Raw genomic sequence first — 57671 nt, 5'->3', positions numbered from 1 at the left:
CCGCTCGAGACGACTCTGCCTTCAGCGCAGCATCCGAGCACCACGAACAGGCCGGTCCCGTCAGGGCCGGCCTTTTCCATGCCCTCAACGCGGGAGCACACAGCAGACGACTCGCTCCGCGCATAGGGGTACTACGCGCCCACCGGGCGCCCACGTCGGCTCCCGGCGCTCTAGACCCCCGCCCACGACGGGCGGGCTGGCCATACGGCCAAACCCGAAGGAGCCAACATGCCCATCACCGACACCACGGTGGACATGCTGACGGCCTTCGGCGGCACCATCCTGACCGGCGTCATCACGGTCATCCCCTCCGTGCTCGGCTTCCTCCTGCGCAAGCAGGTCGCGGAGCTGGTCAAGCACGTCGTGGACATCGTGGACGACCGCACGCTGGCCAAGGACCCCGAGCGGGCACGCATCGTCGCAGAACTGCGGCGAGCCCGTCTCGGGAAGAAGTAGCCGCCGAAAAAACGCCAACCCTCATTCGGGAAGGAGAGCTCTGCCCTTTGGCGTATCGATAGGGGTACCCCATCTGAGAGTGTTCCCTTCGCTCTGCCGTCTCGATAGCCGATCGTCAACCGGTACTGCTGCTTCGCGGTGCCGGAAGCATGGTGGGGTGGGCAGGCTCGTGGCATACGTTTACATGCATGCCCGTGCCGCAGCCCTCGTCTGAACCCCAACGTCAACTGATCCGTGACATCGCGTACTCCCGGATCCGTGACGAGATCCTCAACGGTCAGCTCGAGCCCGGCGAGAAACTCAACGACGCGGACCTGACCGCATGGCTGCAGGTATCGCGGACCCCGATCCGGGAAGCGATCGCGATGCTCGCCGCGGACGGGCTGATCCAGATGGAACCCAACCGGTACACCCGCATCCAAGACCGGTCCCCGGATGCATACCGGCGAGCAGCGGAGTACATGCACATGATCCGCAGCTTCGTCCTGGACCACCTCGACCGTGTTCCTACGAAGGAACTCTCGGAAGCGCGGAGACGGATGAGTGGTCTGCTGCCGAAGCTGCAGGACCACGACCGGGACGCGCAAGTTGCGTTTAACGACGAGTTCGGAGAGCTCGCCGCGATGATCGACAATCCCCTCATCACGGCCGCTGAGCAACGCGTCCGCTCCCAAGCCCAATTCCACCTGCAACACCCCGACGCTGCGATCGACTGGGACCACATCACCAACCACGCCGCAACCCTTACCGGCCGCGCCTGATATCACGTCGACGCATCCTGTGGCCTCTGAGCGACGGCAGCTACGCGGCGTCGCAGTTGCTGAGGTCGGTTTCCGCGAGCGGCTTGCCCTCCGGGGTGAGGTAGGTGACATACAGCACCAGCGGCGTCGCGGCCTCGTTCACTCCTTCGTGCACGTAGCCGGGTCCCTCGTTGATCGTGTCGCCAGCGCGGTAGACATGCACGCCACCGGGGTAGATCGACGCGTAATGCGTCAACGTGCCCTCTTCGACGACACCAACCAAGCGGCCGTAATGGCAGTGTTTACCAGTGCTCGCACCCGGCTGGAACGACAACCGCCGGAAGTTCACCTGCACCGGCCCGGCAACCCTCACCTCCGCATCGCCGTCCTGACGGCCCTGCGCGAGCTCATCGATCGTTGGCGCTGCAGCACGGGACGTCGTCGCTGTTACCGCCGCAGCCGCACGAGTCGACGCAAGATCCGCTCGTACACCAACCACAATGACTGCGAGCACGGCAACGCTGCCCACAAGACGGGCGAGAACTATACGGAAATTCATCACCCCACTACATAATCAGAATATTGGCATGATGGCGGAGCCAGTGCCCTCCTGGGCGGAGTTCGTCCCGTTCCTGGCATACGACGTCGAGATCCGGAACGTGATCTGCACCACGAACGCGATCGAGTCGATCAACGCCCGCTACCGGCGCGCGGTCCGCGCGCCGGTAGCACTTCCCGAACGAGCAGGCGGCGCTGAAGTGCCTCTACCTCGTGACGAGGTCGCTTGACCCCACCGGCGGTGGCCGGGCACGCTGGATGATCAGGTGGAAGCCCGCCCTCAACGCGTTCGCGATCAACTACCCCGACCGCCTCGAGCGCACCACCCACTACCGAACCCGCCAGACCCCACACACCGTTGCTCAGACAGTCTTGAGAGAATCGTATGTTTGGGGGTTATCTGCCGATCTTCTGACGGATGGTCGTGGTGATGTTTCGGGCAAGTTGGCGGCGGCGGTCTGGGTTACGGAGTTCGGAGCTGTCGCCGATCGTGGACAGCAAGTCGTCGACTGCGTGGACCGCGTCGTTCCAGGCTCGTTCCGTCAAAGCTCGCTGCTGTGCGGCAGCGAACGAGGTGGGTTCCTGCGATGAGATCATCGGTTCCCTTTCGCGGTATCCGCCCTGGCCATGCCGGCGGGTGGCTGCGCATCAGGTGCATAACGGCGGTGATGTGCTCCTCGAGCCCCGCAACGGTCCTGGTTTCCTGCATTGCCGCGGTGACGAGGCACTCGTAAGCGGCGACACGAGCGTTGCACCAACCCGCCTCCAAGCCCAGCTCGCGCCGCATCCGCATGAGCGTCGACAACAACCACGGAACGCGCACCCTGCCACCCTCTCTCCGTAGTCTGACTGCGTAATCAGTATTGTGCAGGCATGGACACGATGGTGTGTACCAGCGAGTACTGGATCCTCCGATGCACGCTCCCGCATGGCCACCCCGGCAATCATCGGCATGTGGGCCGCAGCGTGGAACACGGCGGGGCAAAACCCGTGCCCGATCACCACGCATCACGCGGAAGCCCACTCCAATGTGTAAAGCGGGGCACACCAGGCGTTGACGGCGATGACCGAACCTCACTGCCACGACCGCATGGCGGCGGGAAGGTTCCTGACTCTCCGCTGGGTGGCGCGAGTGGCGGAACTCGAATCAGCATGCCAGTTCGTGCGGAGTGCTCTTTGTTGATCGTCCCACCACACCCGCGCACCTTATGTCTCCGTTTATTCTGGCGGGTCGGGCAGTCCGGTGATCGACAGTGGCGCCCACTTCGGGGTACGAAGGTCATGCGCGTCGATGTCATGCGCCCGGACCAGCAGGTGCAGCACATACCCGCGGGTCCACCCGGCAGACCAGCCACAGAGCGGACACTGATAGAGGCTCATCGCCGAACATCCCGTCCAGGGGTGCCGAGCAGCTCGTCCCGGATCCGCTGCGGCAACGGAAGATCATGTACGAGATAGTCGTGTTGCACGATCGCGCGTCGCACCGCATGCATCTCCGGAGCAGTCACCGACCAGCCGCAGATGATGCACTCGTACTCGACCCGTTGCACATTTGACATCTCAGTTGATCATTATTGCACCGATTGTCGGATCTGGGTACGGTTACCGGGTGGTGTTGAGTCGTGGAGGCTCCACCATCACTCCGGTCGGCCGTTCTGACAACGATCCCGCCGACCATGCGTGGGGCGTGTCCATCCCCCATCGGACACGCCCCACCACCACCATGCTCCGCTACCGCGCCGAAGCCGAAAACGCCGACCCACCCTGTCGTCCGGCAGAAGATATCCATCCGAGGCCGCGCAGATCAGCCAAGAAGTGGATACCGCGGAGCGTCAGGCGCAAAACAGTCCGGTAGCCGATCGGCTTGCGGACTGGTTGGGGGAGTAGGTATCCGGTTCCGAGTAAACGTCGGATGCGCCCCACGGGTGCACCGCTCGGTGTCTTCCTTGGCTCAGCAGTCGTGAGCAGTCGCAGCTTGGATCTACTGCGGTCATCCTCAATGCCGTAGCGGTGTGGCGGTGCCGATTACGAGACACGCCTTGGCCAAGTAGACCGTTAGAGCTGGTGCTGGTTGCGGGGTGTTTGAGTCGGCGGCTGGTCTTGCCGGTCTCGAGAATGGTGTCGTTGAATGCGAGGCGGTCGACGACCCGTGGCACAGAGCGTGGGTCGGTGAACGTCGTCGTCCATCCGCTGAAAGACTCGTTCGACGCGATCGGGACGGAGATCTTTCTCTCGTTCGGTGAGTCCCTCAAGCAGCAGTTCAGAGCCGCCGTAACTAAGCTCGTCGATCATGAGCAGGCCGACGCACTCCGTAACGCGTGATGGTGCGAGCGAGTTATTTCTCGGCGGCTGCCTCGATGAGCTCGTTTATCTGATGGAGGGGCTGGAGGGGGGTATCTCACGGTGGGGTCGGGTCGGTTGTGGTCCCGGCCCGACCCCAGTGGTGTGGTGCTCAGTACTGCTGGTTACTTCAATAGGGTGGTTGTGCAGCTGACTTAACTTGTCAGGAACCGACTCAAACGCCCGGTAGCGTTTCCGGATCTGCATCCCACTTGTAGAACACACTCGTGTTGTTACTGTCAGTAGGGTCTGCCAAACTATGACGCTCCGACCAGGTGCCATTGTTGTTTGACAGCCACCCGGATGCAATTTTATAGAACGTGCGTCCACCAAGAATGCTCAATGAGGCTTCAGCGCTCTCTGCCCTCAGATAAATAGCATTAACGGGCTTTGGTAAGCTCCCTGAGAATATTGTCGATTCTTGATCTGGCCCCACTTCGGATTGAAGTCAACGTCTTTCGACTCAGTGCCCCCGTCGTCAAATTGAAATTCGATGTTAAGGTTGATAAATGTCTAAGCAGCATCCGTGGTTTCCGCAACATTATTCTCTACCACGTACCGCCCTTAATCTCGTTAACGTGTTGTCAATCAGCCTTTTGGGGGACGCGCGGCCCTAAATCTGAGAGTATCCTGGGGGTATAGGCGTGTTTCGGAGGGCGGTGGCAGGGTGAGCTCGTCACGAGGTTTTCGATGACGAACACCGCACGGAAGGCATGTCCATGAATCTCACAATCGAAGAAATTCTCGGCATCAACGTCGCCGGCATCAGTGTCGGTAGTGAAGATCTCTATGTAAGCGTCGGCTTCAACCCGTTCGGGTAGGGGAGAGTCTTCGTTAGTAGGGGAGTTCAAGGTCGGGGGGCTGAAATCCGTCGTTGACGGCAGCCCTCCGCTCTTGTTTGCAATCCGGACGCAGCTCGTCGGTCGCGCGCGCGGCAATTGCCGATGGCGTCCAGGGGTTCGAGTCGCTACGAGCACAGACCACTTCGAGTAGTGCGGTTTGGCCCTTGTAGCCCAACTGGGAGAGGCGGAGAAGTCCCCTCCGTCGCGGCAGCGAGCCGGTTGTGGTGACCGACCGGAACGGCGACAAGGTCGGCACCGTCAAGCAGGTCTATCTCGGCAACGACAGCGGCCAGCCCCTCTTCGCATCCGTCTCCACCGGACTGTTCGGCACGGCCGAGTCGTTCGTCCCCGCTCCAGGACGCCAGCTTCACCGGCGACGAGCTCCGTGTCACCTTCGACAAGGACACCATCAAAGACGCACCTCGCATCGACGCCGATGGTGACCTGTCCGAGCAGGAACAGGACCGCATCTTCGACCACTACGGCATCAGCACCACCAGTGGAGTCAACGGTGACTACGGCACCGCCAGTGCCGGCCACGACACATCTGGGCCGGACACGTACGACGCGATGACTCGTTCCGAGGAACGCCTGAATGTCGGTACGCAGAACGTGCAAACCGGACGTGCACGACTCCGGAAGCACGTCGTCACCGAACAGCAGCACGTCACCGTCCCCGTGCAGCACGAAGAAGTCACCCTCGAGCGCGAACCGATCACCGACACGAACGTCGACGCCGCGACCAACGGGCCGGCCCTCAGCGAGGAAGAGCACGAAGGGACCCTGAACGAGGAACGCGTCGTGGTCGACAAGGAAACCGTCCCCGTCGAGCGCGTCAAGCTCGGCACCGAAACCCACACCGAGCAGCAGCAGGTCACTGAGGATGTTGCCCACGAGGAGATCGAACTCGACGAAAACGACACCACCCACCACTAACCGCAGCAGCTACGATGGTGCGCCCTGGCGGAGGAAAACACGGCACATCACCCGACCGCGAACGGACCCGAGACCCGGACCCCGTTCGACATTATCCGCACCTCGCATGAACCGGCGCACACGCCGTCGTGCAGCCAAGGCCACACCCCCTCATCGCAGCGACACTAAAACCTTACGGAATAGCCGTGAAGGGGAAACGCGCCGTCATCGCAAACCAGACGAGACCTGCGCAAACGTGGCGTCTTTCGACGTTGGCGACCTCTCGATGAGTGCTCCGGTGACAGGCGTGGATCAGGGCCCCTGTCACCGAACACCCCGGTGGGGAAGACACGTTCGAGTCGCCCCTTCCCACTGGTGGAACCACCCGGGTATCGGCGGTGGCTCAGCATGACCAATTCCCCACCATCAGGAAAGTAGACAATGCGTTCTACCACGGCGGTGGTCGCGGTCAGGTGTTGCGCTCACGCCGGATGCGCTCCCGCTCGGCATCTAGGGCGTGTCTTGTAATCGGTTGCTCGTGATTCCTGGATGCTGTTGGGGTGCCTCGCTTCCAGTTGCTCTCGGATGCTCAGTGGGTGTTGATCGCTGATTTGTTGCCCGGTCGGACGGGTCGCGCGGGGCGGCCGTTCGCGGACGCCAGGAGCATGGTCGAGGGCATCATCTACCGGTACCGGACCGGGATCGCGTGGCGGGACCTGCCGCGGACGTTCGGGCCGTGGCAGACGGTATGGGCTTGGCATCGCCGGCTCGCTGGCGATGACACCTGGGATATCGTCCTCGACCGGCTCTTGACCGCGGCGGACGCGGCCGGGCAGGTGGACTGGTCGGTGTCGGTGGACTCCACGATCGCCCGTGCGCATCAGCACGCCACGAACATCACCCGCACCACAGGGGGCTTCATCGAATTACACGGATCCTCGGTCCGAGCCGCCTGACCACGGGTTCGGCCGCTCCCGCGGCGGCCTGTCCACGAAGGTGCACCAGCTCGTCGACGGGCACGGGCTGCCGCTGGTGACACTGATCACACCCGGGCAGGCCGGCGACTCACCGATGCTGCTGCCCCTGCTGGCCGAGCTTCGCGTCGCTCGGCCAGTCGGCCGGCCACGCACCCGACCCGAGAAGCTCCGCGGTGACAAGGCGTACTCATCCCGAGCCATCCGAGCCCATCTGCGCGGTCGCGGCATCGAGGCAGTGATCCCGGAACCCCGCGACCAGCAAGGACACCGAAAGCGGCGCGGATTCCGCGGCGGCAGACCCGTCACCTACGACCCGATCGACTACAAACAGCGCAACGTCATCGAGCGCGGCTTCTGTCGGTTGAAGCAGTGGCGAGGCCTGGCGACCCGGTACGACAAACTCGCGATCGCCTACCGCGCCGCCGTCGTCCTCAACGCCGTCATCGCCTGGCTCCACCAATTGCAAGACACGCCCTACCTCACCGGGGCGTGCATCCCCGTAACAGGGGGAGAAGGACTCGGCTACTAAGACCTCCCGTTGGTGACGTAGTCAGCCCATGCCCGAGTGAGCTCGCGGACCCGATCCGGAAGGGCGAAATAACGAGGAGAGCGCCCCCGGCGGAGCTCCGGCTCAAGGTCGCCCTTCACTACCCCTGCAGCCTCTAGCGCGCGTAAGTGTGCAATGAACGAGGTCTTGCCGAGACCCCCGACACCTTCGTAGAGAGGCCCAAGAGGGAGACCTGGGTGTTCAACCAGATAGCGAAGGATCTCGAGCCGGATTGGACTACTGAGTACCTCGACGGCAAGCCGAACGTCATCCGGCCAAGACGACGCATCCGGGGCGTATGACTTTGGCATCCGTCTATCTTGCCCGACAAGTGAATGCATCGGTATATACACCACCTGTAGCGAAGCATGTTGCACTTAACCCGGTGTATGGTCGATGCATGAAGTTTTTCCCGTTGCGCGCCGCTTCCATGTCCCTGAGGCCAACGGCAAGGAAATGGATTGCCCTGGCAGCGATCCTTCCGGCCATGTTGGGGCCGCTCTCAACCGCGGTGACTGCGAGCGCTGTTGGGATGCGTCCGTATGCGTCGATGGGTCCTGGGTATGGGCAGCCGGGTGTGGGTGCGGGGGAGTTGGGGGCGTTTCGTGCGGAGTCGGATGGCCGGCTGGTGTGGTGTATTGACGCGGGTGCGCTCTCACCCACGGGTGGGGTGACGGGTGCACCGAAGGTGGTGCCGAACCTGTCGGATGACCACGGCCACACGCTCACCGCGGACGAGCTCGCGAAGTTGAACGCGATCATCAGCCGACACGGCCCCAGTGCGAACAACGACCAGGCCGCCGCGATCGCCCTGTTCGTGTGGGGGCTTGCGGACCCGACGGACTACAACGGCCATGGCATGTCGGGCAACGCCTGGTTCATCACCCGTGCTCCGGCGTCAGCGCGGCCGGCGATCCGGAACTTTCTGGCCGCGTATCGGGCGGAAGCGAAGACGATCAAGGCTGCTCCGGCGGCGGGGAAGGCGTCCCTGTCGATCCGGATGGGGTCTTCCTACGACGGTCAGGTGACGGTGTCTGCGTCCCCGGCGACTACGAAGGGCACGTTGACGCTGTCGGGTGCGCATGTGGCGGGGTCGTCTGCGACGACCGCTTCCGTGAAGAACGGGTCGGTGGTGAAGATCACGGGGACACCGACGGATGCGCAGGCGTCGTATCGGATCACCGCGAACGCGCACTTCACCGGTACCGGCGGCTACGCCGGCAACGTCCGCCTCTACACGACACCCGGCGCGCAACGCCTGATCAGCGCCGGCACCCCCGGCCAACCCGACTTCAACGCATCAACCTTCAAGACCGACCCACTGTCGACGGTGTTCTCTCCGGTAGTGACCACCAAGGTCGCGTCGAAGTTCGTCAAGCCCGGCCAGGCGTTCGTCGACGGGCTCACCGCATCCGTGGCGAAGGGGTCTCAGAAGTGGCGCCAGGCTTCCAACGGCACATACCTTGCTGTGAAGACAACGGGAGCACTCTATGGACCCTTCGTGGCACCACCCACGACCGCGAACACAGCTCCCGCGAAGGCCCCGATCGTTGGCACTGACACGGTCACGCTGGATAAGGGTCCGGGGTCGTACAAGTCGTCGGGGAAGCTAAAAGCGGCCAAGGGTGGCTACTACACGTGGGTGTGGTCCATCCGTGCCGCTGACCATGGCCGCACGCAGACGCAGATCCCGAAGAGCTACGCGTTCACGGACCGGTTCGGGTTGGTGGCGGAGACGCACGTGTCGCCGTCCGCGATCACCGCCACCAGCCACGTCGCGGACGGGGAGGTGCCGCTCTCGGGTGCGCTCGTTGACGGCATCGATGTTGCCGCACAGGGCGGCGCGTGGTTGCAGGACAGTGCCGGCAAGCCGGTCCCGGTGACGTTCACCGGGACCGCGTACCACGTCCCCGGCGACGGAGCGCCCGCCGTGTCGGACACCGTCACGAAGGGCGCCGTGCCGCTCGGGACGCGGAAGCTCACCGCGCCGAAGCTTGGCAGCTACACGACCGCGGCCGAGCCGATCGAAGCGCCTGCCGCGTCCGGCGGGTATGTGTCATGGGTGTGGCAGATCCGCACCGCGGATCAGCCGGCGAAGTGGCAGGGGTACGTGCAGGACTGGTCGGACAGTTTCGGCCTCCCGAACGAGACCGCCCGGATCCTGGTCCCGGAGGTGTCGTCGGTGGCGAAAGCGGACATTGCCCTCGGCTCACCAGCAACCGACACCGGGATCATCGCGGGCACCATGCCCGCCAAGCCCGCGCAACTAACGTTCGAGGCATACCGGCAACCGCAAGCCGACGACCACTTCCAGCAGCCCCGCACCACCGACGACACCACCGCCGCTGTGCCCGGCGACAAGCCGGCAGACGGTGGCAGCACTGCAGACGACGATGGAACGCAGCCGGATGCGCCGTTCGTGCCAAGGGCGTGTGCACGGCGGGGAACCGGGTGTTCACCACGGCGGACTCGCCCCTTGAGGTGACGGAGGCTGGTGAGTACGAATCCGCTCCGGCCGCGTTCGCCCAGTACGGCGACTACTTCTGGGTCGAAACGCTCCGCGCATCTACCGGTGAGGTGATCGCGCGTGGGGAGTGTGGTGCGCTCGGGGAAACCACCACCGTGTCCCCGTTCGCTGTCACTACCACCGCCACGCAGGCCATCGACGCCGGCGACACCGCGCACGACACCCTCCACCTCACCGGGCCGATCCCGGACGGTGTCACCGCAACATTCACCGCCTACCAGCAGGACGGCTCCGGCCGGGACGTGTGCACCGCGAACAACCAGATCGGCACCTCCACCCCCATCGCGGTCCCCGCCACCGACACCGACGTGGTCCGCAGCCGCAGCGCGGCGGCGTTCACCGCGACCATTCCCAGACCTGCCCTGACGCTCCCGGACGGTGGGCGGGTGCACTGGGTCGAAACCCTCCGCCTCGCTGACGGCACCATCCACCACGTCGGGGAGTGCGGTGCGAAGGGTGAAACCACGCACGTCACCACCCGCACCGCCGGTCCCACCCGTGAAAGCAGCACCGCCGGCACCACGTGAGTTCGCGTTCACCGGCAGTCAACTCCCGATCCTCGCCACCAGCGGCGCCGCAATCGCAGCCGCAGCACTCGGGCTGATCGTCATCGGACTCCGCCGCCGACGCAACACCACCACGACAGACACCGACAGCGACCCCGCGGACACGCTGCTCGAGGAGTAGGTGGCAGTGGTCGGGCGGCAGTCCCATGAGCCCATTCCCGCTGCCGCCCGACACCACCTTCCCGGACACAGGTTCACCGCTGGTCCGGAAGCCCATCCCGGGAAGAACGCTCCCGCCGTGCAACGAAAGCGTCCTCCCCGGCCCCGTCGCAGTCACACAGCAAACCAACGAACAACTGCGACGGGAACGTCGGAGACCCCGCCTCGATGTGAGGCCTCCTCCGAGGGTTCCACCGAATGTGAGTCAAACGTGAACCCTCGCTTCCAGTGGTGATGTACTAATTACCTACAAGCTCGCCCAGGTAGACCGGCGTGTCTACTTCTTCGTGGAGAACCACAATGACCAACACCTTCCTCGACCGGCTCCGTAACGGTCTCGACAACACCGCCACCCGGCTGCAGGCTGGATACCGGGCGGCGTGGGCGGTAAAGCCCGTCCGCTACACCGCCACCGGCATAGCGGGGTGCGCGGTCGCCGCGTCAGCAGCACTGGCCATCAGCCCGCCACCGGGACCTCCCACACCCCGCACACTCACGTCACCCACACCCAGGCCGCCACAACCCGCAGCGCAACACCGAAGCCGAAGGTGAAGGAGTCAGCTGCACCGCAGCACGACACCGCCGCCTCTGCGGACCACGGCACGAGCACACACACCACCGGTAGCGCAACAGCCAGCACGGGGTCGGGGTCGAACCGGACCACCACCAGCACCGGGCGGGGGCCGCGGCGAAGCCCGCTCCGGCCGCACCGAAGCCCGCAGCACCCGCACATCCGGCGCCGGCACCGCCGGCACCGAAACCGCCCGTGCAGCAGCCTCCCGCACCACCCGCCTATACCGACGCCGACGCCTGGCGCGACGTGGTCAGCAGCTACGGCGCCCGACCGATGGGGTCGGACTGCGACTTCATCAACTCGGGGACGTGGGGTCGTACTTCACCCCCGCCCGCTCCGGCACGTCAGCTCATCGCTGCCGGCGGCTGGCTTGGCGCGACCGCGCACTCGATCGGGAATGGCGGGTCCGTGACCTACTACGCCTGCTACTAACCCGATAGCCGCGGAGTCTTCCGGTGATCTGACCGGCTAACCCGGGCACCGCTCGCTCCTCTGTTTTCTGTTGCCGTCCACCGCTGCCTGGTGGGTCGGTTCGTTCCTCATGCCCTCTGGAGGCTTCTCATGCCTGTTCCCACTGCCACCGCTGTGGCTGCGCCGCGTCGGCCGCTAGGGCGTGTCTTGCAATTGGTGGAGCCAGGCGATGACGGCGTTGAGGACGACGGCGGCGCGGTAGACGATCGCGAGTTTGTCGTACCGGGTCGCCAGGCCTCGCCACTGCTTCAACCGACAGAAGCCGCGCTCGATGACGTTGCGCTGTTTGTAGTCGATCGGGTCGTAGGTGACGGGTCTGCCGCCGCGGAATCCGCGCCGCTTTCGGTGTCCTTGCTGGTCGCGGGGTTCCGGGATCACTGCCTCGATGCCGCGACCGCGCAGATGGGCTCGGATGGCTCGGGATGAGTACGCCTTGTCACCGCGGAGCTTCTCGGGTCGGGTGCGTGGCCGGCCGACTGGCCGAGCGACGCGAAGCTCGGCCAGCAGGGGCAGCAGCATCGGTGAGTCGCCGGCCTGCCCGGGTGTGATCAGTGTCACCAGCGGCAGCCCGTGCCCGTCGACGAGCTGGTGCACCTTCGTGGACAGGCCGCCGCGGGAGCGGCCGAACCCGTGGTCAGGCGGCTCGGACCGAGGATCCGTGTAATTCGATGAAGCCCCCTGTGGTGCGGGTGATGTTCGTGGCGTGCTGATGCGCACGGGCGATCGTGGAGTCCACCGACACCGACCAGTCCACCTGCCCGGCCGCGTCCGCCGCGGTCAAGAGCCGGTCGAGGACGATATCCCAGGTGTCATCGCCAGCGAGCCGGCGATGCCAAGCCCATACCGTCTGCCACGGCCCGAACGTCCGCGGCAGGTCCCGCCACGCGATCCCGGTCCGGTACCGGTAGATGATGCCCTCGACCATGCTCCTGGCGTCCGCGAACGGCCGCCCCGCGCGACCCGTCCGACCGGGCAACAAATCAGCGATCAACACCCACTGAGCATCCGAGAGCAACTGGAAGCGAGGCACCCCAACAGCATCCAGGAATCACGAGCAACCGATTACAAGACGCGCCCTAGTCGACACCGTCACCGAGCAGATCCGCGACTGGATCTTCGCCGGCTCGCGGCGTTGCCGGAGTGGCGGGCCGTGGTGTTCTCCAGCAAAGCCCGCCCCGTCCAAGTCCAGGTCATGCCCTGGTTTCAGCATCCGACCCTGCAGCCCCGCATCAGCGCCCGACTTCCCCAGGAGCAGCCCGCATGACCGACGCCACCACCGAACCCATCACCCAAGTGACCCAGCCGACCCGGCCGATCCGGTTCAGCCCCGGCGAGCTGCCCGACGGCTACAACCAACCCCCGCACGGCGAGGACGACGGGCGGGTGCCGCCGGAAGATCCCGAACACCCCGACACTGGGGAGGACGTGTCGCCGACGGAGGGGTTCCTGGCGTGGCTGCGAGCCCGGATGCTCCGATTCGAGGGGTCCCGGCGGGAGCATCCCTGGTGTCCGGAATGGTGGCTGCACCCGGAAGCAGTCCGCAATCGTGCTCGCTGAACCGCCCACTGGCTGGGAAGCACTCAGCTGACGGGCAACGCCCGTACGGACGGCGGCCCCAGGTCACCACGAGGTGGTGTCTGGGGCCGCCGCCGTTATCTCCTTAGCCTCGTCGCCACAGATCCAGAGCGAACCGGGCCAGAGTCACGAGCAAGCTCGCGATTCCCAACCACGGCACCTCACGTCTGCGGCGCGGCTCGTTGCCTTCCGACATGAGCCCCCACCTTCCGTGTGCCAGCGCCGGCGGACACAAGAAGCAGACAAGCCAAGGGGAGCGTGCAATCAGGACACGTCCCGATTACACTGGATCCCGAGCGAAGACTCGGGGACGCAGCTCCGTCCCTGGCTTTCCCACTCGGAGAGCACGGAGGGTCCGCCACTGTTGACGCAGTGTCGGGCCCTTATCCGTGCCCGGGCTGTGCGACCCGGCGGTACCGCACATCCCGGTGACAAGGGTACGGGGGTTCCGCTTACGTGCCTGTAGCTCAGTTGGCAGAGCAGCGTCCTTTTAAGTCGCGGGTCCAGGGTTCGAGCCCCTGCGGGCACACAGCACCGCCAGCACGGCGGCTTGGCCCTTGTAGCCCAATTGGTAGAGGCAGACGACTTAAAATCGTCGCAGGTGCGGGTTCGAATCCCGCCAAGGGCACCCAAACCGGCCATCCCGATGGTGGCGGGAAGTTCCGCCTCCAGGATTCGAACCTGGACCGTGCAGCACCAAAGGCTGACGTGCTGCCGTTACACCAAGGCGGACCGCGTCATGCGCAGGCATTATTCTGGCAGGTGTGGGCCGGTAGCCAAGCTGGTGAAGGCAGTCCGCTCATAACGGACCGATGCGCGGGTTCAAGTCCCGCCCGGCCCACCAACCCAGCGCCCTGTCCGAGGGCGTGTGGGTTTGCCGGTATGGCGCAATTGGGAGCGCACCGGACTTGTAATGCGGGGGTTGCGGGTTCAAGTCCCGCTACCGGCCCCACCCTTATGCAGACTCACCGCCACGGCCGCACCCACGGTTGTGGGGTCAGAGTTCGCGGCCGGTGTCCTGCTCGCGGGTGTGTTCATCGTCGTGTCGTGCGGGTGCGCCGTCGAGGCGTTCGGGGAGGTCGTGGACGGTGTCGGGGTCGATACCGGCAGCGGCGAGAAGGGCGCGTTCCTGGTCGGTGCGGGTAGTGGCGAGGCGGAGGTCGGCGGCGGCTGCGTCGTGGGCGGCCTGCTGCGCCTTCCGCGCGGCGGCCTGCTGCAAGCGGACCGCCCGCGCTACGGCAGCGTGCTGCTCGGCGATTTCGGTGCTGGTTGTGGGCATTCTGGTTCCTTCCTGGGGGCGGGCGATCGCCTGCTGGGTGGCGATGCGTGCGGCGCGCATCATCGGTGTCTCTGCCGGCTGAGCGTCCTCGGTGACGGCAGCCGGCGCGTCATGCTCGGCGGCACGCTTCCCGTGGGTTGCTGCGGCTGGTGTGTCTGATTCTCGGATGCCGGTGTCGCTGATGCGTTCCGGGGTGCGGATGGTGTGGTCGATGCCGGCAGCGGTGAGCGCGGAGCGCTCTTCCCGTGTGCGCTGCGACGCGATCTCGGCGACTGCAGCGGTGGCGGTCCGCTGCGCACGGCCGGCTTCCGCAGCAGCGGCGACCTGCCCGGCAGCGGTCGCCGCAGGGCCGGCGTCGGTGTCGATGCTGCGGGCGGCTGCGTCCACGGTCGCCGTCCTCGCGGCGCGCATCATCGGTGTCTCCGTCGGCTGCGCGCCTTCGACCGCCGCCTGGGATGGCGCAGGTGAAGCATGCGTGTGGTCGGCGTCGACCACAGCGTCGCCGCTCCTCTGCGGTGTGGCTTCGGCGGTGAGGACGGCAGTGCGGCGGTGCTCGGTCGCGCTTTGTGCGGCGGTTTCGGCACGGTGGTGTTCCGCGGTGAGGCGCTCCGGGGTGGTGGTGGTGGCGGTGGTGGCGGTGGCGGTGGCGAGCATCGCGGCTTTGTGCATCGCGGTGACCCGTCCCGAGAGCGCTTTCCCGAGCGGCTTGGTCTGCTTCTCCTCCGGGATGGCGTCTGGGGTGGTGGGGTCGATGCCGTATTTGCTGCGGAACACGGAGATCTCCGCGGCGAGGCGGGTCCACGCGTCGCGGCGTGCCCCGTGGTCAGGGACCGGCCCGAGTTGGGTCGCCCAGGCGGGTTGGTCGGCGGCGATACCGGTGCCGTATTCGTGGAGACGGAGGGTGAGGTAGTCGTAGCGTTCCTGCAGGTGTGCCCGCCATGTGTCCGGCGTGTGCGTGCTGCCGAGGGCTTTCCGGTCCGCGATCCACGCCGGAATCGGATGCGTGTCCGCTTCCGTTGTGGCGGCGTCCACCCGGTCAGGGTGATCCTTTTTGAACTGTTCGATGCGGCGTTCCAGACGCCACGACAGCACGGCGGCTTCGTCTTCCGCGGTCCCGAACTCTCGTTCCGCGTGCGCGGCGGCGAGCACGGTGACGGGGTCCATGCCGATGCGTCCGGCGTGCGCGATGCCGGCGAGGACCGCGTCCCAGCTTTCGTTCTTCGCCAGCTCAACGACGCGGGTCTCACCGAGGGCTTTCGTGGCGATGGCGGTGAGGCGGAAGGTGTCGGCGCGGGTGGCGACGTCGGCGTACTGGTCGACGAGGGTGGGGAGGTCGTCGACGCGGGATTGTTCGTGTTCGATGGTTTCGTGGGCGGAGAGGACGTGGTCGTAGTTGTCTGCGATCTGCGCCAACACGTCGCGGACGTCTTGCCCGTCTCCGGTTTCGACGTAGAGGTAGTTGCCGAACTTCCCTCGGGTGAGCGCTGCGTAGACGTTGTTGCGGCTCGTCATTGACGACGCGAACGCGCGGCCGATATCGCTGGTGGAGCCCTGGCCGCGGTTGACGGTGGCGGCGTAACCGAGGTGCACATGCTGCTGCACGTAATCGGCGGGCAGCAGCAGTGTGTGGCCGGATGTGGCGTGTTCGACGAGGAGCGACCCGTCGCGATTGGGTTTCTTGACGGGCCAGAGGTCGCCGTTCTCGACCCGGTCGCGGCCCCGGTTGTAGCGCAGGAGCGCGTTGTTCTCCCGGGTAATGACGGTGTCGCCGGTGTGCGCGTAGGTGCCGTCTCGGAGGATGGTTTTCTTCCGGCCGGTGACGTGGCCGGTGAGGATGCGGTGCGCTTGCGCTTTCTCGTTCAGGGCCGCCATCTGCTCGTTCGAGCTGGCTTGCATAAGAGTGGTCATGCCGGCGGCGGTGTCGGTCTGCCAGTGCTCGAACGCGAGCTGCTCGAGGACCTCTTTGCTGCCGCCGAAGATACGACCGTTTTCCAGATACCAGGCGAACCGGTCGCCTTCGAGGGTGGGGTCGCGCAGCAGCAGCGACGCGGCCGCTTCCTCCGCGTTCCGGAACCGGTGGAGTTCTTCAAGGTGGACGCTGTCGGTGCGGTTGTCGAGGAGCCGGAGTGCGCCGCCAGCTTCGACGGCGTCGAGCTGGCGGTCATCGCCGAGGAGCCGGACGTGCGCACCACGCCATTCAGCATCGTCGACGAGGCGGGCGAGGTTCTCGGTGCCAGCCATCCCGGCTTCGTCGATCAGGAGGATATCGCCGGGGCCGAGAGCAGGGCCGGAGCCACGCTTCCGGGCGCCGAGGTAGCCGTGGATCGTGGTCGCCTTGATGCCGAGCTCGGCGCGCATCACCCGTGCGGCGGCGGACGACGGGGCTAAGCCGACGACCTTCCCGCCGGCGTCGGTGGCGGCTTGCACGGCGAGGCGCATGGCGGTGGTTTTCCCGGCCCCGGCCGGGCCGATCCCGACCTTCAGCACCTGCGGAGAGGTGACGAATTCCTGCGCGAGGAGCTGCTGCCCGGCATCCAACTGCCCGTCGAATGCAGCGAGTGTCTTGGCGAAGGATGCGGCGCTGACCGGTGCGTGGGTGTGTGTTGTTGCGGCGGCGAGGAGGGTGTCCTCGGCGGTGAGGAGGGTGTGGGAGGTGTAGAGGTCGGAGCCCTTGTGGGCGTAGAAGGAATGGCCATCTGCGCGGGTGAGGGGCTCGAAGCGGTGCGGTTGCGGCGGGGTGATCGCGACGACGTTCCCGGTGATCGCGGTCGACGCGATCGCGTGGGCGAGCTCCACCCGTCGCTCGTCCCCGAACCGGTTCACCATGACCCAGCGTTCGGCTTCGGCGAGGACGTGGTTCCACCCGAACACCGCATGATGCTCCGACACCGTCGCGACGATCTCCGCGGCCACCGCCGATTGATCGACCTCGGCAGCCGGCACGCCGTCGCGTTCCGCGGCCTGTTGTTCGCGCCGCTTTGTGTGGCGGAGACGGTCTCCGGTTTGCTGGACGCGGGCGGTGTGGTGGCTGACCTTGTGGTCGCCGATGATGCCTGCCGCGCGCTGTTTGAACCCGGCCAGCACCTCGCTGAGGGGCTGCGCTTTGGGTTTGTCGGGCCGGGTTTGCAGGGTGGCTTGCTGCGCCAACTGCATCCGTGCTTTCGCGCCGGGTGCGCGGCCGTGCTCATTCCGGTACTCGCGTTCGAGCTTGGTGATGAGCTTCTTGATCTGTTGGCTGCGGGCGGAGAACGCGTCGATCAGGCGCTGATCGACACCAGCGATCTCCATCACTGGCCGCTTGCCCGCGGTGACCTGTCGGGCCTCGACTTCGACGCCCATCTTGCTGCTGATGCGGGCGAGGACCTCGTGGTTGTAGTGCTCGGACGCAGCGACCGTCATCCGGTGCAGCAGCTTCGAGTCGATGGTGCGCCACTTCCCGTCGACCCCCTTGACGAGGTTCGACACCACCAGGTGGTCGTGCAGTTGCGGGTCCCCGGTGCGGGAGGTGTAGTGGCGGAACATGGTCGCGTTGAAGCCGCCATCGACGTCAATCTGCGCTACCCCGTTCGTCCCGGCACGGGTCGCGATGCCCTCCCGCTGCAGGAACCCGATCGTGGACTCCAACGCTTCATCCTGCGCTTGTTTGATCAGCCGCCGGTCCCGGTTCGAGCCGAGCGCCCACAGCACGGACACGCTCTTCGCCGGCGAGAGAACATGATCAAACCCCGCGACGGCCTGCTGCGCGGGCTTCGTTGCGGCGGTGATGAACCGTCCGAGCTCTTCCTTACTGGACGGCTGCCGGCCCTTCGCTTTCTGGAACGCGACCGCGCCCACCCGGGCGCGAATCTGGCGCCGCTCATCCGCCGTCGGGGCACGGTGGAAGCGGCGCTCGAAGGAGTCCAAGCCCTCCCGAATCTCCCGCACCAGGGCGTTGTCTTTCTGCTGGTACGCGTAGTACTTCCGTCCCAACCGGGCAGCGTTCTGCGCCTCCTGCGGGGTGTCTCCAGCGGCGAGACGTTCCGCGATGATGCGGTCCGCGTCCGGGTGCAGGCCCTCACCGAACAGGGCCTTCATCTGCGCCTCAATGACCTCACCCGACACCCCAAGGTGCTTCAGCCCGCCACCCATCCACCGGCCCGGCGGGTTCCCCTCGACCGTGTAGTAGTCCGTCAAGCCGCGCTTCTTGTCCCGCTTCCGGTCCCCGGTCGCGACCTGGTCCGTGTAGTACAGGTACCCGTCCCCTGCGGACAGGACATGCAGCATCATCACCGCACACCACCACCCGGAAGGTCACCGAGGAGTGGCCGAAACATCAGCGCGAACCGCACCAAAACAGCGCTGAAGCGACGTTGAGGAAGCGTCAAACACGAGTGCGGAGTGCGGAACATCACCCCGATCCTGCCGGGAGCGGAGCCTGATTCATTACTAATGCCAGAGGTGTGACGGGTTGTTGGCCGCAGGCTGGGGGTTCGTGGCGTGAGGAACGAGGGTCATGAACCCCCAGCCAAGGACAGCAGGCCGTCCACGGACGATGGAGCTTGCGGAGTCGGGAGTGCGTGCAGGCGTTGGAGACCGCGAGGGGAAGTGGTGGCGGCTGAGGAACGAAGGAGCCGACACGAGCCGACGGGGTCGACTTCGCACTGCATGACCCGCGCCCCGACACGGGGCCGCACACGCGCAGTGTGCCCGCAGGGCGCTCCACCTCCCGACCAGTCCCCGCCGCGTCGTGCCGCGCGAGCCACCGCACGGGCCGGGGGGCTCTCGCGGTGGAGTTATCCACAACCATCAGGACTCGTCCGATCTGGTTCGTGATAGTGACCCTCGGCGGCACCGGCCGGTGCCGCCGAGGGAAGCGATTGGAGTAGCAGGTGGCGGGGACGGTTCGGAAGTCGGGCAAGCAGGTGCAGGCCCGGCAGCGGGCACGCGCGAAAGCGGCGGAGTTCCGCGCGAAGCAGGACCGGTTGGAGCAGCTCGCTGCGGACTACTTCGTCGCAGCAGACGAGCTGGACCAGATCGCGGACCGGATCGTGAAAGAGATCACCCGAGTTCGAGAACGCGGGGAACGCGACGGCACCGCCGCACGTGAGCGCGCAACCCGCGCCGCGACGGAGATGCTCACCCTCGGGGCGAGCCGGTCCGAAGTCGCCGAGCGGCTCGGCATCACCGGCCGGGAACTCCCCAAGCCCGTCACGGCCACCGAAGAGCCCACCCCGGCAAGCGATGCCGTGGACGTGGCGCCCGACACGGCGTCGGACCTCGGAACCGTGCAGAGTAGCACCACTGTGGACACCGCACCCGACGGTGCCGGGAACGACCGCGACGACGAGAGCAACATTGACGGTGACAGCGTTGCCCGCGACCACTTCGCGGGTTGGGGCACCGCCGAATGAGTGTGCGCGTGGCACCGATGCGGGGTTTGCCGTTGCCGCCGATGACCGTCGCGGAGCGGACGGGCCGGCGGGTGACGATCAGTGTCGCGGACGCGGACGCGATCCGCGCCGCCAGCGACCACCGGTTCCCACCGAAGTCCCGAACCGCGGCCGCGCTGCACCGATGCCTTGACGTCGCCGAAGCCGCCCGGCACGTCTGCCTCACTGTCACCGACGACGAGGCAGAGACGCTCCGCAGCATCGACGTGGCTGCGCTACCGGATCGGATCGCGGACGCACTCGAAGACCTGCTCCACCTACAGTTCGACGGGCCAAACGACGACACGGCCGACCTTGTCGCGTCGGTGAGCGTCGCGAACGTGCGCGCCCTGTACCGGCACTACCTCCAGGACTCCTCCCGGCCAGGGCAGGCAATCCGCGCAATCGTGGAATGCAGCAACTACCTCACCGTCAGCATGCGCGTCGAGCTGTGCTGGGAATCCGCATTCCTGATCGACACCCTCACCGCACTCCACCCCCGCAGCCGAGCGCTCCGCAACGCCCGCGCCTGACACGACGTGGGCGGCGAGCCGGGGTCGCGGTGGGCGTTAGGTGGCGGGTGTGATGTTGGACGAGCGGGAGCGGTTCTGGGTCCGCCGCGACGGCCGACAAAAGGCATTGCGGCCATCCCGGTACGCGCACGAACAGACCACCGGGACGGTGTTGCCGTCGTCGGTGATGCTGCTACACGCCTGCGACGTGCCGTTGTGCGTGCACGTCGACGGCGACCCGGCCGTGTCACACCTGTTCGTCGGGAACCAGCGGGTGAACATGCTCGACCGGGAGCAGAAACACCGCGGCGGGAACCAATACTCGGCGCTCGGGTGGCGGGGCACCAGCCGCCGCCAGCGGGTACAGCGCTCACGTGAGCTCCGCCGAGTGCTCCTCACCCACGGATGGGACCGAGCCCGAATCAGCGGCGCCCTCGCCGGCGTCGACGAGAACCAACCCCGCCTGTTCTGAACGGTGGCCGTGATAGGCGTCGTGCCAGCGGAAGTAGCCGACGTTGTGCCGAGTAAGGGTGCGGAATTTGCGGCCGGCGAGATCACCGATCACGTCGCCGAGGTCGGTGCCGGAATCGTTGGCGTGGCGGCCGCGGATCATGCCAGTGGCGGTGTCGACAGTGATGTACCCATGCTCGAACAGCGCGTCGCAGCCGAGGACGCAGGCGAGAACAGCGATATGCAGGTCGGTGCGTTCCTCGAAGCTACAGCGGGCGCGGGGCTTGATGTGCGCCGTCGCCAAGAGCGCGACTGGAAAAACACGGCCGCAGAAGTCGCACGGCGCTATCAGACGCCCACGCAGGAGTGCTCTGCGCAGCAGCGGCTGTTCCAACCGATACGACCCCACCCGGCGACCATCAGTTCGGTCGCCACCGAACCAGTCCCTGCAGCCCCCTCCATGCTGGTCCGTGGTGGTCGTGCCGGGTGCAGGGCGAAGACCGACAACGTCTAGAACTACGGAGAGCGCCGGGTTAGGGAGTGTGAATACGTAGCCGTTGCCGACACCACCGTCCGAGTCGAACGCGGCACCAGGACCAGCAGCCGCAACACGCGCCGCCTTCGATATCTCATGCAACGGCACATATCGATCGAGTTCACTCACGCGCACCCGCAGCACCCAACCGACACGACCATCTGGCTCGTACGGACGCTCGCTCTGGACGGCAGTGGCGGTAACCTCGCTGACCGCGACGATGCAGCTGCCTGCGTAGTGCACCACCGTGTCCCCGACCGCGAGGGCAGTGAGGCGTTCAAAGTGATGCACGCGTTGCCCGGCACGGCCACGCAACGGCGCCCACAACACACCCAACGCTAACTCCACCGGCCACGACTGCCCCTGGTTCACCCACCACACCGAAGTCACGCACCGACGTTACCGATCACCCCATAACCCTCATTCGGCGTGTAAGCGCAACCGATTGGGCGTCAGCGCGTGCGGCGCGGTCGTATTCGCCGCGGCGGCGGGAGAGTTCCGCGAACGACGGCCGAGACGCTGACGGTTCCGGTGGGGCGGGTCGGCGGCACATCTCGGCGTAGTACCGGTCGGCGTCCCGGTTGGCCTGCTCGAGCTGTCGGCGTATCTCGGCCATCAGTTCCGGTGCGGCGGCGGCGAAGCCGACCATGTACCAGGCCTCCCAGATCAGCCGTTCGGCGGGAGTGAGTTCCCATTCTCGGACTCGCTCGGATGGGTCGGTGGTGGCCTGGTCGATGGCGATGAGGGCATGCCGGGGTCGGTGAGGAACAGTTCGTCGACGGCGGAGCGGACCGCGTCGCTGATGACATCCGGCCGGCCGACGGTCGGGGTGGTGGCGGTCATTGCTGTGCCCCGGTATCCGGGATGGCCGCGGTGGTGGTGTCGAGGTGGTGGGGGCGGTGTAGGTGGGTGAGGATCGCGTCGAACCGGTCGAGTTCCTGGTCGTATTGGCGGCGTCGCCGGGACCCGGGCACCCACCGTTTGGCGAGGGCGCGAGCGGAACGGGTGCGCTGCTCCACGCAATGGTCTGCGCCACCGAGTACGGCGGCGTGACACCACGGGCAGCGGAAGCGGCTTCGTTCGGTGTTCGCGCAGCACCGGACATGGCAGCAGTGTCGGCACGGACTGTGGTGGGCATCGTTGGTTCTTTCTCGTGTGCGTGGGGGCGGTTCTGTGGCGGTGGGGCAGGTGGGTGGGGCCGCGGCGCAGGTGGTTGCGGCGGCGCGGCCCCACCCCGGGTTACTGGCGTGCCCGTCCCGTGGATGGTGCGGGGGTCGGGGTGAGGTCGGTGTGTTGCAGCAGGAACCGGACCGCGGACCAGGCGGAAAGTTGCGGGCGGTCCCAGCCGCGGTCGCCGTCGTTGAACTCGCAGCCCTGCCCGTCCGTAATGTCCCGGCCGTCCACGAGGACGCCGGCGTCGTCGCAGAGGATCAGGTGCGGCATGTTGCTGGATTCCCGGATGATGCGTTGCGCTTCGAGGTGCCCGGCGGGGGTGTAGTCGCGGGAGGTGTTGATGCTGTCGCAGCAGTACCGAACTTCGGTCGGCATCTGTCCCGGTTCCCCGGCGATCAACGTGGTGCCGTGGTCGGTGTAGGTGTCGGTCATCCCGTCGAACGAACGGCCCTCGTACTTGCCACAGATCTCGTCCACCTGAGCACTGGTGGGGCCGTCCTCGTGGTGAACGGTGATCCATGCGGCCGCGGTGCCGGTGGAGCAGCGCACGGAGAACTTGACGCCCGGGAACCGGGTCCGGAGCTCTGTGCGGAACAGGGCAGCGACTGCATTCGTGGGAAGGACGGTGGTCGGAGTGTCGATGTGTTGCATGGGTGTTTCCTCTCCCTCTCGTTGTTTTGCCGTGAAGGCGACTTGTCGCCGCTAGGACGAGCGGGTGGTGTGCAACCCCTTGGGGCGGTGGGGAGAGAATTTCGGCGCGAAATAAGCGAAGCGCGCGCCGAAAATCTCGGAGGAGGCGGCGGCTTGCCGCTTGCGCTCCGCCCGAGCGTCCGTACGCTGCCGAAGGCTTCACGGCACAACACCGGGCCCGCAGGGCCTCACAGTGCCGGCTTGCCGGCTCCCTTGGCCTTGCGGCTCCCGGTCCCGGCCGGAAGCTCTGAACGTGACCGGGCCTCGGCATGGCCGGTAGGCCCCGTACCGGCGTTGATGGCAGCATCCGGCGTATGGGATCTCTAACGGGAAGGGGGGTGCCAAAAGTCCCAACTGACATAATCAATATTATCGGCGCCGTGCTGGGTCAGCGTGGTCGTCGTTGTCGAGGTGGGTGATCTCCGTACGCGCCCCGCGTATCAGGTAGCGGAGATTGCGATCGATAGCGGCTGATTAAATTTTCCCAATAGTCGGCTATCGTTGGATATATGCTTCCCGAGCAGAACCCATACAGTCCTGGTTCCGGCCGCCGTCCCCCCGAGCTAGGGCGTGTCTTGTAATCGGTTGCTCGTGATTCCTGGATGCTGTTGGGGTGCCTCGCTTCCAGTTGCTCTCGGATGCTCAGTGGGTGTTGATCGCTGATTTGTTGCCCGGTCGGACGGGTCGCGCGGGGCGGCCGTTCGCGGACGCCAGGAGCATGGTCGAGGGCATCATCTACCGGTACCGGACCGGGATCGCGTGGCGGGACCTGCCGCGGACGTTCGGGCCGTGGCAGACGGTATGGGCTTGGCATCGCCGGCTCGCTGGCGATGACACCTGGGATATCGTCCTCGACCGGCTCTTGACCGCGGCGGACGCGGCCGGGCAGGTGGACTGGTCGGTGTCGGTGGACTCCACGATCGCCCGTGCGCATCAGCACGCCACGAACATCACCCGCACCACAGGGGGCTTCATCGAATTACACGGATCCTCGGTCCGAGCCGCCTGACCACGGGTTCGGCCGCTCCCGCGGCGGCCTGTCCACGAAGGTGCACCAGCTCGTCGACGGGCACGGGCTGCCGCTGGTGACACTGATCACACCCGGGCAGGCCGGCGACTCACCGATGCTGCTGCCCCTGCTGGCCGAGCTTCGCGTCGCTCGGCCAGTCGGCCGGCCACGCACCCGACCCGAGAAGCTCCGCGGTGACAAGGCGTACTCATCCCGAGCCATCCGAGCCCATCTGCGCGGTCGCGGCATCGAGGCAGTGATCCCGGAACCCCGCGACCAGCAAGGACACCGAAAGCGGCGCGGATTCCGCGGCGGCAGACCCGTCACCTACGACCCGATCGACTACAAACAGCGCAACGTCATCGAGCGCGGCTTCTGTCGGTTGAAGCAGTGGCGAGGCCTGGCGACCCGGTACGACAAACTCGCGATCGTCTACCGCGCCGCCGTCGTCCTCAACGCCGTCATCGCCTGGCTCCACCAATTGCAAGACACGCCCTAGCCTCCTCTCCCGCTCGACGAACGAGGAGCGCGGCAACCCCACCGAGGGTGAGCAGCACCCCGGCGACGAGGAACACCTAGACCGACACTTCGCCCCCCCACCTCCCGAGCACTCCCACGGTCGATGTGAAGCTCACTGCTGTGGTCATGGTTCTAGTCTCCGTGGTCAGGCGCGGGCGCCGGCGTATCGGGGGAACATGCGGTCCATCGTTGCTTCGTGACGGGCGGCGCGGGAGAGCTCCGCGAAGGTCTCGCGCGATGCGGTCGGTTCGGCGGGGGCGGGTCGGCGGCACATCTCGACGTAGTACCGGTCGGCGTCGTGCTCGGCCTGCTCGAGGCGGGCGCGGAACTCGAGGACCTCGGCCATGAGCTCCGGCGCGGCCGCGCGAGGAGTGTGGCGAATGTCGGACGGCAGCTCCCACGAAGCCAATACTCCACCGCCGTCCGACACCCCCTTCCAGACCACGGGTCAACGAAGGTCTGGAAGCCGATCCGGGGAAAAGCGGCCCGAAGTTCCCAGCCCGGACACGTTTCCCCCGGCCCCGCCGCGGTTGCACCAGATGGCACACCACTGCGACCGCGGCGGAATGTCGGAAGCCCGCCCAAAAGTGAGGCTTCCTGCTCGGGTTGCACCGTGTATGCGCCACTGCAACCCTCGCTTCCTGTAGCGAAGTACTAATTACCTACAAACGCGCGCAGGTAGACCGGCGTGTCTACTTCTTTGTGGAGAATCACAAGGCCAGCGCGCTTGTGGGCTTGGGGTAGTAGTGGCGCTGCTCGTCGGCCCGTCCGATCCTGCGGAGCAGGATCCTTCCTCGCTGCGGCAGGACGCATCGGAGGGGCTTCCCCGTCCGGGCGTCGCGCGTGCACCACCGTCGTCGGGACTGCTGCAGGTTTGGTTGACTCCTGAGAGGTAGGGGCATTGGCTCCTGCTGTCATGGATGTCACCGCCACTGGGGAGCAGGACATCCTGGGGATATGGGCCAGCGACGGCGGCGAAGGTGCAAGGTTTCTACCGGTTGCGGCCGAACACGCTGGGTAATCGGGTGGATGCCCTCGCTGAACGCGTTCGCAATCAGCCACCCGTCCCCCTGAGCGGACTGGAAACCAGCAACTGCCAGCACCCTCACCCACCGTTAAAGCGGAAGACTCGACGGACGAGCGGATCAGCCGGCGTGCGCTGGCCGCGCAGCAGGTGATCTCGATATGGCTGACTGGGAGACGGCTGACGCTGTCGAGGGCTGCGGTGTCTTCGTTTGCGGCGGCGGGGTCGAGGGCAGCTACAACTTCCACTGCGGCGGGGAGGTCGTAGGCAGTTTCGCCCTTTGGTGCGGTGTGTGCGATCACGGGGCGCAGGCGTACTCGGTGAGGAAGTCTGGCAAATAGTCATCAGCGTCAGCGCGCGCACGGCATGAACGCCGTGAGGCCGGTGGCGCGTGATCTCCACGCCGTAGGCGACCAGGCAAAGTGTTTGAAAACGGTCCCATATCGACCAGCTCCACCAGCCCGATCGGTGCCGGTTGAGCGATTACAAACCGGCGCTGCCTACAGTTGTGCCCCTCGCCTGGTGAACTGATCCGGTGGTCAGCTTGACCGTATGGCAGGCCGGTGGCATACCGTTGCATGCCTGCCCGTGCCGCAACCCTCGCCTGAACCCCAACGTCAACTGATCCGTGATGTTGCGTACTCCCGAATCAGGGACGAGATCGATAACGGTCAGCTCGAACCCGGCGAGAAACTCAACGACGCGGACCTGACCGCATGGTTGCAGGTACCACGGACCCCGATCCGGGAAGCGATCGCGATGCTCGCAGACGGGCTGATCGAGATGTAACCCAGCCGGTACACCCGCATCCCGGACCGGTCCCCGGACGCGTACCGGCGAGCAGCGGAATATATGCACATGATCCGCAGCTTTGTCCTGGAACACCTCGACCGTGTCCCCGCGAAGCACCTCACAGAAGCGCGGAAGCGGATGAGTGTTCTACTGCCGAGGCTGGAGGAGCACGACCGGGATGAGCAGATCAGCTTCAACGACGAGTTTGGAGCACTCGCCGATCCGCTCATCACCGCTGCCGAGCAACGTGTCCGTTCCCAAGCCCAGTTCCACCTGCAACGCCCTGACGCAGCGATCAGCTGGGACCACATCACCAACCACGCTGAAACCCTCGTCGCCGGCGCCTGATATTACGACGCGCAGCCCGTGGCACCCGAGTGACGGCAGCTACGATGCGTCGCAGTTGCTAAGGTCGGTTTCCGCGAGCGGCTTGCCCTCCGGGGTGAGGTAGGTGACATATAGCACCAGCGGCGGCGTCGACCCCTTCGTGCACGTATCCGGGACCCTCGTTGATTGTGTCGCCGGCATGGTAGACGTGCATGCCGCCTGGGTAGATCGACGCGTAATGCGTCAGCGCGCCCGCCTCAACGACTCCCACCAAGCGGCCGTAGTGGCAGTGCTTGCCCGTGGTCGCGCCCGGCTTAAACGTCAAACGACGGAAGTTCACCTGCACCGGTCCGGCGACGTGCACGTTCGCATCACCATCTTGTCCGCGGCCGGACCGCTCTCCCGTTTGGACTCGGTCTCTACTGCGCTCACCCGCTACCTCCCGAACTCGCCCAACCAGCACGATCCCAAACTGCACCATGTTGCCTTTCCAGTACCCCATGTCGACTTTTGTGTATGCATGTACGATATCTTGGGACGGGTAGTTGGGAGAGCGCGCTCGTTATCACCGGCGTCGAGGTGGTGGAGGGTTACCGGACATCGTTCTCGGCGCACAGCGGGTTCGTGTCGTGTCGCTCGTTCGAGCTCGCCGCCGACTTCGGTGTTCGCTCGATGATGTTGACGAAGTGGCTGCGCCGCGCTGCGGTGGACGACAGAGAACGACCTGGAACCCCGCACGCTGAGTCCGAAGAGGCCTGTGAGCTGCGGCGCCGGAACCGGCTCCTCGAACAGGAAGTCAAAGTCTTCCGACCGCGGCCACGTACCTATCCGCAGGCCCTCCAGCTTCTGCTGGTGGATGTTTCCTACGCCCGGAACGGCCATCGTCCAATGGACCCGCAACCGTGCCGGCACCATTGCCGACCACGCCCCAATAGAGTACATCCGTGATTAACCAGAATACAAACCACCAGCAGGTAGCTCTCGTAGTAGGAGCATCGCGAGGCATCGGCGCCGCTACTGCGTCTCGTCTAGCCGACACCGGCTACCTCGTATACGGCACGCACCGTGGCAGTGGCGTTCCGGAGGGAGTGCGTCCGTTGGAGGCGGACGTGACGGACGATGCCAGTGTTCGGACCGCCGTCCGGACTATCGCGGCCGAGGCGGGTCGGCTCGATGTTGCCGTGGTGAACGCCGGAATCGTCCGTCAGGACCTCCTCGTGCGGATGACACCTGCCGCGCTGGAGGAGGTCTTCCGGGTGAACACGTTCGGGGCGATCCTGGCGACCAAACACATCATGAGCGTGATAAATCGTCAGGCTTCGGGATCGGTCGTGCTGGTCTCATCCGAGAGCTCCAAAGCCGGCATCCCTGGCAGCAGCCACTACACGGCATCCAAGGCCGCCCTCGAGGGTTTCGCGAGGTCGATCATGTGGGAGTACGGCCCACGCGGCATCCGGATCAACGTTGTCGCACCCGGCTCCACCGAAACCGACATGTTCGCCCAGGTCGACGAAGGACACCGCGCCAGGCTCCTCGAGCGGACCCCCCTCGGACGCTTTGGCCAACCCCACGAGATCGCCCAGACCATCCACTGGATCGCTGAGAGCACCTACCTCACCGGGGCGTGCATCCCCGTAACAGGGGGAGAAGGACTCGGCTACTAAGACTGACGTAGTCAGCCCATGCCCAAGTGAGCTCGAGGATCTGTTCGGGAAGGGCGACGTATTTAGGAGAGCGTCCTTTGGAGCTCGGCTCCAGATTGCCCTTCACCTCTTCCCGCATCCCGAGCGCGCGTGAGCGCACCCTGAAGGAGGTCTTGCCGAGTCCGAGTCCGAGTCCCGACGCCCTCATAGAGAGGTCCAGAGAGGGGCCTGGACTGTGAGCCAGCTAGGGCGCGTCTTGTAATCGGTTGCTCGTGATTCCTGGATGCTGTTGGGGTGCCTCGCTTCCAGTTGCTCTCGGATGCTCAGTGGGTGTTGATCGCTGATTTGTTGCCCGGTCGGACGGGTCGCGCGGGGCGGCCGTTCGCGGACGCCAGGAGCATGGTCGAGGGCATCATCTACCGGTACCGGACCGGGATCGCGTGGCGGGACCTGCCGCGGACGTTCGGGCCGTGGCAGACGGTATGGGCTTGGCATCGCCGGCTCGCTGGCGATGACACCTGGGATATCGTCCTCGACCGGCTCTTGACCGCGGCGGACGCGGCCGGGCAGGTGGACTGGTCGGTGTCGGTGGACTCCACGATCGCCCGTGCGCATCAGCACGCCACGAACATCACCCGCACCACAGGGGGCTTCATCGAATTACACGGATCCTCGGTCCGAGCCGCCTGACCACGGGTTCGGCCGCTCCCGCGGCGGCCTGTCCACGAAGGTGCACCAGCTCGTCGACGGGCACGGGCTGCCGCTGGTGACACTGATCACACCCGGGCAGGCCGGCGACTCACCGATGCTGCTGCCCCTGCTGGCCGAGCTTCGCGTCGCTCGGCCAGTCGGCCGGCCACGCACCCGACCCGAGAAGCTCCGCGGTGACAAGGCGTACTCATCCCGAGCCATCCGAGCCCATCTGCGCGGTCGCGGCATCGAGGCAGTGATCCCGGAACCCCGCGACCAGCAAGGACACCGAAAGCGGCGCGGATTCCGCGGCGGCAGACCCGTCACCTACGACCCGATCGACTACAAACAGCGCAACGTCATCGAGCGCGGCTTCTGTCGGTTGAAGCAGTGGCGAGGCCTGGCGACCCGGTACGACAAACTCGCGATCGTCTACCGCGCCGCCGTCGTCCTCAACGCCGTCATCGCCTGGCTCCACCAATTGCAAGACACGCCCTAGTGAACGATTTCGAGCCGAATCGGGCTACTGAGTAACCGGCTCTTCGCAAACGAGGGGTAGGGCCGGTCGTGTGATGGGGCGGGTCGGTCCTCCGGAACGGGGTCGAGGTCTCCCAGGATGGAAGTTCTCACACTTACCGTCCGGAAGACCTCGACGTGCACCACGCTACCTTCGCGACCCCTGACCTCACATCGTTCTGCCGCTTGGACGAGCTCGGCCTGACCGTGGTCGGTCAACGACTCGAGTCCGATCAGGCCGTGATCGAGTGTCGGCTGACGGCCCCGGATCCGTGGTGCCGTCGCTGCGGGGCGGAAGCGACGTCGCGAGGAACGCTGACGCGTCGCCTCGCGCACGAGCCGTTCGGGCATCGGCCCACGACGCTGCTGCTCCGGGTGCGACGGTATCGGTGCGAGCACTGCGGACGGACGTGGCGAGAAGACACATCCCGGGCTGCTTCGGAACGGGCGAAGCTCTCCCGCGGCGGTCTGCGGTGGGCGTTGGCAGCGATCGTGATCGACCATCTCACCGTCTCCCGGGTCGCCGCTGGGCTGGGCGTGTCCTGGCACACCGCCAACAGTGCCGTCCTCGCTGAAGGCCGACGGGTCCTCGTCGATGACCCGGCCCGGTTCGATGGGGTCACCACGATCGGGGTCGACGAGCACGTCTGGCGACACACCCGCCACGGCGACACGTTCGTCACGGTGATCATCGATCTGACCCCGAACCGCACCGGCACCGGGCCGGCACGGCTGCTCGACATGGTTCCGGGGCGCTCGAAGGCCGTGTTCAAGACATGGCTCGCGAACCGGCCGAAGTCCTGGCGAGACATGGTGGACGTGGTCGCGATGGATGGGTTCACCGGATTCAAGACCGCCGCCACCGAGGAGCTTCCGGACGCGGTTCCGGTGATGGATCCGTTCTACGTGGTCCGCCTCGCTGGTGACGCGTTGGACCAGTGTCGACGGCGGGTGCAGCAGCATCTCCACGGGCACCGCGGCCGAGCCACCGACCAGCTCTACCGCGCCCGCCGGACCCTGCACACCGGCGCGGACTTCCTCACCGACAAGCAGCACGCCCGCCTGCACGCCGTGTTCCGGACCGAGGAGCACGTCGAGGTCGAAGCGATGTGGGGCATCTACCAACGGATGATCACTGCCTATCGGCATCCAGACAAGTCCACGGTGCCCCCGCCCCGCTGGTCGAGCTCCGACGCCTCGGCCGGACCCTCACCCAACGCGTCGGCGACGTCCTCGCGTTCTTCGACCGCCCCGGCACGTCCAACGGCCCCACCGAGGCCATCAACGGACGCCTCGAACACCTCCGCGGCTCAGCGCTCGGGTTCCGCAACCTCACCAACTACATCGCCCGCAGCCTGCTCGAATCCGGCGGCTTCAAACCCCACCTACCCCCTCAAATGCGATGAGCCGAGTAACTCCGAGGCGTATGACGTTGGTATCCGCCCCATCTTGTCCGACAAGTAGATGCATAGGCTAACTCCGGATGGGGTTGCGCCGGGAGAAGCCGGCCGCTGGGTCGAGTCGCGATGGAAAGCAATCCAAGAACCCGGGCGAAGCAGCCACACGCGGCCGGCGGCACCCGTCAGTGGCACCGATGGAATGGGCCGCGGCTGCGAGTCAACCGCCTGCGCGATTCTCTGCCAAGCTGGTGCCGGTGACTGGAAGCTCCGATTCCATGTCCCCGCAGTTGATCGCGTCGCAGTCGCTTCCTATCGGTCGGGCGCGAGCCGCGGACGACGTTGGTCCAGGCGTCGGCCGGCTCTCAGCAGAAGCCCGAACCTCAGGCCATCGCGGGGAACCAAATGGTGTGCTCTGCCTCTCAGCCGGGCCGAATCATGACTGTCAATGCATGCACGCTCATGCCTAGCATCCCGTGTTCAGCTAGAATATTCACACGGATAACGACGAGGGCATCAAATGTTCGTCGCGCACGTCGGCGTCTGCGATCTTGCTTTGACGGGCGATGGTAACACACAACCTGATGCGGGAATTCCCACTGTCAGACAGTCTACGTGAGGAGTTGAGGTCCGAATGGCGACGGTCTCAGATACGCCACGATACGAGTGCGCGTTGTGCACCTGCCCCCCCCCCCCCGAAGCACGGTATATTCCCTATAGCTCATGGTCATCAAACATGACCGTGACGTTCATGGGGTGTAGACGCCGCGGTGTGCACCGATGTCGATCGCTGGTATTTCTGACTTCGAGGACCCCTAACCCCGATTAGAGTAGTAGTGCTAACTGCCTCCTCGCGTCCTTTTCCGAGGGGTCTGGTCCGGTCAGGACCCCGAGCATGCGGCTCTTCCTGTCGTTCCCCCGGGATAGCAGTCAGCGGAACGCTTGAATCGTTGGGCCCATTCGGCGCGCGGCGAGACTGGGACCGGGGTGACGCGCGGAGTCCATTGAGCGACGGCGGACGTAGTACGTGCAGAGCTGACGGGCTCCCCGCCTGCCACTACATGGCCGTGCGACGCTGCCCCTGTCCAGGTCGTCGTCGACGACGACGAGCGAATCACGGCTGCAGCCTGTAGCTCTAGGGCGTGTCTCACAATGTTTTGGTCCAGGCGAAGACGGTGTTGAGGACGACGGCGGCGCGGTAGATGATCGCGAGTTTGTCATATCGGGTCGCGAGGCCTCGCCGCTGCTTGATGTGGCAGTAGCGGCGTCCGGTGACGTTGCGGCTCGGTAGTCGGCGGCGTCGAGACTGACGGGCCTGCCGCCGCGTGAGCCGCGACGCTTGCGGTGTCTCTTTTGGTCATCGGGCTCCGGGATGATGGCCCTGATTCCGCGGGATCGCAGGTGGCCCCGGATTCCGCGGGACGAGTACGTCTTGTCACCTCGGACCGCGTCCGGGCGTGTTCGTGGTCTGCCGGTCTCGCGTCCGACGCGCAGGTGTGCCATCAGCGGGAGGAACATCGGCGAGTCACCAGCTTGTCCGGCCGTGATCAAGGTGACCAGCGGGAGCCCTGAGCCATCGACGAGCTGGTGGATCTTTGTGAACAGGCTGCCGCGGGAGCGGCCGACGCCGTGATCAGGACTGTTGAGGTTACTTTTTGGTGGTGGTGTTCTTGTCGCCGGCGATGATGTCGGGTGTGCTGCCGGTGTAGGTGACGGTGTTCCCGGTGCCCTCGAACGCGAGCTTCTTGACATGTCCGAGGGCGATGTGTGCGTCATTGACGCTAACCCACACGGTGGCGCAGTCGCCCAGGGCAGCCTTGCCGTCCTTGACATCGGCGACAGTGATGATGGCTTTGCCGTCGACGCACTTCCCGGTGGCCTTTGGTGCCGTGTTCGCAGCATCCGCCGTACCGGTCTCAACGCTAGTCGTCGCTGAGGACGACGCTGACGCGCTGGGCCTGACATCGTTACCGCCGGTGGAGCAGCCGGCAAGAGCGGCGATGATCGCGACGGAGCCGAGAAGCGCGGTGAGGAGTTTGGGACGCATGGGGTTCCTTATCTGCATGTGGGAAACGGTCTGTGGGTGATACGGACCCGTGAACGATCCGGAGCGGACGCGACCCGTAGCAGCGTTCAAGAACGAACGGTGCCGGGGCTGCTCGTTCCAAGGCCACGGGTGGATAAGGGGTGCGGGCCCGAGCCGTACTACTCGGGTTCCCGCCACGGTGGGGTCGGGCCCCGGGTGTGATCCCGACCCGACCCCACCGTGGTGTGGTTCCTGGGTACTGCTCGTTCCCGTTGGGTTAGTTACTTCGACGGGATAGTGGTGAAGCTGATCGTGCCCGTCACCGGCTCCTGCCCGGGAACCGTGTACACGGTCTCGAGGGTGTAATGCATACTCGGGTTCAAGTTGTGGCCAGTGAACGCCCAGTTCCCGAGCGCGTCCACGTTCGCGGTACCGATAGTGCGGCCACCGTTCTGCCCACGGATGATGACTTCCCCACCCGTGGTGCCCTTCCCAGCGAAGTCCACATCACCGGCCGGGGCAACCACAGCCGACCCCTCAGCCGGCGTATCAATCGTGAAGTCCTGCTCCACACCCTCCACCGGGATAGTGGTGAAGCTGATCGTGCCCGTCACCGGCTCCTGCCCGGGAACCGTGTACACGGTCTCGAGGGTGTAATGCATACTCGGGTTCAAGTTGTGGCCAGTGAACGCCCAGTTCCCGAGCGCGTCCACGTTCGCGGTACCGATAGTGCGGCCACCGTTCTGCCCACGGATGATGACTTCCCCACCCGTGGTGCCCTTCCCAGCGAAGTCCACATCACCGGCCGGGGCAACCACAGCCGACCCCTCAGCCGGCGTATCAATCGTGAAGTCCTGCTCCACACCCTCCACCGGGATAGTGGTGAAGCTGATCGTGCCCGTCACCGGCTCCTGCCCGGGAACCGTGTACACGGTCTCGAGGGTGTAATGCATACTCGGGTTCAAGTTGTGGCCAGTGAACGCCCAGTTCCCGAGCGCGTCCACGTTCGCGGTACCGATAGTGCGGCCACCGTTCTGCCCACGGATGATGACTTCCCCACCCGTGGTGCCCTTCCCAGCGAAGTCCACATCACCGGCCGGGGCAACCACAGCCGACCCCTCAGCCGGCGTATCAATCGTGAAGTCCTGCTCCACACCCTCCACCGGGATAGTGGTGAAGCTGATCGTGCCCGTCACCGGCTCCTGCCCGGGAACCGTGTACACGGTCTCGAGGGTGTAATGCATACTCGGGTTCAAGTTGTGGCCAGTCGCAGACCACTTCCCGTTCTTAACGGTCGTGTTCACCACTTCCCGGCCACCACCCTGGCCGCGGATCACAACCCGCGCACCAGTCTCACCGGTCCCGGAAAACTCCACGTCCCCGGTCGGCGCGATCACAACGCCGCCCTCGGACGGCTTTTCCACGACCAGCGGTGCGACCTCGTCCTGCGCGTCGACGGTGAAGGTGCGGCTCGCGGTGCTCGTCACCCCGTTTGCATCCTGGTTGGCGGTCACCGTGACTTCACCGTTCGGCAAGTCGGTATCGGGGGTAATCGACCAGGTCTTGTCCGACTTGACCTGCGTCTCGCCGATCTTCGTTTCACCGTTCTTCAGGGTGATCGTGGCGTTCGGCTCCCCAGTGCCAGCGATCTCCGGCCGTGCCTCCTGCACTGTCGTGTTCGCCGAGGGCCTCGAGATCGTGACAGGCGCCGCTACCCGCACCGTAACCGTGATCTCGTCAGTCGTGATGTTGCTGTTGCCCGCCCCCTCTGGCAATTGCGTGGCCGTGATTCGCACGACACCATCTGGGAGATCATGCTGCAGCGGCGGCGCAAGCGACCACAAACCACTCGCATTCACGTCGGCACGGCCGAGGAACACCTGCTTATCTTGAGCATCGAGGGCGGTCAGATATACCTCAGCTTGAGGTTCGCCGGCCCCTGCAAACAACGTCTGATGGGTGTGCAGCACCGTACCGTTATACGGCGTGCTGATCCTGACCGGCGCCGTGGGGGACGGGGTCGTGTTCACCGTGAACGTTACTGAGGTTTCCTTGCCGGTACCGGACTGGACTGCCTTCACTGTCACCGAGCCCTCGGGCAGATCCTCGGTCGGGGTCGCCCACCAGTTCCCTGCCCCATCGACCGAAACGGCCGGGGCGAGCTGCGTTCCGCCACGCGAAAGGGTGACCTTCCCACCGTTCGGATCAGCAGTCCCCGTGACGGTAGGACGAGCCGTCGTCACAGTGGCCCCACTCTTCGGCGACGTAATCGTGACCGGTGCCGTAGCCACCGTGAACGTTACTGAGGTTTCCTTGCCGGTACCGGACTGGACTGCCTTCACTGTCACCGAGCCCTCGGGCAGATCCTCGGTCGGGGTCGCCCACCAGTTCCCTGCCCCATCGACCGAAACGGCCGGGGCGAGCTGCGTTCCGCCACGCGAAAGGGTGACCTTCCCACCATTCGGATCAGCAGTCCCCGTGACGGTAGGACGAGCCGTCGTCACAGTGGCCCCACTCTTCGGCGACGTAATCGTGACCGGTGCCGTAGCAGGTGGGGTCACATTGACGTTGAAGGTTCGACTGGCGGTAGTTGTATCCCTACCGGTCGGAACTACAATCCGCGTTTGCGTCGCAGTGATGGAGTTTGAACCCTTCGGCAAGTCACTGGAAGGGCTAATGGACCAGAGCCCATTCTTATCAACTGTGGTTTCTCCGAGCTTCGTATTACCCGTGGTGACTCGCACGGACGCGTAAGGCTGACCTTGACCCTTAATCGCCGGCCGCGCGGTCGTCACCGTTTCGTTGTTGGAAGGCGAATAGATACTCACTGGAGCCCCATGCGAGGTAACAGTAAATGTGCTTTCAGCGATCCCACTGACACCCACTTGAGAAACCTTCAGCACATGGGTCCCGTATCCGATGTCATAGGGCGATAAGATCCCCCAACTGCCGCTTGAAACGGGCACATTCGCCAACGGCGCGTCGTCGATATCGAGTATCATAGCTCCCTCACCGGCCTTGGAAGTTCCGGAGAACCGCGGTCGGATTTGGTTCGTGCTCGAGCCATTCGCTGGCTGCGAAATCGTAATTCCTGACGCGCGCGCACTAACAGGATCATTAATGGGTGTTATGGCCCATGCTGGCGAACCAATGCTGAATGTACTTACAAACGCCACAGCGGCGAGCACACCGGCTCGCGAGAGCGTCTTCGAGATATTCACCGGGGAATGTTTCCTTCGTGATTGAGAGCCCGCAGGCTCAAAGGACAACGCGACAATGTGATATTGCGCTCGTGTTGCCGTCGTGATGCCGTCGTGATTGTTGCGTGAGTAGCACGAGTCGGCACGCTCGAACACGCGGGCCATTTCGCGTCACTGCTACGGCCACAGGGTGATCCCGGCCCGCACCATCGCTCGAACGAGCGACACGACACGAACCCGCTGCGCGCCGAGAACGATGTCCGGTAACCCTTCCACCACCTCCACGCCGGCGATAACGAGCGCGCTCACCTACCCGTTGCAGAGTATCACACATACATACATACCAGTCACCATGTGGCAGGTGATTACGCAACATGTTACAGTTTGGGATCGTGCTGGTTGGGCGAGTTTGGGAGGTAGCGGGTGAGCTCAGTAGAGACAGAGAGCCGAGTCCACAGGGGGCGGGAAGTAGGAAGGCCTACACACCGGGTAGACCGACCCCGGGCGTTGCCGGCTGGTTCCAGTCCGCTTGCGGATCGGCGGGGCGGCAGTTCCAGGGCGCATCGAGGCGCAGCCGTTGCAAAGCGGGCCCTTGATCTGGCGTTCGCAGGCATCGCGCTGGTGCTGTTACTGCCCGTGTTCGCGGTGATCGCCGTGGTGATCCTTTTGCAGGACGGCGCTCCGGTGCTGTTCCGTCAGCAGCGCGTTGGGAAGGACGGCAGCGCATTCACGATTGCGGAGTCCCGGACGATGCACGTTGACGCAGAGGAACGCCTCGCGGAACTGATGCACCGCAACGAGGGCTCCGGTCCACTGTTCAGACTCCGCGACGACCCACGCGTCACCCGGGCCGGCAGGCTCCTGCGAAAAACGTCGCTGGATGAACTGCCACAGCTCTGGAACGCCCGCGTTGACGACATGTCACTCGTGGGACCACGGCCCGCGCTGCCACGCGAAGTTGCACAGTGGGATCCGGTCGCATTTGGCCGCCTCACTGTGCGTCCGGACATCACCGGACCTTAGCAGGTCAACGGACGATCAGATCTTCCCTGGGACGAAGGCCTGCACCACGACCTCGAGTACGCCATGAACTGGTCCATCGGCACCGACCTGATCCTGCTCACCAAAACAGTGCCACGAGTGCTGTTCTCCCACGGCGCCTACTGCCCCCCGCGCTGCTGCCGAAGTCGATCCCGGCGCTGGCAGTACAGCCCACCCCAACCAAATTTCTTTGGCCACCACGCTCCGCACCCATGCAAAACACGTCCGTACATCAATTGTTTCGAATCAAAAAGAGGCATGCCCTGCAGAAACCGTTCCGGCAGTTGTCGTTCCGAAGTTCCGACTCTACCCATGAGCCACGCGTGGCAATCATTGGTACGCGTGGGTACCCGTCCTACTACGGCGGGTTCGAGACCGCGGTACGGCACATCGCCCCGCACCTCGCGGACGAAGGCTGGGACGTGACCGTATATGGCCGACCGGGGCAACAGCACCCGGACGATCCGGCAATCGATGGCCGCATTACTCGACGGGTCACGTGGGGGGTGGAAACACGGTCATTGTCAACGTTAACCTACGGCCTCACCGCCGTGCTCGACACGATCCACCGCCGCCCGGATGTGGCATTAGTGATGAACTGCGCGAACGGGCTCTGGCTGCCACTGCTGCACCTCACCGGCATCCCCGCCGTTGTCAACGTCGACGGGATCGAGTGGGAGCGGGAGAAGTGGGGACGCCTGGCGAAGTTCGTATTCAAGACCGGGGCACGGATGACGGCTCGGTTCGCGGACCGTCTCGTGTTCGACGCGGACGCAATCGGCGACTACTGGCGGCGGGAGTTCGGCGCGACGGGGGTGATGATCCCCTACGGCGGCAACGAACCCACGATGCTGCCCCTGCATGCTGATGATGCGCACCTGCACAGCACCCCCTTTGCGCTCATGGTTGCCCGGTTCGTCCCGGAGAACACCGTGCCGGAGTTCTTGTCCGCGGCGGAACGAATCGCTGAGCAGTATCCGGTGGTGCTAGTCGGGTCAAGCGGGTACGGCGGTGACCTCGACGACCGGGCACGCGCCCTCGCGGCGGAACACTCGAACGTGCACTGGGTCGGCCACATTGCCGACGACGAGCGGCTGTTCGCGCTCTGGCAGCGTGCCGGCGCGTACTTCCACGGTCACAGCGTGGGCGGGACCAACCCGGCACTGGTGCAGGCAATGCACTGCGGCGCCCCCACGGTCGCCCGTGACACGGTGTACAACCGGGAGGTCCTCGCTGGCACGAGTGCCCGCTTCGTCCGTCCGGACCCTCACGCGATCGCGGACAACGTCATCGCGATGCTTGAGGACCCGGACGAACAGCACACTATCCGGGAGCAGGTCCTCGACCGTGCCCGCACCGCCTACACCTGGACTGGCGTCTGTAGCGCATACGCCCGGGCTATCAGCGATCAGGCAGGCATTGAGCGCACGCAGAACCGGGCGCAGGCGGAGCGTCAGCAGGTCACCGCGTGACCCGCCGCGCGCGCGATCGCACCGCCCCGGCGAGCATGCGCATCGTCCCCGAGCTCCGCGCCGTGCACATCGAACGGCACCGCCTCGGCACACCCGCTGAGCTGCTGTATCTCGACACGAATTATGACCTTGCGGGCACGGCCCTCGCGGACGGTATCCGGCGGGTGTCCCTGGTTGGTGCGCTCCGCCGGTTCGCGACGACACCCGCGACGACACTCGAGGTCCCGGAACCGCTCTGGATGCGATTCTGGCCGAAACACTTCGCCCTTGTCGTCGGCTTCAAAAGCGCAGGTGCCCTCCGCGGCCGGCAGCACCGTGTCGTCACGTACGCGATGGAAAACAACACCCTCGCCGCCCTCGTCGGCGGCCGTCACAGCGCACCGGCGTGGATCGTCCGAATCGTCGCGACCCTGATCGGTATCACCGCCCGTGCGAGTATCGACCGGATCTGTTTCGCAAGCGCAACCGCCCGCGACACGTACGCCCAACTGCCGTTCGTGTCCGCCATCGAACACACCATCATCCCGGAACTCCCACGAGCCACCCCAACACCCACACTCCCCACGCCGTGCACCTGCGTCTTCGTTGGCGCCATGGAAGACCGTAAGGGCGTCCACGAGCTCATGGACGCCTGGCCGGCGGTCGAGACGATGGTCCCCGACGCACGCCTGATCATGGTGGGCCCCGGCCCCCTACACACGGAGGCCACCGCATGGGCCGCGTCATCCCCTGAGAGCCGACACGTCGCCGGACGGTTACCGCACTCGGAGACCACCACGCTCCTGCAAACAGGTTCCGTCCTGGTCGCACCCTCCAAGCCAGACGGACGCTGGAAGGAGCAGATTGGCTTGCCGATCAAGGAAGCCCTCGCCGCCGGCCTGACCGTGATCACCACCGATCAGACCGGCCTTGCACCATGGCTGACCGAACACGGCCACACCGTTCTCCCGCTCGCACAGGACACGTTCCGTGATCACCTCGCCACCGCGATCGCCGACGCCCTCCGCGCACCCCTAGACCGTGACCAAGTCCGCGCTGCTCTCCCCGTCCGTGACGGTCGCCTGAGCGCAGACATCTGGCTACACACCTCACAGGAACACCCCTACCCCACCCCGACGCACTCGGCAGGTGCAGTCGCGTGAGCACCAACGACGTCATCATCGTCAACCCTCTTGGCGGAGCGCTGCAGCACTACACACGAGCACTCGCCGATGCACTCGACCACACAGGGGCACGAGTGTCCGTCTCGCATGTCAACGAACCGAGCATCACCGGCAGGTCCAGCCTCGACTGGGCACGCCGCTACATCACCGCACTATGGTCCGCCCGACGGACCGCCCGACGCTCCGACGCCCGCGTCATCGTGACCTGGCCCGTCCTCGGACACCTCGACCGGTTGATCATGCACACCGTCCTCGGCCGTCGCATCGAGTCCGCGCTCGTCATGCACGATCCTCGACCACTCGTACACGCCCGGGGATACAGCACCCTCTCCCGCCGCACCGGCGCGCTCGCCTGCGCCGTCCAACTCATCGTGCACAGCACCACCGCGCACACCGCGCTCACCACCGACAGCCCGGAAACCACCCCGGAACTCCTGCCCCACCCAGTATTCCCCCGCACCGCCACACCACAGCCCGAACCCGCATCCGAACAACCTGTTGTGCGCGTGCTCGGACAATTCAAACCCGACCGCGACCTCACCCTGCTCGCGGAAATCGGGGAACGTCTCGACACCAGGTATCGGCTCGAGATCATCGGCCGCGGCTGGCCGAGCATCGCAGGGTGGACAGTCACCGACGAGTTCGTGCCAGAGGAACACCTCGACACCCTGATCGCGACAGCCCAAGCCGTACTCGTGCCCTACAAACGATTCTTCCAATCCGGCATCGCGATCCGATCACTCGAACTCGGCACACCCGCAATCGGCCCGACCGGATCAAGCATCGCCGATCTCTACCCCGACAACCGCTACCTCGCCAACGACACCGCCACATCCTGGTGCGACGCGATCAGCGCAGCAACCTCCGCAGACCGCGATCACACCCGCACCCTGGCCGCCCACGCCGCCCACACCTCTCGAACAGCCTGGTCCCGCTGGCTCACCACACCCATCAACCGCGGCACCTGATATATCTCGACCACGTGCTCACCCCACCGTGACCGCGGCAGGAATCCATGCGCGGTTGAACTGCAGCGGACACACGCCATGCGGTGCGTACCAGTACATGTCCTAGGGCGTGTCTTGCAATTGGTGGAGCCAGGCGATGACGGCGTTGAGGACGACGGCGGCGCGGTAGACGATCGCGAGTTTGTCGTACCGGGTCGCCAGGCCTCGCCACTGCTTCAACCGACAGAAGCCGCGCTCGATGACGTTGCGCTGTTTGTAGTCGATCGGGTCGTAGGTGACGGGTCTGCCGCCGCGGAATCCGCGCCGCTTTCGGTGTCCTTGCTGGTCGCGGGGTTCCGGGATCACTGCCTCGATGCCGCGACCGCGCAGATGGGCTCGGATGGCTCGGGATGAGTACGCCTTGTCACCGCGGAGCTTCTCGGGTCGGGTGCGTGGCCGGCCGACTGGCCGAGCGACGCGAAGCTCGGCCAGCAGGGGCAGCAGCATCGGTGAGTCGCCGGCCTGCCCGGGTGTGATCAGTGTCACCAGCGGCAGCCCGTGCCCGTCGACGAGCTGGTGCACCTTCGTGGACAGGCCGCCGCGGGAGCGGCCGAACCCGTGGTCAGGCGGCTCGGACCGAGGATCCGTGTAATTCGATGAAGCCCCCTGTGGTGCGGGTGATGTTCGTGGCGTGCTGATGCGCACGGGCGATCGTGGAGTCCACCGACACCGACCAGTCCACCTGCCCGGCCGCGTCCGCCGCGGTCAAGAGCCGGTCGAGGACGATATCCCAGGTGTCATCGCCAGCGAGCCGGCGATGCCAAGCCCATACCGTCTGCCACGGCCCGAACGTCCGCGGCAGGTCCCGCCACGCGATCCCGGTCCGGTACCGGTAGATGATGCCCTCGACCATGCTCCTGGCGTCCGCGAACGGCCGCCCCGCGCGACCCGTCCGACCGGGCAACAAATCAGCGATCAACACCCACTGAGCATCCGAGAGCAACTGGAAGCGAGGCACCCCAACAGCATCCAGGAATCACGAGCAACCGATTACAAGACACGCCCTAGGTGTAGTTCCCCGTGAGGTTGTGGACGCGATCTGATGGGGTTTGGCCGCCGAGGCCGGTGTGTGGTCGGTGGTGATTGTAGTGATGCAGCCAGTCCGCGTACGTCGCGGTCCTGGCTGCATCACTGGCGTAGGGGCGTGCGTAGGCCCACTCGGAGGCGAGGGTCCGGTTGAACCGTTCGACCTTCCCGTTGGTCTGGGGCCGGTAGGGCTTGGTGAACCGGTGCTTGGCGTCGCCGAGTGCGGTGGCGAACTCGCGGGAACGGTAACAGGAACCGTTGTCGGTCATCACGGCCTCGACGTGAATACCAGCGGCAGCGAAGAACGCGTTCGCGCGGACCCAGAAGCTTGCAGCAGTGCCCTTGCGTTCGTCGTCGTGGATCTCTGAATACGCCAACCGGGAGTGGTCATCGACGGCATGGTGCAGAAACCGGAACCCGCGAGACCCGCTCGCGCCCTGCCGGGCTGCGCGGTCGCGTTTCACTCCCGCGGCGCGGTCCTGGGCAGACCCGCGGCCGTGCACACGCCACCCGCCGCCGTGTGGGATGCGACCTTGCTGATGCACGCGCGCGATCGTCGAGTCGATCGATGCCACCCAGTCCACCTCGCCGGTCGCGTCCGCGAGTTTGTAGACTTCCGCGAGTAGTTGCTCCCAGGTGCCGTCCGCGGCCCACCGGTTGAAGCGCTTGTAGACCAAGTTCCACTTCCCGAACCGCTCCGGCACATCCCGCCACGGCGCTCCGGTCCGGTACTTCCACACCATCCCCTCGCTGAGCGATGATCCGTCCACGGCCTTCCCGTGGTCTTCACCGCTGGCAGCATCGGCTGCAGAACGACCCACACCTCATCAGAGATCTCGCGACGCGTCACCCATCAAGACTCACCGACGAACAACCCGAACCCCTTGATCAACACGCCCTAGGAGCCCGGATCCGCGCTCGTGCACCCGGTAGTGGTGGCACCCTTCGTCTCCTCGCCGCTGCGTCCGGGGCGGAGCCGGCGTCGTGCGCATGTGCAAGCCGATCGACGTCGCCACTGGTTCGAGCAACCGATGCTCACCATCCGGGATCGGCCGTTCGCGCCCGAAGACCGTGCCGAGCCCGGGCATTGGGAGGGCGATCTCGTCATCGGCCGGGGACAGGGTTCCGCGATCGGCACACTAGTCGAACGCACCACCCGAACGGTTCGGCTGCTGCACCTGGCGAGCCGTGACAGCGACACCCTCAGCGCATCGATCGGGGATCGCATGAGCAACCTGCCGCCGGGCTTGTTCCGGTCCATCACTTGGGATCAGGGCACAGAGATGGCTCGACACCGCACGATCTCTGAGAAGTACGGCATCGACGTGTTCTTCGCCGACCCACGCTCACCGTGGCAGCGCGGCAGCAACGAGAACACGAACGGGCTGCTCCGGCAGTACTTCCCAAAGGGCACCAACCTCCGAACGCACTTTCGTGAACACCTCCTCGCAGTCGAGCACGAGCTCAACAACCGCCCACGACAAGTGCTGAGCGATCGGTCACCAGCCCAGCTCTTCACCGCGCTGCTACGGTCATCGAACGATCGATCGAGTGTTGCGACGATGACTAGAACCCACCACGGCACTCCGGGGTGAACCTTCACGCGGCAGCGACAACGCGCTCCGGCAGCACGTGCCCGCTCTCAATCCGACGAAGCGTGACATCACCGCAGTCGCTCCGTTGTCGTCTCGGTACTTGCCCTCGATGGAGATCCACAATTGTGACGATGCGCGACCATAAGCACGCTTCCTACCCTTCGAGGACAGCCTCCGAAGCGGCCAAGGACAGCGACTGGCTCGTTCCGCCTGCTCCGAGGCTTCTGCACTGGCCAGGAAAAGGAGAGAGCATGTTCAAGAAGCATCAGCGCTTGCGGCTGCTGACGGCGGCGGCAGGGGCCGGCATGGCCGCGATGTTGAGCATCGGAGGCGCCGCCGTGTCGGCTCTCCCTGCCGTCGCGACCCCCGACAGCAGGAGCGACGCGCCAGCATGGGAGATAAGCGGATTCGGAGACGTTGACAACCAGACAGCCCGAGCCGGCGAAGCGTTCGCGAAAAACCTCCGCAACGAAGTCCGCGAGATGGGCGGGAGGTTGGTTCCCGACGCCGTCGTGCAATACGAAATCACTGGTAAGACCGGCTCCTACTTTGGCGAGCCCGGACGTTCCGTGGTGAAGGTGCCCACCAATGCGTCTGGTCTCGCTACCGCGCCCGCCATGACCGCCGGTACCACGTCCGGTGCGTTCGCAATTAAGGTCACTACACCGGAATCTCCCGGCAGTAACCCCGCCTACTACCAGGCGACGGTCGCGGCGCAGCCATCATTGGCAATACCAACGATCATCGCTCCCCCGCGCAACGAGGTCTCACCGACGATGCGGCTCACCGGCACCGGAGAGGCTGGAGCGCGGATCCGTCTCGCCGACGAGAAGCACACTCCACTTCCGGGGTCCCCCAGGGTCGACGTGACGAAGGAGGGCACCTGGTCGCTGGAATGGGCTTCAGGACAGCGGGACGAGCCACGCCTGACGGTCACGGCACTCCAGGACAAGGACGGCCGAAGCAACACCTCTGATCCCCTGACTGTCCAGGTCAAGCAGGTCCTCATCGAGAGCCCTGAAGAGGGAAGTGTGCTGTCTGCGAGTTCGACACGGTTGACCGTCCGGGGTAGGGGTATCCCGGGGGACATCATCACAGTCACTGGCTGCACGATCGGGAAACCGTGCACGCCTTATGGGGCGACCGAGGTCCAGTCGGACGGGCTATGGTCGATCACGAAGGAAGCGCGTGGGTTCTACCCGGGTAACGCCTATGTCGAGGCGGGTAGCTTTTGGAGCTTCTTCCAGTTCCAGGACCGAGCCAACTTCATCCTCGGATGACACCGGCCGGGGCCCGAGTGGCGTGGTCGCGCCGCTCGGCCCAGGCCCGTTCCGGAGCAACAGGAATGGACAGCAGTTTTCAAACCGGGTACGAGCAGGGGGTCCTGTCCGAACGGGCCCGCCTATCCCGGGACATCCACGACATCCTGATTCAAGACCTCGCAACTCTGCGTTACTTCCTCCGATCGAGTACGTCCGTCGCGCTTCCATCTACGGAGATCGACGGTGTCCTCGCAGCGGACCGTATCGCGGAGCGGCTCCTCGCCGACGCGCGCTGTTTCGTCCGAGCGCTGGCACCCCCGCGGCTTGACGACCTCGGACTCGAGGGGTTCCTCCGTTTCCTTGCCGAGTCGCAGTGGCAGCGCTTCGGACTGACGGTGAAGATCCAGGTCGAGACAATGTTGAAGCTCAACCCAACAGACCAGATCACCGCCGTGCGGATCGTGCAGAGCCTCATGGCGAACGTGGTGCAGCACGCCCGGGCGCATCACGCGACCATCCGTATCAACGTCGGTGCCGACGACGTCATCGTCCGCGTGGACGATGACGGGGTCGGAATCAACCCGTCAACGGAGGAGCGTGCAATCTGGTCCGGCAGGTGCTTCGGCCTCCGGTCGACGCGGGAACGTGTCGCGGAAATCGGAGGTACGTTCCACCTGGCCTCGGACGCCGACGGAACCACGGCCCAAGCGACCTACCACCGCATCCCATACGACGCCGACGCACGTAGCGCGTCGACGACCTCCGTCCTCATCGCCGACGACCACGCACTCGTACGTGCCGGTGTCCGCCACACACTCGAGACCAGCGGCGATCCATTCTCCGTGCTCGAGGCAGCGTCGCCGGAGGAAGCACATCGCGTGGCGCAAGACCTGCGCCCAGACGTCGCCCTGGTGGACCTGGACTTCGGGGCAGAAGGCGGACGGTTCGCCGGGATCGAGCTCACGCGGACACTCCGACGCCTCCCGCAACCACCTCGGATCGTCATCCTGTCCGGACACTCGACTCCCGCAGATCGTTCCCGCACCGAAGAAGCGGGAGCGGTGGGGTTCGTCCTCAAGGGCGCGAATCCATCGGAAGTGGTCACGGCCACCCGGGCCGCGATGGCGGGCGAGCCGTTCTTCATCCCGACTATGCACGCCGACCCCGGAACCCCGGCTCCGCGGATCACCGCGCGAGAAGTCGAGGTCCTCGCCCTGCTCGGCGAAGGGCGCACGAACCGGGCCATCGCGCAGCGACTGTGTATCTCGGAAGCGACGGTTAAATCCCACATCGCGCACATCATGGAGCGCGTCGGTGCTCCGACCAGGGGCGCAGCTGCGAGATTTGCCCGCGAGTACGGCCTGATCGAATGACCCCATCCCTGCCGACGATGTGCCCCGGAAAGCTGCCGTGAACGTGCCCCCGACCTTAGGGCGTGTTGCTAAAGGTGGTGGCGTGCCAGTGGAGTGCCGAGGCGAGGCGGAGTCCGGCGTGGTAGTTGCGGGCAAGCTTGTCAGTGCGCATCCCGATCCCGCGCCATTGCTTGAGCTTGTTGAAGCAGCGTTCGACGACGTTGTGCCTGCGGTAGCGGGCGCGTTGGGCGTCACCGAAGTCGATTGGCCGTCCAACCAAACTCGGGGCAGACCCTGCGTCTCTCCAGCACACGCGCCCACACGCCCCCGCTCGGACCGACGATCCTGCCTCGCTCAAGTCGTCGCAGCGTTCCGCGACGACGGCCCCGGTTCCGCCGCCTGGCAGGATGCTCGCCGTAACGTTGCCCGCGCCCTGCTCCAGCTCTACCCGCTCCGCGGCGAACCGCATCCCACCGGAACTGGCAAGACAAACGACCGGGTCACCGCTGCGACCACGTATCTCCACGACCATGCACACGAAACCGTCACCACGGCAGACATCGCAGCCGCAGCAGGACTCAGCGTTCGCGGCCTGCAGGACACATTCCAACGGGAATTGGGCTGCTCGCCGATGGTGTATCTCCGCGGAATCCGCCTGGACCGGGCCCGCACCGAACTCCGCACACTGCCACCGGGTACGGCGTCCGTTGCGGACATAGCCCGCCGGTGCGGGTTCCGCCACATGGGCAGATTCGCCGCCGCGTGCCGGAAACGATTCAGCGAGTACCCATATCAAACCCTCCACACACCACCGTAACCGAGCGCCACTCGCCGGCCATGACTCCCGCAGGTGCGCTGAAAATGCGGCACCACGCTGACACCGCCAACAGGCACCTGACCCCACGGCAACGCAGCAGAGCCCCGCCACCAAAATGGCGGCAGGGCCCCAACTGCTTGGTCTCCCTCGAGTCACCGCCGATCCGGTCAGTGCTCGGCGTTGAGATGGGGCGTCATCACGGCGCTAGGACCTGAATGGTGGTGTTGCTGGCGGAGGTCTGCACCGCGGTGAGCGCGCCGCAGAGGTTCCGCAGTGAGGTGAGCGAACTGGTACGGATCACGGTCGCGCCCTCGAGGAGACCGTTCGTGATGGTGCCGCGTGCGGTGACGTTGAACCGGTTGTTGTTCACCGTCGTGCTAAACCGGGTGTACGTCACGGTGCTCGATTCCAAGTCGTTCCACCCGTAGGTCACGGTTTCTTGCTCATTGGGGCGAATACCAGTCGTGCAGCTCGAAGACAGAGTCTCCACAGTGGCAGAAGGCAACAGGGTGCCAGTGATGCCGTACGCGTTGTTCTGGCAGTTGTACGACTCCTCATGCACGGTCAACGTGTCGGTGAAAGCCATTGCCGGGGCAGGGGTATACGTCAGGATCTCCTGACCAGAACAGAACAGTGCGGTACCTGCCGCGTTTGCGGCGGTCGTGCCAGTGAGCACACCGGCAGCAGCGAGGACGAGCGCAGCAAGCGCCGTCAAAACCTTCTTCATGAGAACTCCAGGATGCGATGAAAGCGAAGGAGAGAGCGCGGCGCGAAACATGCCAGCGGTTCGGGTTGGCCAGGTGAACGGCCTGAGCGAAACGGTTGATCCACGTTGATACCTACACTCGCGGGTACCGGAGCGCGCCTCGGATATCCGCAACCCGCAAGCCGACTGCTACCCGCTGAGCAGCAGCTATCGACGGAACGTCGCGACCTCAGGATGGCGGAGACACTGTCGGGCAAGTCCTTGGAAGGGTCCAGCCGTGTGTTCCCTCGATGGGGTGTACGCGCGGAGCTCGAGGGCGGTATTGGTGTTCACCTCCTTCCCGGAAACGAAGGCGAGGCGGCTCTTGGCGAGGGCATCGAGGCAGAGGTAGCGGCAACTCTCGACCTGTGACCGCGCCGACGATAGCTCTTTTCTGGAGAGGGGGCCCACCCCCTCTCCAAATAAGAGAGCTACTCCACCTCCGGTGGCCCACTTCTGCTTGACAGCGACGACCGGTGCTGGAAATCATCCTAAACGGGAGCGTATCTTCTGATCAGATCGTCAGGGTGGCGATCGAACGAACCCGGGAGAGAACGATGGCAGATAGACCAGAGAGCTTCGACGCGTTCCAGCAGCGCGAACGGGAGCGATTCGAAGATTTCCTACAAATCCAACGCGAGACTTGGCGATTCCGAGCGCTCGTCGCCACGGCGAGATCGCGGCGCCGATAGTCAGCATCGTGAAGATCAGGATGAGTGCGACGTCGGGGCGCACGGATGTGCCGAACACAGAGGCTGGGTAGCTTCCATCGTGAGCTGGTGCCGGTGCACCCGCGATGCCGTCTGCGACATCCGCGGCGGCGAAGAGCAGCCCCAGGAGCAGGACTGGCGCGGTGAGGTACCCGGCGATTCCACGTTGCTCTCCTGGCATGGGGGTTCTCGTTCGTGTGGTGTGTGGACGGTTCTCTCCATCGTTCAGGTAGGCCAACTTCGAGCCCACTTGTTCGGTGGGTTTGGCCATAGTTGCCATCCCGACGGTGCAGATCCATGGCTGTGCCGCGAGCACGCGTGACCGGAGAAATCCGATCGGGTTCGACTACGTCCACGCCGCGGTCGATGACCACACCCGCCTGGCCTATGCGGAGGTCCACCCGGACGAGAAAGGGACCATGGCCGCGGAGTTCCCACCCGGGCTGCCGCCTACTTCGCCGAGCACGGCTTGAGCCGGATCGAACGGGTCATCTCCGACAACGCGTTCGCCTACCGCCACTCGACCGCGTTCAGAGACGCCGTCGCGTGGCTGCAAGTGAAGCAGAAGTTCATCAAGCCGCACTGCCCGTGGCAGAATGGCAAGGTCGAACGCTTTAAACGGACCCTTGCAGCCGAGTAGGCTTACCGGCAACCCATCACGAGCAACCAAGCCCGCGCCGACGCTCTTGCGCCCTGGATCGAGCACTACAACACTGAGCGGATCCACTCGAGCCACGGACTCACGCCCGCAGCCCGAGTGTCACCAACCTGACGGTGTCAATGCCGAGTGAAGGTTCGTCCCTTTTTGCCGTCTGAATCTTGACCCCCTGGGGTCAGTTCTTGTCGTCCCGGCCACTCTGTCCAAGAAGCTCGCGGCGGCCGTGGGTGCGGTAGGAATCGCCAGAGAGTGTGAGGACTTCCGCGTGGTGAACGAGCCGGTCGATCATGGCCGCGGCGACGTCGTCACCGAACGTCTCACCCCACCGGCTGAACGGCAGGTTGCTGGTGACCATGATCGACCCCTGCTCGTAACGGGATGCGACGAGTTGGAAGAACAGGTTCGCGGCGTCGGTGTCGAACGGGACGTAGCCGATCTCGTCGACGATGATCAGCTTGTAGCGGCGGATCTTCTTCAGCTCCTGCTCGAGCTGGCCCTTGTGTTGCGCGGCCGCGAGGCGAGCGATCCAGTTGTTCGCCGTGTCGAACAGCACCGAGTGGCTGGCGTGGGTGCCTTCACGCCAAGCCCGATCGCGAGGTGGGTCTTCCCGATCCCGGGCGGGCCGAGCAGGACCACGTTCTCCCGCTTCGCAACGAACGTGCTCGTCGCCAGATGCGGCAACACGTCGCGGCGGAGAGACGGGAGGTGGTCGAGGTTGAAGTCCTCGAGGGTCTTGACCTGCGGGAAGTGCGCGGTCCGGATCCGCATGATCGTGCCGGCGGACTCCGTGTCCGCGACTTGCCGTTCCAGGACCGCGACGAGGTATTCCTCGTGCGCCCAGTTCTCCTCGCGGGCGCGATCGCCGAGCTCTTCACAGACCTTCCCGATCGTGGGGTCTTCAACGCTCGAGCCAGGTAAGCCAGCCGTGAGCCGACCCGCTCCGTCGGTGGACTCGAGGTAGTGGTCTCGTCAGCGGTTCGGGTGGGTGTCATCAGGGGTGTTCTCCTTTTATTGAGGATGGCAAAAGCGCCCTAAATCTACAAAGGTCCAGGAATCGGACAACCCCTGGTCAGGTGGCTTCCGGCACGGTGGTGGTCCGCGCGGGGTCGAAGTCAACGCCGAAGAGGGTGTCGTAGTCCGTCAGTGCGCGGATCGCGACGGGATGCCCGTCCGCGTGCCGACGGGATGATGCTAGCCGCGTGTTGAACGCGGCCCGGAGTCGTGCTGCAGCGTCCTTGTGGGCTGGATTGGATCATCTGTGCCGTGATCGTGCGGGAGAACCCCAGGACCATCACCAGCACAGGCAGGACGCGGTCCTGACCAGCCGCGACCGGGATCGGAGTCTCGGGGAACCAGAGATCGCATTGCGCGATCTCGCCCGGCTGATACGCGGTCTTGTCGACCGGATCGATGCCGGCGTACTCCGGCCGCAACTTCGACACTCGTGCCGGGTTCGCCGGCACATCCACGGCCGCACCAGCCGTGTTCCGGTCGGCGCCGTCGCGGTCGCGGACCCACCCAGTGCGGCGGAGGTCCTCGTGCGCCTCGTCGGCGACTGCCCACGCGTGCCGCTCGGCCCGGTCAACATGGCCAGGGCTCGGGATTCGCAGCACCTCATCCGGGATGCCGTGGTCGTCCCGGTACGCGGCGACGGTCGCGAGCTGGACTCGCCTTGCTTCCCGATCAGCACCATCATGCGGTTCGACACCGTACTGGCGAACCCACGCCGGCCAACGCTCCAGCAGCCCGTCCACGTCAACCGCCGCCGCCGTGTGCGTCAGCGTCGCGGTCGTTGTCGCCTGCTCGCGAGCCAGGCGTTCCTGCGGCTCCGGAGGTCCAGGCCGGCGGCGCGGGCGTCCGCCATGCCATCACGGCGTGCGCACCCCGCGACTCCTCGGACAGGACAGCCTCACTGTCGGCACGCCGAACGCTTCCCGATACGCAACAATCCGGCCAATGCCCTCCCGCCACTGCGCAGCCCGCTTCGGATCCTCGGGGACGGCGCCGAAAGGTTCTGCCCATGCCGGCGGATCGGTGATGACCCGGTCGACGAGGAACTGCACGCGGTCTCGCATCAGGCCTTGTTGCGTCTGCAGCCAGGTGCGCACCTCGGGTGCGCCGAGGTGCTGGTTGAACGGGGTGATCCACTTCGGGAGCCCGTCGATGGGTTCCAGGTCGGTGCCGATCGTGGTGACCGGACCAAGCCGCCACCAGTACACCCGCGCCGGAGACTTGATCGGATCGATCGTGTCGAGGTCCCGCCGCCGCACCAACCCGCTCAGGGTGGACGGCAGGTGCGTGCCGGCGAGGTCGTGGTCGACAGGCGCGCTGCGAACGTCGCCCATGCTTCGTCATCAATGATCCGATCGGCGAGCTCCTTCGGCAACGCCGCCCGCACCGCACCCTCGGCGCGTTCGATCGCTTTCGGGTCCAGCGCGGCGGTGCGGGCGTGGTCGTACTGGGGCAGCAACGTCGCGAGGTTGGATGTGGCGTCCTGTTCGGCGCGCATCGTCTCGGTCGCGGACTTCGGTGCGATGTCGCGGGCGAGGATCTGTTCCAACGCGCCACGGATGGACTGTTCTCGTTCGTCGTCGGTGTGGCCGGAGGAGTCCAACGGCTTGTCGATGACGACGTAGATCCGGTTCTCTTCCTTCGCGCGACTCGTGTCGACGTACGCCTCAGCCCAGGTGCTGCGGTCCGGGTCGATCACGGACCCGGATGTGCCGACGGTGTCGCCCTGCACGCCGTAACTGGTTGACGCGTAGCCCAGCTGTACATGCTCGTCCACGTAGGTCAGTGGCAGGGTGACGGTGCCGCCGTGGCCGTGGTGTTTGGCCATCACCCCGTACGGGCCGACCGCGGTCACCGTCCACAGGTCGCCGTTCTGCACCCAGTCCTTGCCCTGGTTCATCCGGAGCCGGCGGTCGTTGTTGCGGGTCAGGATCGTGTCTCCGACACTGACCGTGTTGCTGTCCGCGAGGGCGTGTCCGTCCCGCGCAACAGCACCGGCGGTGCCGCGGTCAGCGCGCGCTCGGGCGTTCAACGCAGACACTTCTTCGCTCGTGCCGACGATCATCAGCGATGACTTCCCGGCGTCGATGTCGCGTTTCCAGCCGACGTAGACCCGATCCATGACCTTGTCACGGGTACCGGCGAACACGCGGCCGTTCTCGATATAGAAGTTCAGCCCCTCCACGTTGCCGGCGCGGATCTGCAGCGACGCCGCGGCTTCTTCCTTCGCCTTTGGGCCGGAGAAGCGGTACACCTCGTTCAACCGGGCAACATCGGTCTCCCGGTCCAGCAGGCGCAGGATGCCGCCGGCACCGATTGAGCCGTGCTGCGCCGGGTCGCCCAGCGGCAGCAGGGCCGCGCCGTGCTCATCGGCAAGGGCAAGGAGCCGTCCGAGTTCGGGCGTGCCCGCCATCGATGCTTCATCGACCAGCAGCAGCGTGTTCCGGTCAATGCGACGGGGACACCGGTGCGCTTCGCGGTCGTGCCTAGCACGAGGACCCGGCCACCGCCGTCTTCGACGGCATACACGGTGGCACGCATCGCGGTCGTCTTCCCTGTCCCGGCGGGGCCGATCCCGGTCCGGATACGGGTGCCCGCGGTTGCGAAGTGGCGCGCCAACGCGATCTGCCCGGCGTTCAGTGCGTGGCGGCCGTCAGGGACCTGGGCGGCGTTGAAGCGAGCGATCGCGGCATCGAAGCGTGCGGCGGGCATGCTGAACCCGTCTGCTGTGCGGGCGGCATGCAGGACCGTTTCCTCGGTGCGGAGTGTCTTCTCCGACGTGTACTGCTCCGCGCGGTGGATGCGGAACATGCTCTCGCCGTTGCGGCAGCGCAGCTGCTGCGGCACCGGGTTCACTTCCGGCGGCGTCAACGACACCGACCGGCCCGATCGCCGCGGCCGTGATGTCCGTGGGTGAGCTGCCGCACATCGGCGCCGGTGGCCTGCGCGACGCGACGCGCGAGACGTTCCGCTTCCGCTTGCAGGTCGTTGTCCCGCCACGTCGAACAGTAAGGGTCTGCTGCACGGATAGGCGACGGTTCTAGTCACGCCGCCAGTACGACGTTCGTCTTCATGATGGTTTCGAACTCGATGGGTCGTCAATCGGCCGAGGCGGGCCTGACGGCGATGCCGATGGTAGGTCCGTTCGATCCACGTCACGATTCCGATTCGTAGTTCTTCACGCGTTGCCCACGCGCGTCGGTTCAGGACGTTTTTCTGCAAGAGCGCCAAGAAGCCCTCTATCGCGGCGTTGTCACCACAGGAAGCGACTCTGCCCATCGATCCGACCATGCCGTGGCAGGTGAGTGCCCGACGCAGCTTCCGGCTCCGAAATTGCGATCCTCGATCCGAATGCAGGACACAACCGGCCACGTCGCCACGCATCCGGACCGCGTTCTCTAACGCCGAAACTGCCAGCTGCGACTTCATTCGGGGAGTCGATCGAGTACCCCACGATGCGTCCGGAGTAGGCGTCCTTGACCGCGCAGAGGTAGAGCTTGCCCTCCGCGGTGGTGTGCTCGGTGATGTCGGTCAACCACAGCCGGTTCGGCGTCGCGGCGGTGAACACGTGCCGGACCCGACCATGCTCGTCGGTCACCGTGCACAAGTCGTCGTGGACTGCGGGGCGGGGCTTCTTGCCGTTCTTGCCACGCTTCTTCCCGAACACGCTCCACCAGGCGTTGTCCGACACGATCGTCCACGCGGTCCGGTCCGCCATCGGTTCGCCGGCATCGCGGGCCTCGTCGACGAGGAGCCGGTACCCGAACTCGGGATCATCGCGGTGCGCATCGAACAACGCGTTCGCTCGATACGCCGCCATCACCTCGGCCTGCGAAATCGGAGCCGCCAACCACCGGTAGTAGGGCTGACGGGAGAGCTTGAGAACCCGGCACGTCACCGCGACGGGGATCCCGTCCGCGGCGATCTCGCTCGCGAGTGGGTAGAGCCTTTCCCGGCAGATTCGCCGGCGACAGATACGCCGCCGCCCGTCGGAGCACCTCGACTTCCTGCTCCAGGAGCCGGTTCCGGCGCCGCAGCTCACGGACCTCCTCGGACTCGGCGCGCGTGGTTCCTGTTCGTTCCCTGTCGTCGACGGCTGCGCGGCGAAGCCACTTCGTCAACGTCATCGGGTGGACACCGAAGTCGGCGGCGATCTGCTCGATCGTCACTCCCGGCTCACGATTCTGAGCGACCCGGACGACGTCATCGCGGAACTCCTGCGGGCAGGGCTTGGGCACGAGTGCATCCTTCCAGGCCCCCACCGGGCAAGCCAGATCAGATGTCACATATCCGTGCAGCAGACCCGTCCTCGAGGAAGCACACTCCGTACTTGCATGGCAGCGCACACGATTGCGGAAGGGCTCGAGAAGCGCGCACCGGCAACGCGTTCGCGTGGCGTTAATTATCGTTGCGGCGACGCTGCTTTGGGCTGCCGGCTACTGCTTCCTTGTCGCATCCTGACCACACTGGAGCTCTTGGCGCGGTGTGGCCTGACCTTGTCTAAGTGGACGGGGCAACTGATACCGCGTAGCCAGAGGATGCCAATCCGAGGTGCAAATGGCGCCCCCTTTCTTACCCCGCGGGCGCGCCTGCAGGGAGGGGCCTTGGCTCAGTGGGGGTTTTCGAGGACGTCGGAGACGTGGTTGAAGAAGCGTGTGATGGTGTGGGCGTCTTCGGGGGCAAGGGTGGCGGCGAGTGATTTGATGCGATCGTCCAGGGCGACGAGACCCGCGTTGAGCGAAGGCGTACTACGGATGAGGGTGCAGCGTCGGTCGGTGGGGTGCGGCACCCGTACTGCTAAGCCGGCCTCTTCAAGGGTGTGTAGCAGGGTCGTCACGCTTGGGGTGCTGATGCAGAGGATCAGGGCAAGGTCGCTGCGGCCAAGCGGGGATCCGAGGCGTTCAGCACTGATGATCTCCCGAAGCGCGGCCGCTGCTGTGGTGTTGGTGCCTGCGGCGGCGCAGATCCGTTCCAGCGCGGCATTGTAAGAGAGGTGCAGTTGGAGGAGCGCCTCGAGGACCGCATGCGTCGATCCATTCCGCTCGTCCATCCCGTTGTCGAGATCACTGTGGGAGCCGGTGAGAGCTGATGTGAGGCGCATGACGTCAATCCAGCCGAGAACGTTGCGTAACAGGAGCCCATGGCTGGCTCCTTGAGGGCACGCAGGGGAGCGCTGACTCGATCAGCGGGTTGCGGGCTCGCGCACGGACTATGTTCGTCCATCCGTGTCCATCCCACCATCGGATGGCCCCGCCAGGGTCGACATACCAGCCGGCAGACAGTGCATGCGAAACCGCATAGTCCGACGTCTCGTGGCGGTCAAGATGCCTATTGCCTTCAGGTCCAGGCGCGGCCACAGCACTCACAGCTCAGAGTGGGCGGTGGTGGCATCCGGCCGGTCGGGCTGCTGCCGCTGCTGGAGTCGCTGCACATACGTATCCAGGGAACGGGAGAGAAGCGCCGTCATTGCGACGATCCCGACCAGGCCCAACGTTGCTAACAAGTAACCGCTCATATTCTGAACATACAGACGATTCTGTCTGCCGTCCAACGCCGCCCTTGCGCACCGTAACTGTGCCAACCCAAGGGCCGCGTACTCCCGGCGTGCCTCTACCGACCGTTTGTAGCTCATCGCAGACGAGGGGGTAGGTGAGGTCTGAAGCCAGCCGAGCTGCCGGACGGGCCCGGTCGCGACGATCCCAACGAACACGTTGACCTCCTCACGGTAGCGCCGGTCGCACCGTCGTTATGTGTAGTTTAGTGTTCAACCGTTTCAATGTCGAAAGGATCACCCGCATGACGTTGATGTCAGCGACACCGCCGAAGTTCATCACCAATCACCGGATGGTTGAGCAGACGCTGCGGTGGGATGACGCTCGCGCTGCCGTGTTCGAGTACCTCACCGCTGTCGATAAGCATGCTGCTCTGGCTGATCCGCAGATCCGGGAGGAGCACGCGGACGCGTTGATCGATCTGATGCGGCGCCTCGTCACGCACGGCCGTTGATGCGAACGCTCGCGCTCGAGGCTTGCTGTATCGCCGTCGCGATCGTGGGGGCCGCGGCTGGCGCTGCCGGCGCCGGGTTCGGTTTGCCGTTGGTGGCTATGGCTGCGGTCGGGTGGATGATCTGCCAGTTCCGCGCTACCGCTGCTTCATCATCGGATGAGGGATGCCCGGCTGTATCGGTGCCGATCCCGCCGTTCGAACCAGTGATCGCGTGGGACAACCTGCACGCGGACCTGCTGGCGCGTGCGATGGTGCGGCGGATTTCCCCGCCTACCTCAACCGCGATCGGTACTCCGGATTGATCACCGTGCACGCGCTAACAGCCAACGGCCCTTTGGACTGCGGGTTCCTGTTCGCAGCGACCAACGACGCGATCGCGCCACTGGTCCACGCGAATACTGCGCTCGGCCTCACCAGCGCCGCGCATGTGTACCTCGTCGCCGGCCCTGACGGCTCGGTCGACTCGTGGCTGACCCGCGTGTGACAACGCTCATGGAGAGGATCAACGGGCTGTACAAGACCGAGTGCGTCCGCACCAACGTGTTCCACCCGGGCGCGTATCGCAGCATCGATGACGTCGAGTACGCCACCGCCGCGTGGGTCGAGCGGTACAACAACCGCCGGCTCCACTCCACCCTCGGCATGCTCCCACCAGCCGAGTACGAACACGCCCACTACGCTGACACACACGTTACGAGGCAGCTCGCCAGCCACCCGTAACCCGCCGGCAGAGAAACCAGGGCGGTTCAGAGTGCATGCCTACCTCCGCGCGGTGGCACCGCCCGCGGGCGAGTGACGTATGCGAGCGTGACCAGAACCGCAGATCAGCGAATATTCACAGCTCGGATCTAACGGCGTGTCCCTGTAACTGCGCTGGTATCCGTGAGACGAAAGTAAGGACCCACTGTTCGGACGAGCGCGGCTGGACGGAGTAAAACGAACACGTTGCCGAGGAGTTCGGCGACGTTCAGAGAACTGGGCACGGCCGCCGCGCCGCGCACTGATGCAAAGGAGCAACACCGTGGATGAACTGATCAACGACATCCTCAATTCGCTTGACCTCACCGATCCACTGATGGATCTTCTCGGAGATGTCCTCGGGGGCTGAGAGCACAGACTGTGTGTGCGGGGAGCGGGGCTGTTCCTGCCTTCCCGCACACACAGGGCGGATTTGGCGTTGCGCCCGGCAGCGGGCGTGTTCACTGGCCGGTTGGCCGTCGTGCGGAACGTCACCGTGGTGCCGGTCGCGGTGATGTCGATGAACCGGCCGATGACTGACGGGTCAACGGAGCAGTCGTTCCGTCGACACGGAGGTAGTAGTCCCGGGCTTGCAGCCCGATGATCGGCGGATGGGCTTGGCCGACCGATC

The 57671-nt window shown here is 65.4% G+C and carries 41 protein-coding genes, 5 tRNA genes and 13 pseudogenes; 34 read left to right on the top strand and 25 right to left on the bottom strand.

Going from position 1 to position 57671, the window contains the following annotated elements; genetic code table 11:
- The first annotated feature begins 228 nt into the window (after positions 1 to 228).
- Entirely contained in the window at positions 229 to 456 is a 228-nt protein-coding gene (locus DEJ08_RS18600; RefSeq protein WP_111055685.1) for a hypothetical protein, read from the top strand.
- A gap of 188 nt (positions 457 to 644) precedes the next feature.
- Positions 645 to 1217, top strand: coding sequence for a GntR family transcriptional regulator (locus tag DEJ08_RS18595; RefSeq protein WP_111055684.1), 573 nt, complete (start codon positions 645 to 647; stop codon positions 1215 to 1217).
- Positions 1218 to 1257: 40 nt separating this feature from the next.
- On the opposite strand, the gene DEJ08_RS18590 is transcribed toward DEJ08_RS18595, so the two are convergent.
- Complete coding sequence (locus tag DEJ08_RS18590; RefSeq protein ID WP_181439088.1) at positions 1258 to 1710, bottom strand: cupin domain-containing protein; 453 nt, start codon at positions 1708 to 1710, stop codon at positions 1258 to 1260.
- Between the two features lie 94 nt (positions 1711 to 1804).
- On the opposite strand from DEJ08_RS18590, the pseudogene DEJ08_RS18585 reads away from it, so the two are divergent.
- A pseudogene (locus DEJ08_RS18585) lies at positions 1805 to 2069 on the top strand (transposase); the annotation flags it as partial.
- 1763 nt (positions 2070 to 3832) lie between these two features.
- Here the strand turns inward: DEJ08_RS18585 and DEJ08_RS19010 are convergent.
- Positions 3833 to 4125 (bottom strand): annotated as a pseudogene (locus DEJ08_RS19010) (ATP-binding protein); the annotation flags it as partial.
- A gap of 1032 nt (positions 4126 to 5157) precedes the next feature.
- Between DEJ08_RS19010 and DEJ08_RS18930 the strand changes: the two are divergent.
- From DEJ08_RS18930 to DEJ08_RS18570, 3 genes are all read left to right on the top strand, one after another.
- The gene (locus tag DEJ08_RS18930; protein WP_349775362.1) at positions 5158 to 5379 is read left to right on the top strand and encodes a PRC-barrel domain-containing protein; all 222 of its coding nucleotides are present in this window, start codon (positions 5158 to 5160) and stop codon (positions 5377 to 5379) included.
- Between the two features lie 169 nt (positions 5380 to 5548).
- Positions 5549 to 5872, top strand: coding sequence for a YsnF/AvaK domain-containing protein (locus DEJ08_RS18925; protein ID WP_258367320.1), 324 nt, complete (start codon positions 5549 to 5551; stop codon positions 5870 to 5872).
- A 539-nt stretch (positions 5873 to 6411) separates the two neighbouring features.
- A protein-coding gene (locus DEJ08_RS18570) for an IS5 family transposase (RefSeq protein ID WP_284180527.1) occupies positions 6412 to 7357 on the top strand; the annotation gives its coding sequence in 2 pieces (ribosomal slippage) (positions 6412 to 6762 and positions 6764 to 7357; 945 coding nt in all).
- Here DEJ08_RS18570 and DEJ08_RS19005 read toward each other — a convergent pair.
- A complete protein-coding gene (locus DEJ08_RS19005) occupies positions 7354 to 7686 on the bottom strand; it encodes an ArsR/SmtB family transcription factor (RefSeq protein ID WP_181439099.1) in 333 nt (110 codons plus the stop codon). The genes DEJ08_RS18570 and DEJ08_RS19005 overlap by 4 nt on opposite strands.
- A gap of 89 nt (positions 7687 to 7775) precedes the next feature.
- Between DEJ08_RS19005 and DEJ08_RS18565 the strand changes: the two genes are divergently transcribed.
- From DEJ08_RS18565 to DEJ08_RS18555, 3 genes are read left to right on the top strand one after another with little or no spacing between them, the layout of a single operon-like run.
- Entirely contained in the window at positions 7776 to 9860 is a 2085-nt protein-coding gene (locus tag DEJ08_RS18565) for a hypothetical protein (RefSeq protein WP_146248605.1), read from the top strand.
- Positions 9857 to 10429: a hypothetical protein gene (locus DEJ08_RS18560; protein WP_111055733.1), complete on the top strand. Its 573-nt coding sequence runs from the start codon at positions 9857 to 9859 to the stop codon at positions 10427 to 10429. The genes DEJ08_RS18565 and DEJ08_RS18560 overlap by 4 nt, the downstream gene beginning before the upstream one ends.
- Positions 10401 to 10589 (top strand): hypothetical protein, encoded by a 189-nt coding sequence (locus tag DEJ08_RS18555; RefSeq protein WP_111055732.1) that lies wholly within the window; start codon positions 10401 to 10403, stop codon positions 10587 to 10589. The genes DEJ08_RS18560 and DEJ08_RS18555 overlap by 29 nt, the downstream gene beginning before the upstream one ends.
- Positions 10590 to 11807: 1218 nt before the next feature.
- Here the strand turns inward: DEJ08_RS18555 and DEJ08_RS18550 are convergent.
- A protein-coding gene (locus tag DEJ08_RS18550) for an IS5 family transposase (protein ID WP_284180522.1) occupies positions 11808 to 12702 on the bottom strand; the annotation gives its coding sequence in 2 pieces (ribosomal slippage) (positions 11808 to 12350 and positions 12352 to 12702; 894 coding nt in all).
- 230 nt (positions 12703 to 12932) lie between these two features.
- Here DEJ08_RS18550 and DEJ08_RS18545 point away from each other — a divergent pair.
- From DEJ08_RS18545 to DEJ08_RS18535, 3 genes are all read left to right on the top strand, one after another.
- Positions 12933 to 13229, top strand: coding sequence for a hypothetical protein (locus tag DEJ08_RS18545; RefSeq protein WP_111055716.1), 297 nt, complete (start codon positions 12933 to 12935; stop codon positions 13227 to 13229).
- 474 nt (positions 13230 to 13703) lie between these two features.
- Positions 13704 to 13776 (top strand) — tRNA-Lys (locus tag DEJ08_RS18540).
- A 24-nt stretch (positions 13777 to 13800) separates the two neighbouring features.
- A tRNA-Leu gene (locus DEJ08_RS18535) sits at positions 13801 to 13875 on the top strand.
- A gap of 32 nt (positions 13876 to 13907) precedes the next feature.
- On the opposite strand, the gene DEJ08_RS18530 is transcribed toward DEJ08_RS18535, so the two are convergent.
- Positions 13908 to 13979: transfer RNA gene (locus DEJ08_RS18530), tRNA-Gln, on the bottom strand.
- 34 nt (positions 13980 to 14013) lie between these two features.
- Here DEJ08_RS18530 and DEJ08_RS18525 point away from each other — a divergent pair.
- Positions 14014 to 14091: transfer RNA gene (locus tag DEJ08_RS18525), tRNA-Ile, on the top strand.
- Between the two features lie 32 nt (positions 14092 to 14123).
- Positions 14124 to 14199 (top strand) — tRNA-Thr (locus DEJ08_RS18520).
- A 45-nt stretch (positions 14200 to 14244) separates the two neighbouring features.
- On the opposite strand, the gene mobF is transcribed toward DEJ08_RS18520, so the two are convergent.
- Positions 14245 to 18789, bottom strand: a complete 4545-nt coding sequence (mobF, locus tag DEJ08_RS18515) for a MobF family relaxase (protein ID WP_258367324.1) — start codon at positions 18787 to 18789, stop codon at positions 14245 to 14247.
- A gap of 605 nt (positions 18790 to 19394) precedes the next feature.
- Here mobF and DEJ08_RS18510 point away from each other — a divergent pair.
- Together DEJ08_RS18510 and DEJ08_RS18505 are read left to right on the top strand one after the other, a co-directional pair.
- The gene (locus DEJ08_RS18510; RefSeq protein ID WP_111055714.1) at positions 19395 to 19916 is read left to right on the top strand and encodes a hypothetical protein; all 522 of its coding nucleotides are present in this window, start codon (positions 19395 to 19397) and stop codon (positions 19914 to 19916) included.
- A gap of 8 nt (positions 19917 to 19924) precedes the next feature.
- Positions 19925 to 20467, top strand: coding sequence for a hypothetical protein (locus tag DEJ08_RS18505; protein WP_146248603.1), 543 nt, complete (start codon positions 19925 to 19927; stop codon positions 20465 to 20467).
- A gap of 349 nt (positions 20468 to 20816) precedes the next feature.
- Here DEJ08_RS18505 and DEJ08_RS18500 read toward each other — a convergent pair whose 3' ends face one another.
- The 3 genes from DEJ08_RS18500 to DEJ08_RS18490 form a co-directional block, all read right to left on the bottom strand.
- The gene (locus DEJ08_RS18500) at positions 20817 to 21821 is read right to left on the bottom strand and encodes a hypothetical protein (RefSeq protein ID WP_146248602.1); all 1005 of its coding nucleotides are present in this window, start codon (positions 21819 to 21821) and stop codon (positions 20817 to 20819) included.
- A 276-nt stretch (positions 21822 to 22097) separates the two neighbouring features.
- Complete coding sequence (locus DEJ08_RS18495) at positions 22098 to 22274, bottom strand: hypothetical protein (RefSeq protein WP_284180526.1); 177 nt, start codon at positions 22272 to 22274, stop codon at positions 22098 to 22100.
- Between the two features lie 396 nt (positions 22275 to 22670).
- Positions 22671 to 23255: an LPD29 domain-containing protein gene (locus DEJ08_RS18490; RefSeq protein ID WP_111055710.1), complete on the bottom strand. Its 585-nt coding sequence runs from the start codon at positions 23253 to 23255 to the stop codon at positions 22671 to 22673.
- Positions 23256 to 23907: 652 nt separating this feature from the next.
- Here DEJ08_RS18490 and DEJ08_RS18485 point away from each other — a divergent pair.
- Positions 23908 to 24802, top strand: a protein-coding gene (locus DEJ08_RS18485; protein WP_284180522.1) for an IS5 family transposase whose coding sequence is annotated in 2 segments (ribosomal slippage) — positions 23908 to 24258 and positions 24260 to 24802 — 894 coding nt in all. Because the reading frame shifts where the segments join, the coding sequence is not laid out codon by codon here.
- Positions 24803 to 24967: 165 nt separating this feature from the next.
- On the opposite strand, the gene DEJ08_RS18480 is transcribed toward DEJ08_RS18485, so the two are convergent.
- Complete coding sequence (locus tag DEJ08_RS18480; protein WP_111055736.1) at positions 24968 to 25168, bottom strand: hypothetical protein; 201 nt, start codon at positions 25166 to 25168, stop codon at positions 24968 to 24970.
- A 1266-nt stretch (positions 25169 to 26434) separates the two neighbouring features.
- Here DEJ08_RS18480 and DEJ08_RS18475 point away from each other — a divergent pair.
- From DEJ08_RS18475 to DEJ08_RS18455, 5 genes and pseudogenes are all read left to right on the top strand, one after another.
- The gene (locus DEJ08_RS18475) at positions 26435 to 26635 is read left to right on the top strand and encodes a GntR family transcriptional regulator (protein WP_258367327.1); all 201 of its coding nucleotides are present in this window, start codon (positions 26435 to 26437) and stop codon (positions 26633 to 26635) included.
- Positions 26636 to 26698: 63 nt separating this feature from the next.
- A complete protein-coding gene (locus DEJ08_RS18470; protein WP_111055739.1) occupies positions 26699 to 26986 on the top strand; it encodes a hypothetical protein in 288 nt (95 codons plus the stop codon).
- A gap of 923 nt (positions 26987 to 27909) precedes the next feature.
- Complete coding sequence (locus tag DEJ08_RS18465) at positions 27910 to 28629, top strand: SDR family NAD(P)-dependent oxidoreductase (protein ID WP_111055740.1); 720 nt, start codon at positions 27910 to 27912, stop codon at positions 28627 to 28629.
- A gap of 273 nt (positions 28630 to 28902) precedes the next feature.
- Positions 28903 to 29797, top strand: a protein-coding gene (locus DEJ08_RS18460) for an IS5 family transposase (protein ID WP_284180522.1) whose coding sequence is annotated in 2 segments (ribosomal slippage) — positions 28903 to 29253 and positions 29255 to 29797 — 894 coding nt in all. Because the reading frame shifts where the segments join, the coding sequence is not laid out codon by codon here.
- 155 nt (positions 29798 to 29952) lie between these two features.
- Positions 29953 to 31220 (top strand): annotated as a pseudogene (locus DEJ08_RS18455) (ISL3 family transposase).
- A 1138-nt stretch (positions 31221 to 32358) separates the two neighbouring features.
- On the opposite strand, the pseudogene DEJ08_RS18450 reads toward DEJ08_RS18455, so the two are convergent.
- The 3 genes and pseudogenes from DEJ08_RS18450 to DEJ08_RS18440 all read right to left on the bottom strand — a co-directional run.
- Positions 32359 to 32849: pseudogene (locus tag DEJ08_RS18450) on the bottom strand (transposase); the annotation flags it as partial.
- A gap of 10 nt (positions 32850 to 32859) precedes the next feature.
- On the bottom strand, positions 32860 to 33258 hold the full coding sequence (locus tag DEJ08_RS18445; RefSeq protein WP_181439096.1) for a DUF3060 domain-containing protein: 399 nt from the start codon (positions 33256 to 33258) through the stop codon (positions 32860 to 32862).
- 260 nt (positions 33259 to 33518) lie between these two features.
- Entirely contained in the window at positions 33519 to 36239 is a 2721-nt protein-coding gene (locus tag DEJ08_RS18440; protein WP_284180525.1) for an Ig-like domain-containing protein, read from the bottom strand.
- 621 nt (positions 36240 to 36860) lie between these two features.
- Between DEJ08_RS18440 and DEJ08_RS18435 the strand changes: the two genes are divergently transcribed.
- The 4 genes from DEJ08_RS18435 (at position 36861) to DEJ08_RS18420 (ending at position 41081) form a co-directional block, all read left to right on the top strand.
- The gene (locus DEJ08_RS18435) at positions 36861 to 37460 is read left to right on the top strand and encodes a sugar transferase (RefSeq protein ID WP_111055719.1); all 600 of its coding nucleotides are present in this window, start codon (positions 36861 to 36863) and stop codon (positions 37458 to 37460) included.
- Positions 37461 to 37690: 230 nt separating this feature from the next.
- The gene (locus DEJ08_RS18430; protein ID WP_111055720.1) at positions 37691 to 38950 is read left to right on the top strand and encodes a glycosyltransferase; all 1260 of its coding nucleotides are present in this window, start codon (positions 37691 to 37693) and stop codon (positions 38948 to 38950) included.
- Positions 38947 to 40092: a glycosyltransferase gene (locus tag DEJ08_RS18425; RefSeq protein WP_111055721.1), complete on the top strand. Its 1146-nt coding sequence runs from the start codon at positions 38947 to 38949 to the stop codon at positions 40090 to 40092. The genes DEJ08_RS18430 and DEJ08_RS18425 overlap by 4 nt, the downstream gene beginning before the upstream one ends.
- Entirely contained in the window at positions 40089 to 41081 is a 993-nt protein-coding gene (locus tag DEJ08_RS18420; RefSeq protein ID WP_111055722.1) for a glycosyltransferase, read from the top strand. Before DEJ08_RS18425 ends, DEJ08_RS18420 begins: the two co-directional genes overlap by 4 nt.
- 102 nt (positions 41082 to 41183) lie before the next feature.
- Here the strand turns inward: DEJ08_RS18420 and DEJ08_RS18415 are convergent.
- The 3 genes and pseudogenes from DEJ08_RS18415 to DEJ08_RS18405 all read right to left on the bottom strand — a co-directional run.
- Positions 41184 to 42078 (bottom strand): IS5 family transposase gene (locus tag DEJ08_RS18415; RefSeq protein WP_284180522.1). Its coding sequence is split into 2 segments (ribosomal slippage): positions 41184 to 41726 and positions 41728 to 42078, totalling 894 coding nucleotides; the frame shifts between segments, so codons are not numbered across the junction.
- A 46-nt stretch (positions 42079 to 42124) separates the two neighbouring features.
- Positions 42125 to 42691: pseudogene (locus DEJ08_RS18410) on the bottom strand (integrase core domain-containing protein); the annotation flags it as partial.
- A 90-nt stretch (positions 42692 to 42781) separates the two neighbouring features.
- Positions 42782 to 42916 (bottom strand): annotated as a pseudogene (locus DEJ08_RS18405) (transposase); the annotation flags it as partial.
- Positions 42917 to 43048: 132 nt separating this feature from the next.
- On the opposite strand from DEJ08_RS18405, the pseudogene DEJ08_RS18400 reads away from it, so the two are divergent.
- The 4 genes and pseudogenes from DEJ08_RS18400 to DEJ08_RS19000 form a co-directional block, all read left to right on the top strand.
- Positions 43049 to 43741 (top strand): annotated as a pseudogene (locus tag DEJ08_RS18400) (IS30 family transposase); the annotation flags it as partial.
- A gap of 251 nt (positions 43742 to 43992) precedes the next feature.
- Positions 43993 to 45021, top strand: coding sequence for an Ig-like domain-containing protein (locus tag DEJ08_RS18395; RefSeq protein ID WP_111055679.1), 1029 nt, complete (start codon positions 43993 to 43995; stop codon positions 45019 to 45021).
- Positions 45022 to 45086: 65 nt separating this feature from the next.
- A complete protein-coding gene (locus tag DEJ08_RS18390; protein ID WP_181439085.1) occupies positions 45087 to 46376 on the top strand; it encodes a helix-turn-helix transcriptional regulator in 1290 nt (429 codons plus the stop codon).
- A gap of 19 nt (positions 46377 to 46395) precedes the next feature.
- On the top strand, positions 46396 to 47172 hold the full coding sequence (locus DEJ08_RS19000; protein ID WP_502869463.1) for a helix-turn-helix transcriptional regulator: 777 nt from the start codon (positions 46396 to 46398) through the stop codon (positions 47170 to 47172).
- Between the two features lie 196 nt (positions 47173 to 47368).
- On the opposite strand, the gene DEJ08_RS18385 is transcribed toward DEJ08_RS19000, so the two are convergent.
- Entirely contained in the window at positions 47369 to 47899 is a 531-nt protein-coding gene (locus tag DEJ08_RS18385; RefSeq protein ID WP_146248589.1) for a hypothetical protein, read from the bottom strand.
- 1045 nt (positions 47900 to 48944) lie between these two features.
- Between DEJ08_RS18385 and DEJ08_RS18380 the strand changes: the two are divergent.
- A pseudogene (locus DEJ08_RS18380) lies at positions 48945 to 49399 on the top strand (integrase core domain-containing protein); the annotation flags it as partial.
- A 61-nt stretch (positions 49400 to 49460) separates the two neighbouring features.
- Here the strand turns inward: DEJ08_RS18380 and istB are convergent.
- The 8 genes and pseudogenes from istB to DEJ08_RS18990 form a co-directional block, all read right to left on the bottom strand.
- Positions 49461 to 50277 (bottom strand): annotated as a pseudogene (gene istB / locus DEJ08_RS18375) (IS21-like element helper ATPase IstB).
- A gap of 240 nt (positions 50278 to 50517) precedes the next feature.
- Positions 50518 to 50730 (bottom strand): annotated as a pseudogene (locus DEJ08_RS18370) (IS21 family transposase); the annotation flags it as partial.
- 423 nt (positions 50731 to 51153) lie between these two features.
- Positions 51154 to 51630, bottom strand: a complete 477-nt coding sequence (locus DEJ08_RS18365) for a hypothetical protein (RefSeq protein ID WP_111055676.1) — start codon at positions 51628 to 51630, stop codon at positions 51154 to 51156.
- A complete protein-coding gene (locus tag DEJ08_RS18360; RefSeq protein WP_258367319.1) occupies positions 51564 to 52748 on the bottom strand; it encodes an ATP-dependent DNA helicase in 1185 nt (394 codons plus the stop codon). The genes DEJ08_RS18365 and DEJ08_RS18360 overlap by 67 nt, the downstream gene beginning before the upstream one ends.
- Positions 52749 to 52777: 29 nt before the next feature.
- Positions 52778 to 53008 (bottom strand): annotated as a pseudogene (locus DEJ08_RS18995) (AAA family ATPase); the annotation flags it as partial.
- A gap of 332 nt (positions 53009 to 53340) precedes the next feature.
- A pseudogene (locus DEJ08_RS18355) lies at positions 53341 to 54534 on the bottom strand (IS3 family transposase).
- A 371-nt stretch (positions 54535 to 54905) separates the two neighbouring features.
- Entirely contained in the window at positions 54906 to 55397 is a 492-nt protein-coding gene (locus tag DEJ08_RS18350; protein WP_111055673.1) for a MarR family winged helix-turn-helix transcriptional regulator, read from the bottom strand.
- A gap of 4 nt (positions 55398 to 55401) precedes the next feature.
- A complete protein-coding gene (locus tag DEJ08_RS18990) occupies positions 55402 to 55653 on the bottom strand; it encodes a DUF2510 domain-containing protein (protein ID WP_502869464.1) in 252 nt (83 codons plus the stop codon).
- A gap of 439 nt (positions 55654 to 56092) precedes the next feature.
- On the opposite strand from DEJ08_RS18990, the gene DEJ08_RS18345 reads away from it, so the two are divergent.
- The 3 genes and pseudogenes from DEJ08_RS18345 to DEJ08_RS18335 form a co-directional block, all read left to right on the top strand.
- Positions 56093 to 56302, top strand: coding sequence for a hypothetical protein (locus DEJ08_RS18345; RefSeq protein ID WP_111055670.1), 210 nt, complete (start codon positions 56093 to 56095; stop codon positions 56300 to 56302).
- 163 nt (positions 56303 to 56465) lie between these two features.
- Positions 56466 to 56786 carry a hypothetical protein gene (locus tag DEJ08_RS18340; protein WP_146248587.1) on the top strand — a complete coding sequence of 107 codons (321 nt, stop codon included), beginning with the start codon at positions 56466 to 56468 and terminating at the stop codon, positions 56784 to 56786.
- A gap of 2 nt (positions 56787 to 56788) precedes the next feature.
- A pseudogene (locus DEJ08_RS18335) lies at positions 56789 to 57022 on the top strand (integrase core domain-containing protein); the annotation flags it as partial.
- Positions 57023 to 57671 lie beyond the last annotated feature (649 nt).

Origin of the sequence: Curtobacterium sp. MCLR17_054, from assembly GCF_003234335.2 — a bacterium.
GTDB classification, from domain to species: Bacteria; Actinomycetota; Actinomycetes; order Actinomycetales; family Microbacteriaceae; genus Curtobacterium; species Curtobacterium flaccumfaciens.
Note: the sequence above shows the minus strand (reverse complement) of the source record. Positions and strands in the feature narration are given on the sequence as shown.

What these genes read in the sequence shown, in the direction of transcription:
- DEJ08_RS18600 (WP_111055685.1), top strand. Translation starts at nt 229, where the DNA reads ATGCCCATCACCGACACCACGGTGGACATGCTGACGGCCTTCGGCGGC.
- DEJ08_RS19005 (WP_181439099.1), bottom strand. Translation starts at nt 7,686, where the DNA reads ATGCCAAAGTCATACGCCCCGGATGCGTCGTCTTGGCCGGATGACGTT.
- DEJ08_RS18445 (WP_181439096.1), bottom strand. Translation starts at nt 33,258, where the DNA reads ATGCGTCCCAAACTCCTCACCGCGCTTCTCGGCTCCGTCGCGATCATC.
- DEJ08_RS18390 (WP_181439085.1), top strand. Translation starts at nt 45,087, where the DNA reads ATGGACAGCAGTTTTCAAACCGGGTACGAGCAGGGGGTCCTGTCCGAA.
- DEJ08_RS18430 (WP_111055720.1), top strand. Translation starts at nt 37,691, where the DNA reads ATGCAAAACACGTCCGTACATCAATTGTTTCGAATCAAAAAGAGGCAT.
- DEJ08_RS18480 (WP_111055736.1), bottom strand. Translation starts at nt 25,168, where the DNA reads ATGGCCGAGGTCCTCGAGTTCCGCGCCCGCCTCGAGCAGGCCGAGCAC.
- DEJ08_RS18340 (WP_146248587.1), top strand. Translation starts at nt 56,466, where the DNA reads ATGCCCGGCTGTATCGGTGCCGATCCCGCCGTTCGAACCAGTGATCGC.
- mobF (WP_258367324.1), bottom strand. Translation starts at nt 18,789, where the DNA reads ATGCTGCATGTCCTGTCCGCAGGGGACGGGTACCTGTACTACACGGAC.
- DEJ08_RS18350 (WP_111055673.1), bottom strand. Translation starts at nt 55,397, where the DNA reads ATGCGCCTCACATCAGCTCTCACCGGCTCCCACAGTGATCTCGACAAC.
- DEJ08_RS18395 (WP_111055679.1), top strand. Translation starts at nt 43,993, where the DNA reads ATGTTCAAGAAGCATCAGCGCTTGCGGCTGCTGACGGCGGCGGCAGGG.
- DEJ08_RS18595 (WP_111055684.1), top strand. Translation starts at nt 645, where the DNA reads ATGCCCGTGCCGCAGCCCTCGTCTGAACCCCAACGTCAACTGATCCGT.
- DEJ08_RS18495 (WP_284180526.1), bottom strand. Translation starts at nt 22,274, where the DNA reads ATGACCGCCACCACCCCGACCGTCGGCCGGCCGGATGTCATCAGCGAC.
- DEJ08_RS18440 (WP_284180525.1), bottom strand. Translation starts at nt 36,239, where the DNA reads ATGATACTCGATATCGACGACGCGCCGTTGGCGAATGTGCCCGTTTCA.
- DEJ08_RS18345 (WP_111055670.1), top strand. Translation starts at nt 56,093, where the DNA reads ATGACGTTGATGTCAGCGACACCGCCGAAGTTCATCACCAATCACCGG.
- DEJ08_RS18565 (WP_146248605.1), top strand. Translation starts at nt 7,776, where the DNA reads ATGAAGTTTTTCCCGTTGCGCGCCGCTTCCATGTCCCTGAGGCCAACG.
- DEJ08_RS18470 (WP_111055739.1), top strand. Translation starts at nt 26,699, where the DNA reads ATGCACATGATCCGCAGCTTTGTCCTGGAACACCTCGACCGTGTCCCC.
- DEJ08_RS18490 (WP_111055710.1), bottom strand. Translation starts at nt 23,255, where the DNA reads ATGCAACACATCGACACTCCGACCACCGTCCTTCCCACGAATGCAGTC.
- DEJ08_RS18365 (WP_111055676.1), bottom strand. Translation starts at nt 51,630, where the DNA reads ATGGGCGACGTTCGCAGCGCGCCTGTCGACCACGACCTCGCCGGCACG.
- DEJ08_RS18385 (WP_146248589.1), bottom strand. Translation starts at nt 47,899, where the DNA reads ATGAAGAAGGTTTTGACGGCGCTTGCTGCGCTCGTCCTCGCTGCTGCC.
- DEJ08_RS18545 (WP_111055716.1), top strand. Translation starts at nt 12,933, where the DNA reads ATGACCGACGCCACCACCGAACCCATCACCCAAGTGACCCAGCCGACC.